The 56,425-nt window shown below is 75.1% G+C and carries 60 protein-coding genes and 1 riboswitch (2 of these 61 cut by a window edge); of the genes, 50 read left to right on the top strand and 10 right to left on the bottom strand.

What is annotated here, in order from left to right; translation table 11 throughout:
• From EDF32_RS11490 to EDF32_RS11455, 8 genes are all read left to right on the top strand, one after another.
• A protein-coding gene (locus EDF32_RS11490) for a replication-associated recombination protein A (protein WP_123308665.1) crosses the window boundary here: on the top strand, positions 1-60 show its final stretch. Its footprint begins 1,350 nt before the window's first position; only the last 60 of its 1,410 coding nucleotides appear in the window; its start codon lies beyond the left edge, outside the window; its stop codon occupies positions 58-60.
• A gap of 168 nt (positions 61-228) precedes the next feature.
• Positions 229-855, top strand: a complete 627-nt coding sequence (rpsD, locus tag EDF32_RS11485; RefSeq protein WP_123308664.1) for a 30S ribosomal protein S4 — start codon at positions 229-231, stop codon at positions 853-855.
• A gap of 197 nt (positions 856-1,052) precedes the next feature.
• Complete coding sequence (locus tag EDF32_RS11480) at positions 1,053-1,457, top strand: DUF948 domain-containing protein (RefSeq protein ID WP_123308663.1); 405 nt, start codon at positions 1,053-1,055, stop codon at positions 1,455-1,457.
• Positions 1,457-1,777 carry a hypothetical protein gene (locus tag EDF32_RS11475; protein WP_123308662.1) on the top strand — a complete coding sequence of 107 codons (321 nt, stop codon included), beginning with the start codon at positions 1,457-1,459 and terminating at the stop codon, positions 1,775-1,777. The genes EDF32_RS11480 and EDF32_RS11475 overlap by 1 nt, the downstream gene beginning before the upstream one ends.
• Before the next feature lie 98 nt (positions 1,778-1,875).
• Positions 1,876-4,569 (top strand): alanine--tRNA ligase, encoded by a 2,694-nt coding sequence (alaS, locus tag EDF32_RS11470; RefSeq protein ID WP_123308661.1) that lies wholly within the window; start codon positions 1,876-1,878, stop codon positions 4,567-4,569.
• A gap of 170 nt (positions 4,570-4,739) precedes the next feature.
• Entirely contained in the window at positions 4,740-5,228 is a 489-nt protein-coding gene (ruvX, locus tag EDF32_RS11465; RefSeq protein ID WP_123308749.1) for a Holliday junction resolvase RuvX, read from the top strand.
• Between the two features lie 76 nt (positions 5,229-5,304).
• A complete protein-coding gene (gene mltG, locus EDF32_RS11460) occupies positions 5,305-6,453 on the top strand; it encodes an endolytic transglycosylase MltG (RefSeq protein WP_123308660.1) in 1,149 nt (382 codons plus the stop codon).
• Entirely contained in the window at positions 6,450-7,295 is an 846-nt protein-coding gene (locus tag EDF32_RS11455; protein ID WP_123308748.1) for a shikimate dehydrogenase, read from the top strand. Before mltG ends, EDF32_RS11455 begins: the two co-directional genes overlap by 4 nt.
• A gap of 7 nt (positions 7,296-7,302) precedes the next feature.
• Here EDF32_RS11455 and EDF32_RS11450 read toward each other — a convergent pair whose 3' ends face one another.
• Entirely contained in the window at positions 7,303-7,986 is a 684-nt protein-coding gene (locus EDF32_RS11450) for an A24 family peptidase (RefSeq protein WP_158614092.1), read from the bottom strand.
• 166 nt (positions 7,987-8,152) lie between these two features.
• Here EDF32_RS11450 and aroC point away from each other — a divergent pair, with 166 nt between their 5' ends.
• From aroC to aroB, 3 genes are read left to right on the top strand one after another with little or no spacing between them, the layout of a single operon-like run.
• Positions 8,153-9,367 carry a chorismate synthase gene (aroC, locus tag EDF32_RS11445; RefSeq protein WP_123308658.1) on the top strand — a complete coding sequence of 405 codons (1,215 nt, stop codon included), beginning with the start codon at positions 8,153-8,155 and terminating at the stop codon, positions 9,365-9,367.
• Between the two features lies 1 nt (position 9,368).
• Positions 9,369-9,944: a shikimate kinase gene (locus EDF32_RS11440; protein WP_370449974.1), complete on the top strand. Its 576-nt coding sequence runs from the start codon at positions 9,369-9,371 to the stop codon at positions 9,942-9,944.
• A complete protein-coding gene (gene aroB / locus EDF32_RS11435) occupies positions 9,941-11,083 on the top strand; it encodes a 3-dehydroquinate synthase (protein ID WP_233565875.1) in 1,143 nt (380 codons plus the stop codon). Before EDF32_RS11440 ends, aroB begins: the two co-directional genes overlap by 4 nt.
• Here the strand turns inward: aroB and EDF32_RS11430 are convergent.
• From EDF32_RS11430 to EDF32_RS11415, 4 genes are all read right to left on the bottom strand, one after another.
• A complete protein-coding gene (locus EDF32_RS11430; RefSeq protein WP_123308657.1) occupies positions 11,080-11,844 on the bottom strand; it encodes an ABC transporter permease in 765 nt (254 codons plus the stop codon). The genes aroB and EDF32_RS11430 overlap by 4 nt on opposite strands.
• Complete coding sequence (locus EDF32_RS11425) at positions 11,841-12,623, bottom strand: ABC transporter ATP-binding protein (RefSeq protein ID WP_123308656.1); 783 nt, start codon at positions 12,621-12,623, stop codon at positions 11,841-11,843. The genes EDF32_RS11430 and EDF32_RS11425 overlap by 4 nt, the downstream gene beginning before the upstream one ends.
• Positions 12,624-12,661: 38 nt before the next feature.
• Positions 12,662-13,504 (bottom strand): DUF4097 family beta strand repeat-containing protein, encoded by an 843-nt coding sequence (locus tag EDF32_RS11420; RefSeq protein WP_123308655.1) that lies wholly within the window; start codon positions 13,502-13,504, stop codon positions 12,662-12,664.
• Between the two features lie 77 nt (positions 13,505-13,581).
• Positions 13,582-14,097 carry a histidine kinase gene (locus EDF32_RS11415; RefSeq protein WP_123308654.1) on the bottom strand — a complete coding sequence of 172 codons (516 nt, stop codon included), beginning with the start codon at positions 14,095-14,097 and terminating at the stop codon, positions 13,582-13,584.
• An 86-nt stretch (positions 14,098-14,183) separates the two neighbouring features.
• Here EDF32_RS11415 and EDF32_RS11410 point away from each other — a divergent pair, with 86 nt between their 5' ends.
• Positions 14,184-14,732 carry a DUF2087 domain-containing protein gene (locus tag EDF32_RS11410; protein WP_123308653.1) on the top strand — a complete coding sequence of 183 codons (549 nt, stop codon included), beginning with the start codon at positions 14,184-14,186 and terminating at the stop codon, positions 14,730-14,732.
• A 12-nt stretch (positions 14,733-14,744) separates the two neighbouring features.
• Here EDF32_RS11410 and EDF32_RS11405 read toward each other — a convergent pair whose 3' ends face one another.
• From EDF32_RS11405 to EDF32_RS11390, 4 genes are all read right to left on the bottom strand, one after another.
• On the bottom strand, positions 14,745-15,566 hold the full coding sequence (locus EDF32_RS11405; protein ID WP_123308652.1) for a glycerophosphodiester phosphodiesterase family protein: 822 nt from the start codon (positions 15,564-15,566) through the stop codon (positions 14,745-14,747).
• A complete protein-coding gene (locus EDF32_RS11400) occupies positions 15,563-16,558 on the bottom strand; it encodes an alpha/beta fold hydrolase (RefSeq protein ID WP_123308651.1) in 996 nt (331 codons plus the stop codon). Before EDF32_RS11400 ends, EDF32_RS11405 begins: the two co-directional genes overlap by 4 nt.
• 9 nt (positions 16,559-16,567) lie before the next feature.
• Positions 16,568-17,815: a Fic family protein gene (locus EDF32_RS11395; RefSeq protein ID WP_123308650.1), complete on the bottom strand. Its 1,248-nt coding sequence runs from the start codon at positions 17,813-17,815 to the stop codon at positions 16,568-16,570.
• An 83-nt stretch (positions 17,816-17,898) separates the two neighbouring features.
• Positions 17,899-19,320, bottom strand: a complete 1,422-nt coding sequence (locus tag EDF32_RS11390) for an MFS transporter (protein WP_233565874.1) — start codon at positions 19,318-19,320, stop codon at positions 17,899-17,901.
• Positions 19,321-19,392: 72 nt separating this feature from the next.
• Here EDF32_RS11390 and EDF32_RS11385 point away from each other — a divergent pair, with 72 nt between their 5' ends.
• The 29 genes from EDF32_RS11385 to EDF32_RS11245 all read left to right on the top strand — a co-directional run bounded on the left by EDF32_RS11385 (position 19,393) and on the right by EDF32_RS11245 (position 47,050).
• A complete protein-coding gene (locus tag EDF32_RS11385; RefSeq protein WP_123308649.1) occupies positions 19,393-19,851 on the top strand; it encodes a type II 3-dehydroquinate dehydratase in 459 nt (152 codons plus the stop codon).
• 64 nt (positions 19,852-19,915) lie between these two features.
• Positions 19,916-20,521 (top strand): hypothetical protein, encoded by a 606-nt coding sequence (locus EDF32_RS11380; protein WP_123308648.1) that lies wholly within the window; start codon positions 19,916-19,918, stop codon positions 20,519-20,521.
• Positions 20,518-20,964, top strand: coding sequence for a hypothetical protein (locus EDF32_RS11375; RefSeq protein ID WP_123308647.1), 447 nt, complete (start codon positions 20,518-20,520; stop codon positions 20,962-20,964). The genes EDF32_RS11380 and EDF32_RS11375 overlap by 4 nt, the downstream gene beginning before the upstream one ends.
• A gap of 109 nt (positions 20,965-21,073) precedes the next feature.
• A complete protein-coding gene (gene efp, locus EDF32_RS11370) occupies positions 21,074-21,637 on the top strand; it encodes an elongation factor P (RefSeq protein ID WP_123308646.1) in 564 nt (187 codons plus the stop codon).
• Position 21,638: 1 nt separating this feature from the next.
• Positions 21,639-22,055: a transcription antitermination factor NusB gene (gene nusB / locus EDF32_RS11365; protein WP_123308645.1), complete on the top strand. Its 417-nt coding sequence runs from the start codon at positions 21,639-21,641 to the stop codon at positions 22,053-22,055.
• A 130-nt stretch (positions 22,056-22,185) separates the two neighbouring features.
• Positions 22,186-22,791 (top strand): bifunctional pyr operon transcriptional regulator/uracil phosphoribosyltransferase PyrR, encoded by a 606-nt coding sequence (pyrR, locus tag EDF32_RS11360; RefSeq protein WP_123308644.1) that lies wholly within the window; start codon positions 22,186-22,188, stop codon positions 22,789-22,791.
• Positions 22,788-23,810, top strand: a complete 1,023-nt coding sequence (locus tag EDF32_RS11355; protein ID WP_123308643.1) for an aspartate carbamoyltransferase catalytic subunit — start codon at positions 22,788-22,790, stop codon at positions 23,808-23,810. Before pyrR ends, EDF32_RS11355 begins: the two co-directional genes overlap by 4 nt.
• On the top strand, positions 23,807-25,156 hold the full coding sequence (locus EDF32_RS11350; protein ID WP_123308642.1) for a dihydroorotase: 1,350 nt from the start codon (positions 23,807-23,809) through the stop codon (positions 25,154-25,156). The genes EDF32_RS11355 and EDF32_RS11350 overlap by 4 nt, the downstream gene beginning before the upstream one ends.
• Before the next feature lie 2 nt (positions 25,157-25,158).
• On the top strand, positions 25,159-25,695 hold the full coding sequence (locus EDF32_RS11345; protein WP_123308641.1) for a hypothetical protein: 537 nt from the start codon (positions 25,159-25,161) through the stop codon (positions 25,693-25,695).
• Positions 25,692-26,924 (top strand): glutamine-hydrolyzing carbamoyl-phosphate synthase small subunit, encoded by a 1,233-nt coding sequence (carA, locus tag EDF32_RS11340; RefSeq protein WP_233565872.1) that lies wholly within the window; start codon positions 25,692-25,694, stop codon positions 26,922-26,924. The genes EDF32_RS11345 and carA overlap by 4 nt, the downstream gene beginning before the upstream one ends.
• A complete protein-coding gene (gene carB / locus EDF32_RS11335) occupies positions 26,908-30,225 on the top strand; it encodes a carbamoyl-phosphate synthase large subunit (RefSeq protein ID WP_123308640.1) in 3,318 nt (1,105 codons plus the stop codon). Before carA ends, carB begins: the two co-directional genes overlap by 17 nt.
• Entirely contained in the window at positions 30,222-31,070 is an 849-nt protein-coding gene (pyrF, locus tag EDF32_RS11330; protein ID WP_123308639.1) for an orotidine-5'-phosphate decarboxylase, read from the top strand. Before carB ends, pyrF begins: the two co-directional genes overlap by 4 nt.
• 144 nt (positions 31,071-31,214) lie before the next feature.
• Positions 31,215-31,526 (top strand): integration host factor, actinobacterial type, encoded by a 312-nt coding sequence (mihF, locus tag EDF32_RS11325; RefSeq protein WP_123308638.1) that lies wholly within the window; start codon positions 31,215-31,217, stop codon positions 31,524-31,526.
• Positions 31,519-32,145: a guanylate kinase gene (gene gmk, locus EDF32_RS11320; protein ID WP_123308637.1), complete on the top strand. Its 627-nt coding sequence runs from the start codon at positions 31,519-31,521 to the stop codon at positions 32,143-32,145. Before mihF ends, gmk begins: the two co-directional genes overlap by 8 nt.
• Positions 32,146-32,259: 114 nt before the next feature.
• Positions 32,260-32,562 (top strand): DNA-directed RNA polymerase subunit omega, encoded by a 303-nt coding sequence (gene rpoZ / locus EDF32_RS11315; RefSeq protein WP_123308636.1) that lies wholly within the window; start codon positions 32,260-32,262, stop codon positions 32,560-32,562.
• A gap of 34 nt (positions 32,563-32,596) precedes the next feature.
• Positions 32,597-33,832, top strand: coding sequence for a bifunctional phosphopantothenoylcysteine decarboxylase/phosphopantothenate--cysteine ligase CoaBC (gene coaBC / locus EDF32_RS11310; protein WP_123308635.1), 1,236 nt, complete (start codon positions 32,597-32,599; stop codon positions 33,830-33,832).
• Between the two features lie 71 nt (positions 33,833-33,903).
• Positions 33,904-35,112 (top strand): methionine adenosyltransferase, encoded by a 1,209-nt coding sequence (metK, locus tag EDF32_RS11305; RefSeq protein ID WP_123308743.1) that lies wholly within the window; start codon positions 33,904-33,906, stop codon positions 35,110-35,112.
• Between the two features lie 58 nt (positions 35,113-35,170).
• A complete protein-coding gene (locus tag EDF32_RS11300) occupies positions 35,171-37,531 on the top strand; it encodes a primosomal protein N' (RefSeq protein WP_123308634.1) in 2,361 nt (786 codons plus the stop codon).
• Complete coding sequence (locus EDF32_RS11295; RefSeq protein ID WP_233565871.1) at positions 37,528-38,244, top strand: HAD family phosphatase; 717 nt, start codon at positions 37,528-37,530, stop codon at positions 38,242-38,244. The genes EDF32_RS11300 and EDF32_RS11295 overlap by 4 nt, the downstream gene beginning before the upstream one ends.
• 9 nt (positions 38,245-38,253) lie before the next feature.
• The gene (locus EDF32_RS11290; RefSeq protein ID WP_123308632.1) at positions 38,254-39,189 is read left to right on the top strand and encodes a methionyl-tRNA formyltransferase; all 936 of its coding nucleotides are present in this window, start codon (positions 38,254-38,256) and stop codon (positions 39,187-39,189) included.
• Positions 39,186-40,730 carry an RsmB/NOP family class I SAM-dependent RNA methyltransferase gene (locus EDF32_RS11285; RefSeq protein ID WP_123308631.1) on the top strand — a complete coding sequence of 515 codons (1,545 nt, stop codon included), beginning with the start codon at positions 39,186-39,188 and terminating at the stop codon, positions 40,728-40,730. The genes EDF32_RS11290 and EDF32_RS11285 overlap by 4 nt, the downstream gene beginning before the upstream one ends.
• 33 nt (positions 40,731-40,763) lie before the next feature.
• Positions 40,764-41,429, top strand: coding sequence for a ribulose-phosphate 3-epimerase (rpe, locus tag EDF32_RS11280; RefSeq protein ID WP_123308630.1), 666 nt, complete (start codon positions 40,764-40,766; stop codon positions 41,427-41,429).
• Between the two features lie 146 nt (positions 41,430-41,575).
• A riboswitch (FMN riboswitch) is annotated at positions 41,576-41,699 on the top strand.
• Positions 41,700-41,798: 99 nt separating this feature from the next.
• Entirely contained in the window at positions 41,799-42,875 is a 1,077-nt protein-coding gene (gene ribD, locus EDF32_RS11275; protein WP_123308629.1) for a bifunctional diaminohydroxyphosphoribosylaminopyrimidine deaminase/5-amino-6-(5-phosphoribosylamino)uracil reductase RibD, read from the top strand.
• A complete protein-coding gene (locus EDF32_RS11270) occupies positions 42,875-43,489 on the top strand; it encodes a riboflavin synthase (RefSeq protein ID WP_123308628.1) in 615 nt (204 codons plus the stop codon). The genes ribD and EDF32_RS11270 overlap by 1 nt, the downstream gene beginning before the upstream one ends.
• Positions 43,486-44,838: a 3,4-dihydroxy-2-butanone-4-phosphate synthase gene (gene ribB / locus EDF32_RS11265; protein WP_123308627.1), complete on the top strand. Its 1,353-nt coding sequence runs from the start codon at positions 43,486-43,488 to the stop codon at positions 44,836-44,838. Before EDF32_RS11270 ends, ribB begins: the two co-directional genes overlap by 4 nt.
• Positions 44,835-45,302, top strand: coding sequence for a 6,7-dimethyl-8-ribityllumazine synthase (ribH, locus tag EDF32_RS11260; RefSeq protein ID WP_123308626.1), 468 nt, complete (start codon positions 44,835-44,837; stop codon positions 45,300-45,302). Before ribB ends, ribH begins: the two co-directional genes overlap by 4 nt.
• Positions 45,303-45,364: 62 nt before the next feature.
• Positions 45,365-45,628, top strand: a complete 264-nt coding sequence (locus EDF32_RS11255; RefSeq protein ID WP_123308625.1) for a phosphoribosyl-ATP diphosphatase — start codon at positions 45,365-45,367, stop codon at positions 45,626-45,628.
• A 68-nt stretch (positions 45,629-45,696) separates the two neighbouring features.
• On the top strand, positions 45,697-46,548 hold the full coding sequence (gene hisG / locus EDF32_RS11250; protein WP_123308624.1) for an ATP phosphoribosyltransferase: 852 nt from the start codon (positions 45,697-45,699) through the stop codon (positions 46,546-46,548).
• 28 nt (positions 46,549-46,576) lie between these two features.
• The gene (locus EDF32_RS11245; protein WP_123308623.1) at positions 46,577-47,050 is read left to right on the top strand and encodes a PH domain-containing protein; all 474 of its coding nucleotides are present in this window, start codon (positions 46,577-46,579) and stop codon (positions 47,048-47,050) included.
• Between the two features lie 82 nt (positions 47,051-47,132).
• On the opposite strand, the gene EDF32_RS11240 is transcribed toward EDF32_RS11245, so the two are convergent.
• On the bottom strand, positions 47,133-49,127 hold the full coding sequence (locus EDF32_RS11240) for a DEAD/DEAH box helicase (protein WP_123308622.1): 1,995 nt from the start codon (positions 49,125-49,127) through the stop codon (positions 47,133-47,135).
• A gap of 290 nt (positions 49,128-49,417) precedes the next feature.
• On the opposite strand from EDF32_RS11240, the gene EDF32_RS11235 reads away from it, so the two are divergent.
• From EDF32_RS11235 to phoA, 9 genes are all read left to right on the top strand, one after another.
• Positions 49,418-50,071: a CDP-alcohol phosphatidyltransferase family protein gene (locus EDF32_RS11235; RefSeq protein WP_233565870.1), complete on the top strand. Its 654-nt coding sequence runs from the start codon at positions 49,418-49,420 to the stop codon at positions 50,069-50,071.
• On the top strand, positions 50,068-51,003 hold the full coding sequence (locus tag EDF32_RS11230; protein ID WP_123308620.1) for a DUF881 domain-containing protein: 936 nt from the start codon (positions 50,068-50,070) through the stop codon (positions 51,001-51,003). Before EDF32_RS11235 ends, EDF32_RS11230 begins: the two co-directional genes overlap by 4 nt.
• A complete protein-coding gene (locus tag EDF32_RS11225; protein WP_123308619.1) occupies positions 51,000-51,332 on the top strand; it encodes a small basic family protein in 333 nt (110 codons plus the stop codon). The genes EDF32_RS11230 and EDF32_RS11225 overlap by 4 nt, the downstream gene beginning before the upstream one ends.
• Positions 51,333-51,337: 5 nt before the next feature.
• The gene (locus EDF32_RS11220) at positions 51,338-52,384 is read left to right on the top strand and encodes a DUF881 domain-containing protein (RefSeq protein WP_123308618.1); all 1,047 of its coding nucleotides are present in this window, start codon (positions 51,338-51,340) and stop codon (positions 52,382-52,384) included.
• Between the two features lie 136 nt (positions 52,385-52,520).
• Positions 52,521-53,006, top strand: a complete 486-nt coding sequence (locus tag EDF32_RS11215) for an FHA domain-containing protein (RefSeq protein ID WP_123308617.1) — start codon at positions 52,521-52,523, stop codon at positions 53,004-53,006.
• Positions 53,003-53,758: a MerR family transcriptional regulator gene (locus EDF32_RS11210; RefSeq protein WP_233565869.1), complete on the top strand. Its 756-nt coding sequence runs from the start codon at positions 53,003-53,005 to the stop codon at positions 53,756-53,758. Before EDF32_RS11215 ends, EDF32_RS11210 begins: the two co-directional genes overlap by 4 nt.
• A gap of 71 nt (positions 53,759-53,829) precedes the next feature.
• Positions 53,830-54,312 (top strand): bifunctional nuclease family protein, encoded by a 483-nt coding sequence (locus EDF32_RS11205; protein WP_233565868.1) that lies wholly within the window; start codon positions 53,830-53,832, stop codon positions 54,310-54,312.
• Between the two features lie 143 nt (positions 54,313-54,455).
• Entirely contained in the window at positions 54,456-55,049 is a 594-nt protein-coding gene (locus tag EDF32_RS11200) for a MerR family transcriptional regulator (RefSeq protein WP_123308616.1), read from the top strand.
• A gap of 128 nt (positions 55,050-55,177) precedes the next feature.
• Positions 55,178-56,425, top strand: the 5' portion of a protein-coding gene (gene phoA / locus EDF32_RS11195) for an alkaline phosphatase (protein ID WP_123308615.1). 468 nt of this gene lie beyond the right edge of the window; the window shows 1,248 of its 1,716 coding nt (coding positions 1-1,248); the start codon lies at positions 55,178-55,180; its stop codon lies off the right edge, out of view.

Genomic DNA, 56,425 nt, shown 5'->3' with positions numbered 1-56,425 from the left:
CGGCTCGCGCGGGTGCGCGAGATCCTCGCCCGCGCCGACGGCACCCCGCCCGTGCGCTAGACTGGTGCGGTTGCCGTCCTCGGCAGCTCCCTGGGACCTCGGCCCCCTGATCGCCGCGCACCTCACGAGCGTGCGCACGACGGCGGTCCATCGGCTGGTCCCGCACCCGGCGGCACCTGCGCCGTCCCGGGTGTGACGTTCGATCCACACGACAGGAGAGGTATCTCTGTGACTTCCGTGACGCGTTCGCGCCGCCAGGTTCGCCTGAGCCGCGCGCTGGGCATCGCCCTGACTCCCAAGGCCGTCAAGCACTTCGAGAAGCGTCCGTACCCCCCGGGCGAGCACGGCCGCGCCCGTCGCCGCACCGAGTCGGACTACGCGGTCCGTCTGCGCGAGAAGCAGCGTCTGCGCGCCCAGTACATGCTCCGCGAGAAGCAGCTCGCCCGGGCCTACGAGGAGGCCCGCAAGGACTCCGGCCTGACCGGTGAGGCGCTCGTCGAGACGCTCGAGACGCGCCTGGACGCGCTGGTGCTCCGCGCCGGCTTCGCCCGCACGATCCTCCAGGCCCGCCAGGGCGTGGTGCACCGCCACATCCTCGTCGACGGCAAGATCGTGGACCGCCCCTCGTTCAAGGTGAAGCCGGGCCAGACGGTCCAGGTCAAGCCGAAGAGCCAGGCAACGACGCCGTTCCAGGTCGCCGCGGCCGGCGCGCACCGCGACGTGCTCCCCGCCGTCCCGGGCTACCTCGACGTCCAGCTCGAGAAGCTGAGCGCCTCCCTCGTGCGCCGCCCCAAGCGCGCCGAGGTCCCCGTGCAGTGCGAGGTCCAGCTGGTCGTCGAGTACTACGCCCGCTGACCCACCCGCTCGACCGGCCGCGTGGAACCCCCCGGCGGCCATGAGCACCACCACGAGACGCCCCGTGACGGGACGTGGCCACCGCCCGGCGGTGACCGCGTCCCGGCCGGGGCGTCTCGTGCACGGGCGGTAGTGTTCCGTCCGGACCGCGGCGAGGCACGCCGTCGGGCACCTCATCGGACGAAGGAGCGCAGGCCATGGTCGGAGACATCGCTGGACTCGTGGCGGCGATCGCGTTCGTGCTGCTGGTCGGCGCGCTCGCGATCCCGCTCGTCAAGCTCGGACGGTTCTTCGACGAGGCGACGGCGAGCGTCAAGGAGGCCACCCAGCACACCGTGCCGATCCTCGACGAGGCCGCGCAGACCATCGTCTCCGCGAACTCCCAGATGGAGAAGGTCGACACGATCACCACCTCGGCGGCGCAGGTCAGCGCGAACGTCTCCGCGCTGTCGGGCCTCTGGGCGGCGACGCTCGGGCGCCCGCTGGTCAAGGTCGCCGCGTTCAGCTACGGCGTGCGCCAGGCGTTCGCGAAGGCCTCCGGCGCCGCGCGCGGGACCGGCGGCCACGCGGCGACCGACGCCGAGACCGGGGCGGGACACTGATGCGGCGCCTGTTCTGGGTCGGCGTCGGGGTCGGGGTGACCGTCGTCGTCGTGGTCAAGGGCCGGCAGGTCGCCGCGCGGTTCGCGCCCTCGGCGGTCGTCGACGCGGCCACGGGGCGCCTGGACGACGCCGGGGCGCGGGGGCTCGAGCTCGTGCGCGTCTTCCGCACGGAGTTCGGCGAGGCACGCGCACGGCGGGAGGCCGAGCTGCGCGCCTCGCTGCTCGCCGAGGGTCAGGTCCCCGCCGAGCCCGCGTCCGCCCGCCACCGCCGCGCGGCAGCCGAGCACGACGAGGACCTCCTCGGCTACTCGTTCTTCTAGGCTTGACCAGGTGGGCCACGGGGCCCGCTGCCGGGCCACGCCGCCGTCCACCGAGCGCACCCTCACCCGTCACGAAGCACAACCGACCGAAGGACACCATGCGTACCGCCGAGATCCGCAAGCGTTGGCTCGACTTCTTCGCCGAGCGCGAGCACACCGTCGTCCCCTCGGCGTCGCTGGTCTCGCCCGACCCGTCGATCCTGTTCACCATCGCGGGCATGGTGCCGTTCATCCCGTACATCCTCGGGACCGAGCAGGCCCCGTGGCCGCGCGCGACGAGCGTCCAGAAGTGCCTGCGGACCAACGACATCGAGAACGTCGGGCGCACCACGCGCCACGGCACGTTCTTCCAGATGAACGGCAACTTCTCCTTCGGCGACTACTTCAAGCGCGAGGCCATCGACTTCGCCTTCGAGCTGATCACGGCGCCCGTCGACCGCGGCGGCTACGGGCTCGACGGCGACCGGCTCTGGGTCACGACCTGGGACCAGGACGAGGAGGCCTACGACGCGCTCGTGCACGGCGTCGGGCTCGACCCGCGCCACGTCGTGCGCCTGCCGCGCGAGGAGAACTTCTGGGACACGGGCCGGCCCGGGCCCGCGGGCCCCTGCGCGGAGTGGCACTACGACCGCGGTCCGGAGTTCGGGCCCGAGGCGACCGGCGGCACGGTCGACCCGGGCGGGGACCGCTACCTCGAGTTCTGGAACCTCGTCTTCGACCAGTACGAGCGCGGCGAGGGCCTCGGCAAGAGCTACCCGCTGCTCGGCGAGCTCGAGCACAAGAGCATCGACACCGGCGCCGGCCTCGAGCGTCTGGCGTACCTGCTCCAGGGCAAGCAGAACATGTACGAGATCGACGAGGTCTTCCCCGTCCTCGAGGCGGCCGCCGAGATGTCCGGCCGCCGCTACGGCGCGGACCCGGAGGACGACGTGCGCCTGCGCGTCGTCGCCGACCACGTGCGCTCCGCGCTGATGACCATCGGCGACGGCGTACGCCCCTCCAACGAGGGCCGCGGCTACGTCCTGCGCCGCCTGATCCGCCGCTCCGTGCGCGCCATGCGGCTGCTGGGCGTCGAGGACGAGGCGCTGCCGCACCTGTTCCCGGTCTCGCGCGACGCCATGGCGCCGTCATACCCGGAGGTCGCCGAGGGCTTCGAGACGATCGCCCAGGTCGCCTACGCCGAGGAGGACGCGTTCCGGCGCACCCTCGTCGCCGGGACGACCATCCTCGACACCGCCGTCGCGCGGGCGAAGGAGTCCGTCGGGACCGGGGGCTCCGCGAGCGCGGTGCTCGGCGGCGCCGAGGCGTTCGCGCTGCACGACACTTACGGGTTCCCGATCGACCTGACCCTGGAGATGGCCGCCGAGCAGGGCGTCGAGGTCGACGAGAAGGCGTTCCGCTCGCTCATGGCCGAGCAGCGCGCCCGCGCCCGCGCCGACGCGCTCGCCAAGCGCACCGGGGGAGCCGACCTCGGCGCCTACGAGTCGGTCGAGAAGCAGCTCTCCGCGCCCGTGCAGTTCCTCGGGTACACCCAGGACCACGCCGCGGTCACCGTCACCGGCCTGATCGTCGACGGCGTGCCCGCGCCCGCGGCGACGGCCCCGGCGGACGTCGAGGTCGTCCTCGACCGCACCCCGTTCTACGCGGAGGCCGGCGGCCAGCTCGCCGACCAGGGCAGCATCGTGCTCGACGGCGGCGCGACCATCGAGGTCGACGACGTCCAGCGCCCGGTCAAGGGGCTGTCCGTGCACCGCGGCCGGCTGACCGAGGGGACCGTGGCGCTCGGCGACCCGGGCACGGCGCAGATCGACCGCGAGCGGCGCGTGGCCATCAGCAAGGCGCACTCGGCCACGCACATGATCCACAAGGCGATCCACGAGTCGCTGGGCACGGACCACACGCAGGCAGGCTCGGAGAACGCCCCCAGCCGCATCCGGTTCGACTTCCGCTCGAGCGGGGCGGTGCCCGCGGGGGTCCTTTCGGAGATCGAGGAGCGCGTCAACACCCGCCTCGCGGACAACCTCGAGGTCACCGACCGGGTGATGCCGATCGCCGACGCCAAGGCGCTCGGGGCCATGGCGCTCTTCGGGGAGAAGTACGGCAACGAGGTGCGGGTCGTCTCGATCGGCGACGACTGGTCGCGCGAGCTGTGCGCCGGGACCCACGTGCGCCAGACCGGCCAGCTCGGTCTCGTGACGCTCCTCGGGGAGTCGTCGATCGGGTCCGGCGTGCGCCGTGTCGACGCCCTCGTCGGCTCCGGCGCGTACGGGTTCCAGGCCAAGGAGCACGCCCTCGTGGGCCAGCTCTCCGGGCTGCTCAACGTGCGCCCTGACGAGCTGCACACGCGCGTCGGCTCGCTGGTCTCGCGCCTGAAGGACGCCGAGAAGGAGCTCGCGACGCTCCGCCAGGGCCAGCTCCTGGCCCAGGCGCAGACGCTCGCCGCCGGCGCGCAGGAGGTCTCGGGCACGCGCGTCGTCGTGCACGACGCCGGCGAGGTGGCCTCGGCCGACGACCTGCGCGCCCTCGCCCTGGACGTGCGTGCGCGGCTCGGCGAGTCCGGGCCGGCCGTCGTCGCCGTCGGCGGCGCGAGCAAGGGCCGCCCGCAGGTCGTCGTGGTCACGAACGCCGCGGCCCGCGCCGCGGGGGTGCGGGCCGGGGCGCTCGCCAAGGGCGCCGCGGGCGTCCTCGGCGGCGGCGGCGGCGGCAAGGACGACATGGCGCAGGGCGGCGGCACCGACGTCGCGGCGCTGCCGGCAGCGCTCGCCGGCGTGCGGGACGCCCTGTCCGCGTGAGCGGGACGGACCCGTCGGGCGAGACGCCCGCCGCGGGGCGCCGGCGCAAGCCGCGCACCCCGCGCGTCGGCGGCGGCGACCGCTCGCGCCAGGGCGGTGCCCCGTCGGGCGCGGTCCCCGAGGCGGTGGCCGCGGAGCCGGTGGCCGCGGAGCCGGTGGCGCCGGAGCCGGTGGTCCCCGAGCCGGTGGTCCGGGGCGTGCGGCTGGCGGTCGACGTCGGCGCCGTGCGGGTGGGGCTCGCGGCGAGCGACCCCGACGGCCTCGTCGCGACCCCGGTCGAGACGCTCGCCCGGGACACGACGACGTCGTCCGGCACGCCGACGGACGTCGCGCGCGTCGTCGCGGAGGTCGCGGCGCGCGACGCCGCGGTCGTCTACGTGGGCCTGCCCCGCCACCTGTCGGGTCGCGAGGGCGAGGCCGCCCGGCACGCGCGCGCCTACGCGCGCCGGCTGGCGCGGCTCGTGGCGCCCGTGCCGGTGCGCCTGACCGACGAGCGTCTCTCGTCCGTCAGCGCCCACCGCGCGCTGCGCGAGTCGGGTCGGGCAGAACGGACACACCGGTCTGTCGTCGACCAGGCCGCAGCCGTTATCATTCTGCAATCGGCACTTGACGTCGAGCGTGCGCAGGGGCAACGTTCGGGCGAGCCCGTCGGCCCGTGAGGGACCCGATCAGGTGCGACGCCCGCCGGGCCACCCGGTGGGCACGACCACGACAGACTTCAGGAGGACGGCGCCGGTGAGCGATCTGTTCGCGGGGACCTCGACGGTCGACCGGACCGAGGCGGTGCCGAGCCGCTCCGAGGCGCAGCGGGCGCGTCGGGCCAGGAAGCGCCGGGCGCAGCGCCGGCGCAGGACCGCCTTCCTGCTGCTGGTGCTCCTGGTGTTCCTCGCCGTGGTGGGCTGGTTCCTGCGCGAGCAGGTGCTCTCGTTCATCGACGACGTCAAGCCCGCCGCCGCCCAGGACTACCCGGGCCCCGGCGACGACCCGGTGGACGTGACCATCAAGCCCGGCGACTCGGGCACCGTCATGGCCCAGGAGCTCGTGGCCTCCGAGGTCGTCGAGAGCACCGCCGCGTTCACCGAGGCGTTCGGCGCGAACCCCGGCTCGTCGTCGATCCAGCCGGGGACGCACGAGATGCTCACGCACATGAAGGCCTCGGACGCCGTCGAGCGGCTCGTCGCCAACGAGAACCGCGTCGAGACCAAGCTGACGATCCCCGAGGGGTACACGGTCGAGCAGATCCTCGACCGGGCGACGTCGGTCACCGGCGTCTCCCGCGACCAGTTCGACGCGGCGATGAAGGACACCGACGCGACCGGACTGCCCGCCGTCGCGCACGGCAAGTACGAGGGCTGGCTCTTCCCGACCACCTACGTCCTGGACGCCGACGCCGACGCGGCGTCGATCGTCAAGGACATGGTCACCCAGACGACGCTGCAGCTGCAGGACGCGGGCGTGGCCGAGAAGGACCAGGAGAAGGTGCTCAACGAGGCCTCGCTCGTCGAGCGCGAGGCCAAGGACCCCGACGACCGGCCCATGATGGCGCGGGCGATCGACAACCGCCTCGACCAGGACATGCCGCTGCAGATCGACGCGTCCGTGGCCTACGGCCTCGACAAGCCGGGCACGGAGCTGACCAGCGCGGACCTCAAGGACGAGTCGAACCCGTACAACACGTACGTGCACACGGGCCTGCCGCCGACGCCGATCGCGTCACCGGGACGGGCGTCGATCGACGCGGTCGTGCACCCGGCGGACGGTGACTGGATCTTCTGGACGGCCGTCAACCTCGACACGGGGGAGACGAAGTTCGCGTCCACCTACGCCGAGCACCAGAAGAACGTGGACGAGCTGCGCCAGTGGCAGGCGGCGAACGGCGGGTGAGCGCACGCGCCGTGCGCCGGGCCGCGGTGCTCGGCCACCCCGTCGCGCACTCGCTGTCGCCGCTGCTGCACCGCGCGGCCTACGCCGCGCTCGGGCTCGAGGGCTGGGAGTACGGGCGCCACGACGTCACGGAGGAGTCCCTGCCGGGGTTCGTCGCAGCGCTGGACGAGACCTGGGCGGGGCTGAGCCTGACGATGCCGCTCAAGCAGGCGGTCCTGCCGCTGCTCGACTCGGTCGACCCGCTCGCGGAGGTCGTCGGTGCGGTCAACACCCTCCTGCTCTCCGCCCGCCTGCGCGTCGGGGTCAACACCGACGTGCACGGCGTGGTCGCCGCGCTGCGCGAGGGCCTGGGATCCCGGCCGGTGCGGACCGCCGTCGTGCTGGGGGCGGGCGCGACCGCGGCATCGAGCCTCGCGGCGCTGGCCGAGCTGGGCTGCACCGCGCCGCGCGTCCTGGTCCGCTCGCTGGCCCGCACCGGCGACCTGCGGTCCGCGGCGCACCGGATGGGCGTGACGCCGTCCTTCGAACGCCTCGACCGCGCGGTCGAGCGCGTCGCGACGGCCGACGCCGTCGTCTCCACGATGCCCCGGTATGCGGCCGACCCGATCGCCCAGGGGCTGGGCGATCGGGTCGACGGGGTGCTGCTCGACGTCGTCTACGACCCGCGCCCGACGGCGCTGTCGCGGGCGTGGGCCGCCGCGTGCGGCACGGTCGTGGGCGGCGAGCGGATGCTCCTGCACCAGGCGGCCGAGCAGGTGCGCCTGATGACGGGCAGCGACGCGCCGCTGGCGGCGATGGACGGGGCCCTCGAGGCGGAGCTGGCGGCGCGGGCGACCGCCTGACTCCGGCTCAGACGAGTGCGGCCGCCGGGCCGAGCACGGCGCCCACGGCGGCGCCGAGGGCCATGCAGGGCCCGAACGGGATCGCGGTGCGGCGCGTCGCACGGCCGGCGACGACCAGCGCGAGAGCGACGAGCCCGCCCACCAGGAACGCCGCCGCCCCGCCGAGCAGCAGGGGCGTCCAGCCGAGCCAGGCGAGGTGGGCGCCGACGGGCGCGGCGAGCTTCACGTCGCCGAGGCCGAGCCCGCCGGGAGCGGCGAGCGCGAGGCCCAGGTACACCGCCGCGAGGACGGTCCCGCCCAGCGCCGCGCGGCCCAGCGCGGCAGGCTCGCCGCCCGCGAGCGCCGCGAGGGCGAGCAGCGAGGCCCCCGCGACGGCCGCGGGCAGCACGACCGCGTCCGGGAGGCGGTGCGTGCGGGCGTCCACGACGGACAGAGCGCCGAGCGTCGCGGCGAGCAGCACGAAGGCGGGGGTCTGCCAGGCCAGGCCGGACCACACGGCCGCGGCGGCGGCGGCCAGGCACGCCACCACGAGAGCCGGCGTGCGGTGCGGCGCGAGCTCGGCGCGGGCACGAGCGGCCCGTCCGGCAGCCCACCCGACGGCGAGCCGCGCCGCGCGTGGCACGAGGCCCGGGTCGCCCGGGGTGCGCACCGCCGAGGGGGCGTGCTCCGTCGTCGTCCCCCGTGCCGTCATGGCGCGACGGTAGCGGCCCGGCGACCCGGGCGTCGTCCGTCGTCCACAGGCTCCCGGGGGCTCGCCGGCCGCCGCGGCGCGTGCGTCCGCGCGGCGCCGGGGCGCCGCCGTCCCGCGGTGCGGTCGCGGGGCGTCGGCCCGCGACGGACGTGGGAAGATCGTGCCCATGCTTCGGTGGTTGACCTCAGGTGAGTCGCACGGCGAGGCGCTGGTCGGGATCCTCGAGGGTCTCCCGGCGGGCGTCGAGCTCCAGATCAAGGACGTGCAGGACGCGCTCGCGCGCCGCCGCCTCGGCTACGGCCGGGGCGCGCGGATGAAGTTCGAGCAGGACGCGGTGCGGGTGCTCGGGGGGCTGCGCCACGGGCTGACGCAGGGCGGCCCGCTGGCCGTCGAGATCGCGAACACCGAGTGGCCCAAGTGGGTCGACGTGATGTCGGCCGACCCGGTGCCGGCGCAGTCCCTGCAGGTCGACGCCGGCACGGGGGACGTGCGGGAGATCGCGCGCAACCGCCCGCTGACCCGGCCCCGCCCGGGGCACGCCGACCTGGTCGGCATGCGCAAGTACGCCTTCGACGACGCCCGGCCGGTCCTGGAGCGGGCCTCCGCGCGCGAGACGGCGACGCGGGTCGCGCTCGGTACCGCCGCGGCGCGGTTCCTCGAGCAGGCACTCGGGGTGCGGCTCGTGGCCCACGTGGTGGCCGTCGGTCCCGTGGAGGTCCCGGAGGACGCCGCGCTCCCGACGCCCGACGACGTCGCGGCGCTCGACGCCGACCCGGTGCGCTGCCACGACGCCGCGACGTCGGCCGCGATGGTCGCGGAGATCGACGACTGCCACAAGGCCGGCGACACCCTCGGCGGTGTCGTCGAGGTGCTCGCCTACGGGGTACCGACCGGGCTCGGGTCGTACGTGCACGCCGACCGCCGGCTCGACTCGCGCCTCGCCGGGGTACTCATGGGCATCCAGGCGATCAAGGGCGTGGAGGTCGGCGACGGCTTCCGCACCGCGCGTCGGCGCGGCTCCGCGGCGCACGACGAGATGGTCCGCGAGGACGGCGGCATCCGGCGCCTGTCCAACCGTGCGGGCGGGCTCGAGGGTGGCATGACCAACGGCGAGGTGCTGCGGGTGCGCGCCGCGATGAAGCCGATCTCCACGGTCCCGCGCGCGCTGCGCACGGTCGACACCGCGTCCGGCGACGAGGCCGTCGCCCAGCACCAGCGCTCGGACGTGTGCGCCGTCCCGCCCGCGGCCGTCGTCGCGGAGGCGATGGTCGCGCTCGTCCTCTCCCAGGCCGTCCTCGAGAAGTTCGGCGGCGACTCGGTCGAGGAGGTCCGGCGCAACGCGCTGGCCTACCTCGCCGCGATCCCCGAGCTGCAGCGCTGACGTGGTGCCGGCACCCGCGCCCGGGCCCCGCGCCGTCCTCGTCGGACCGCCCGGCTCGGGCAAGTCGACCGTCGCCCAGCTCCTGGCCCGTCGCTGGGGGCTCGCGCACCGCGACACGGACGCCGACGTCGAGGCCACGGCCGGCAAGCCCGTCGCCGAGATCTTCGTGGACGACGGTGAGCCCGCGTTCCGCGCCCTGGAGCGCGACGCCGTCACGACGGCGCTCGCGCAGCACCGCGGCGTGCTCTCCCTCGGCGGGGGTGCGGTCCTCGACGCGTCCGTCCAGGACGCCCTCTGGGCCTACGCCGAGGGTGGGGGAGAGGTCGTGTTCCTCGACGTCACGCTCGCGCACGCCGCGCCGCGCGTCGGGTTCAACCGGTCGCGCCCCCTGCTGCTGGGCAACCCCCGCGCGCAGTGGCAGGCGCTGATGACGGCCCGCCGGCCCGTCTACGAGCGGCTCGCGACCCGCACCGTCCTGACCGACGCCCGGACCCCGGCCCAGGTGGCCGACGACGTCGTGCGGCTTCTCGAGGCCGCGGCCCCGGACCAGCACCCGACCCCGCAGGAGCAGCAGTGAGCGAGAGCGCCCCGACCACCACGATCCGCGTCGAGGGGGACGCGCCGTACGACGTCGTCGTCGGGCGCCACCTGCTGGGCGAGCTCCCGCAGCTCCTGGGCGAGGGTGTGCGCCGCGTGCTCGTGGTGCACCCCGCCTCGCTCGCGGCCACCGCCGAGACGGTGCGCGCGGACCTCGCCCAGACCTACGAGGCCTTCGCGGCCGAGGTGCCCGACGCGGAGGAGTCGAAGACCGCGCAGGTCGCGGGGTTCCTCTGGGGCGTGCTCGGTCAGGCCGACTTCACGCGCTCCGACGCGATCGTCGCCGTCGGCGGGGGAGCCACGACCGACCTCGCCGGCTTCGTGGCCGCCACCTGGCTGCGCGGCATCAAGGTCGTGCACGTGCCCACGACGCTCCTCGCGATGGTCGACGCCGCCGTCGGCGGCAAGACGGGCATCAACACCGCCGAGGGCAAGAACCTCGTGGGGTCCTTCCACCCGCCGGCCGGGGTGCTGTGCGACCTCGCTGCCCTGGAGACGCTGCCCCGCTTCGACCTCGTCGCCGGGCTCGCCGAGGTCGTCAAGACCGGCTTCATCGCCGACCCCGAGATCCTCGAGATCGTCCGCCGGAACGCCCCGGCGCTCGCCGCCTGGGCGGGGGCGGACGCGCCCGAGGAGGTCTGGGCGGCGCTGCGCGAGCTCGTCGAGCGCTCCGTCGCCGTCAAGGCACGCGTCGTCGGCCAGGACCTCAAGGAGTCCGGGCTGCGGGAGATCCTCAACTACGGGCACACCCTCGGGCACGCCATCGAGCTCTCCGAGCGCTACGCCTGGCGCCACGGCGCCGCCGTCTCGGTCGGCATGGTGTTCGCCGCCGAGCTGTCCCGGCTCGCGGGGAGGCTCGACGACGCCACGGTCGACGCCCACCGCGAGATCCTGGGCTCCCTGGGCCTGCCGCTGACCTACCGCGGCGACCGCTGGGACCAGCTGCTCTCGGCGATGCGCCGCGACAAGAAGTCCCGCGGCGACATGCTGCGCTTCGTGGTGCTCGACCGGGTCGGCGCCCCCACCCGGCTCGAGGGCCCGGACCCCACGCTGCTGGTGGCCGCCTACGCGGAGATCGCGCAGGACGCGCCGACGGGCCGCGGGCCGGTCGCGCTCTAGCCCGTGCGGCGCCGGTAGGCGGCGAGCGCAGCGGCGTAGGCCACGGCCAGGACGGCGACGAGCCAGGCCAGGGCGACCCAGATGTCGCCGCCGACGGGCTCCTGCGCGAAGAGCGCGCGGACGGTGTCGACGACGGCGGTCGCGGGCTGGTTCTCGGCGAACCACGCCACCGGGCGGGGCATCGTGTCCGTGGGGACGAAGGCCGAGCTGACGAACGGCAGGAAGATGAGCGGGTAGCTGAACGCGCTCGCGCCGTCGACCGTCGTCGCGCAGAGCCCCGCGATCACGGCGAGCCAGGTCAGGGCGAGCGTGAACAGCACCAGGATACCGACGACGGCGAGCCAGGCGCCCGCGGACGCCCCGGTGCGGAAGCCCAGGAGGAGCGCGACGGCGACGACCAGTGCGACCGAGACGAGGTTCGCGACCAGGGACGTCAGCACGTGGGCCCACAGCACGCTCGGCCGCGCGATCGGCATGGACCGGAAGCGTTCGACGATGCCGCCCTGCAGGTCCAGGAACAGCCGGTAGGCCGTGTACGCGACGCCGGACGCGACGGTGATGAGCAGGATGCCGGGGAGCAGGTAGTCGATGTACGGCTCGTCGGACCCGGTGTCGATCGCGCCGCCGAGGACGTAGACGAACAGCAGCATCAGCGCGACCGGGGTGACGGCGGTGGTGATGATCGTGTCGGGGCTGCGGGTGACGTGCCGCAGCGAGCGGCCGGTCAGGGTGCGGGTGTCGGCGAGCGCGAGCGTGGTCATCGGGACTCCTCCTCGGTCGTGGCCTCTCCCGTCACCGCGAGGAAGACGTCCTCCAGCGACGGCTGCTTCTCGACGTGCTGCACCTCGGCCGGTGGCAGCAGCGCCGTGAGCTCGGCCAGGGTGCCGTCCTGGACGATCGTCCCCCGGTGCAGGATCGCGATGCGGTCGGCGAGGCGCTCGGCCTCGTCGAGGTGCTGGGTGGTCAGCAGCACGGTCGTGCCGCCCCGGGCGAGGGCCTTGATCTCGTGCCAGACCTCGATCCGGGCCTGGGGGTCGAGCCCCGTGGTCGGTTCGTCGAGGACGACGACCGGCGGCGCACCGACCAGGCTCATGGCGAGGTCGAGCCGACGGCGCATGCCGCCGGAGTAGGTCGACGCCCTGCGGTCGCCGGCGTCGGTGAGCGAGACGCGGGCGAGCAGGTCGTCGGCGACCGCCCGCGGGACGGGCAGGTGGCGCAGGCGGGCGACGAGGACGAGGTTCTCCCGGCCCGTGAGGATCTCGTCGACCGCGGCGAACTGACCGGTGAGACTGATCGAGGCCCGCACCTCGGCGGCCTGCTCGCGGACGTCGAAGCCGTGGACGGTCGCGGTGCCCGCGTCGGCCACCAGCAGCGTGGCCAGGATCCGGACCAGCGTGGTCTTCCCGGCGCCGTTCGCGCCGAGCAGCGCGACGACGGCGCCCGCGGCCACGTCCAGGTCGACGCCCCGCAGCACGGGCAGGTCCCCGAACGACTTCTCGATGCCCCGCACCCGGATCGCGGGGACCTGGTCGGTTCTCATGGGTGTCTCCTCGTCTGCGTCTCCTCGGCGGGGACGTCTCAGGGACGGCGGACGACGACGTCGCCGTAGCCGGTGGTGGCGTGGATCTCGGCGGTGTCCTCGTCCTGCCCGGGTCCCGCGGCGGGCGCCAGCCGGTTGCGGACGCTCCCGTGCTGTGAGGCGACGTCGAGCCAGGCGGCGGTGCCCTCGGGCACGCCGACCTCGATCGAGCCGTAGGAGGTGGTCAGGGTGAGGGTGCCCCGCTCGACGCGGCCGACGCGGACGCCGCCCGAGGCGGTCTTGGCCGTCACGGCGCCGCGCACCCGGTCGACGACGACGTCTCCGTGCGCCCCGTGCACCTCGAGGGTGCCCGTGACCGAGCCGACGGTGGTGGTGCCGTTGCTCGCCCGCACCGTGGCGTCGCCCTCGACGGCAGCGATGCGCACGGCTCCCGCGCCCGCCCTGACGTCGACGGGGCCGGTGACGCGGCCGACGACGACGGAGCCGGCCGAGACCTTCAGGCTGAGCCGGGCGGCGTCGCCCACGCAGGCGTCACCGGCGGAGAGCGTCATCTCGACGACGCCGAGGGTGCCCTCGACGTCGAGGGTGCCGGTCCTGCCGCGGACCTCGGAGCCCTCGGGGAGCTCGACGGTGATGTCCGCGGTCCCGGCGGCGAAGGGTCGGACGAGCTGCTTCCACGACCCGGGACAGGCGATCGTCACCGCGTCGCCGTCGCGTCCGACGCGGACCTCCTCGGCGGCGCGCACGCTGCCCGGCCTCGAGGACGAGGTGGGCAGCACCGTGACGACGACGTCGTCCCGGTCGCCGGCCACGACGTGCAGGTTCGCGAACGGCACGTCCACGAGGACCGGGACGGGCTGCGGGGCGGGGAAGGTGGGCATGGCAGGGCTCCTGTGGTGGGTCGGTGGTGCCGGTGGTGCCGGTGGTGCCGGTGGTGTCACGGCGTGCGGCCGGGCGGTCAGCGCACCCAGCCGGTGACGCGGCCGGTGCCGCGCGGGTCGGTCCGGGCCTGGGGGTCGGGCCGGTCGCCGGGCTGCTCGAGCGCGGCGGTGACCGCCCGCACGAGCCAGGTGTTCACCGAGACGCCGTCGCGGGCGGCAGCCGTCTCGGTCTGCTGCTTGAGCGTGTCGGGAAGGCGCAGGGTGGTCCGGCTGGTCGCGCCGGGCTCGGCGTCCGCACCGGTCGTGGCTGCGGGCGCAGCGGACGGCGTCGGCCCGCCGGAGGACCGCGAGGGCGCCGCCGCGACGACGAACTCGGGCGAGCCGCCGCGCAGGCGGACGTCGACCGACCCGGGCGCGAGCTCCGCGGAGATCTCGCCGGCGGCCTCCGAGAGCGCGTCGAGCAGGACGAGGCGCGCGGCGGCGTCGAGCGGGGCGGTGAGCCGTTCGGCGAGCTCGCGGGCGTCGTCGCCGCCTGCCGCGGCCGCGACGGCGAGCTGGCGGTGCAGCTCGCCCACATGTCGGTTCAGGTCCATGACGCCAGCATGACACCACTATGACGTCATGACAAGTCAACGTGGTGTCGTGGTGCGACCGGCACCCTGGTCCGTACGCTCGGGAGATGAGCAACGCGTGGCGGGGCGTGGTCGCGGCGATGGCGGACGAGGGCCGGTTCGCGCTCCTCGGTGCGGTCGTGACGGCCCACGCCCAGGACGCGCCGCTGCGCCGCCTGGACCTCTCGGCGGACCAGCGCCGCCGGCTGGGGCCGCTGCTCGGCTCGGGCCTGGTGGTGGCCGACGGCGCCGGCCGGCTGCGTCCGGACGTCGGGGCGCTGCGGGCGCTCCTCGAGGGTGCTGAGGGCGCGCCGGGCGCGGACGCCGGCGGCGCCGACCCGGAACGGTTCCTGCGGCGCGGGCGCCTCGAGGTGCGCCCGCGCCGGCGCGAGGACCGGGACCGCGTGCTGCGCTACGTCGCGAGCCGCGACCTGCCGCTGCAGGAGCCGCTCACCGAGCGGGAGGTGACGCTGCTGCTCTCGCGCCGCGGGCGCGACCCGGTGGGCCTGCGCCGGGAGATGGTCGACGCGGGGGTGCTGCGCCGCACCACCGACGGGCGCACGTACTGGCGCGAGCGGGTCACCGAGTTCGACGACCTCTCCGGCGGCGGCCCCTGACGGGCGCCGGGCTCAGGCGGCCGGCTCCGCCCACCGGCCCCGTGCGCGCAGCACGTCGCGCAGCACGTCCGCGCGGTCCGTGACGATGCCGTCGACGCCGAGGTCGAGCAGGCGGTGTATGGCAGGCGCCTCGTTCACGGTCCACACGTGCACCTGGCGGCCGGCGCGGTGGGCGGCCGCGACCGTGCGAGCGTCCACGACGCGCAACAAACCGGAATCCTCGGGGACCTGCAGCGCGTCGGCGCCGCGCAGGACGGCGCGCGCGGTGCCGGCCGGCATGCGGGTGCGCGCGGCGAGCAGGAACGCCGCGACCTCGCCCCGGCCCGCCGACGTCGCGACCGGGCGGCTCAGCAGCGCGAGGGTGTCGCGGCGCCGACGGGCCGAGAACGATGCGAGGCACACCCGGTCGTGGGACGCGGTGCGCTCGATCGCCCGCGCCACGGCGGGCGCCCCGGCGGCGGCCTTGACGTCGACGTTCACCCGGAGCCCCGGCCAGGTGCCCAGCACGTCCTCGAGCAGCGGCACCGGTTCGACCCCGCCGATGCGGGCCGAGCGCACGAGGGACCACGGGAGGTCGGCGACCGCCCCGAGGCTGTCGGTCGTGCGGTCGAGCGCCGCATCGTGCAGGGCGACGGCCACGCCGTCGGACGTCGCGTGCGCGTCGGTCTCGACGTACCGGAAGCCGAGCTCGACGGCCGCGCCGAACGCGGCCATCGAGTTCTCGAGCCCGTCGAGCGAGAACCCGCGGTGCGCGAGGGCGAGCACGCCGCCCGGCGCGTCGAGATACGGGTGGGACCACGCGCCGGGACGGCCGCCGCGGGCAGGGCGGTTCATCGCGCGCCCCCGCGGTTCCCGGACCGGGCGTTCCCGGAACCGTGGCCCGGCAGCCGCTCGCCGAGGAAGGCGGTCATCGCCTCCAGGTAGGCGGCGCGGGGCACGTCGTCGGACAGCGCGAGGTCGTGCACCCCGCCCTCGACGACCAGCGGGGTGACGTCCGCACCGAGCCGGGGGGCGAGGCGGGCGATGTGGCGCACGTCCAGCACCGTGTCCTGGCGGTCGAGGTCGGGGTTGTCGGGGGAGTCGGGGCCCGACGACGCGGACCGGGCGACGAGCACGGGGCAGCCGACCGCGAGACCGCGCGCCACGCGGGCCTGCCCGCGCAGGACGGCGCGCAGCCACCCGGCGCGGGCCGGCACGCCCTCGGGCCGCTTCAGCCGGGTGTCGAAGTCCCACCGTCCGCCGTGGGAGACGTGCTGGTAGGTGGCGTAGTACGACGGCGCGGAGCTGAGCCGGCGCATCGGTGACCACGGGGCGGCGACGTCCACGAGCCGGGCGGCGGCCGGCGCGAGCCAGCGGCTCGCGCCGATGTCGAGGAACGGGCTGTCCAGCACGAGGGCGGCGAGCGTCCCGCGCTCGCGGTGGGAGTGCGCCCACAGCGCCGCGACGAGCCCGCCGGTCGAGTGGGCGTGCGCGGCGACGGGCAGCCCCGGGTGCAGGGCCCGCACCGTGGCGACCGCCGTCGCGAGGTCGCCGGCCTGCTCGCGCAGGTCCTGCTGGAAGTGCGGGACGTCGTCCGGCCGCAGGGAGCGCCCCGCGCGGCGGGCGTCGACGGCATAGAACGCGTACCCCGCGTCCGCCACGGCCCGGGCCAGGTGCGCCTGGAAGAAGTAGTCGTTGTAGCCGTGCAGGTGGACCACGGCGCCGCGCGGGCGCGCCGGGGCGGGCGCCAGCCGCACGAGGGTGGCGCGCCCCGCGCGGCGCTGCTCGAAGGGTGCCCCGAGGAGCGTGTCCGGGTGCCACAGGTCGTCCGACGGTGCGCGCGCCATGCCCCGAACCTACGGGAGGCGGGCGCCGGAGGCGGGCCGTGGTGCCGGGAGCGGCGAGCCCAGCGACCTGCGCCCGGCGCGCTCGGCGAAGGCGTCGAGCGCCGTGAGCACCTCGCTCGCCTGCCAGAGCAGCGAGCGGCGCCGCCCCCCGAGCTCGGTGAGCGCTCCCACGTCGACGAGGCGCCCGATCGCCCGCATCGCGTTCGGCTGCGTCACGCCCAGCTCGCTCTGCACCAGGGCGGTGCTGACGACGGGCTGGCGGAGCACCACGTCGAGCAGCGGCCAGGCCGCCGAGTCGGACCGCGCCCGCAGGTCGGCCGACCAGCGCCGGTGCGCCTCGCGCAGGTCGGACACCAGCACCCGGCCGTTGACGACGGACGTGCGTGCCGCCTGTGCCAGCGACTCCACGATGGGCGCCGGGTCCCCCTCCCGGTACGCCGTCAGGGCGTCGAAGTACGCCCGCGTGTCCACCAGCAGCCCTGCGGAGACCGGGACGGTCACCGCCCGCGTCAGGCCGCGCCGGCGCAGCAGCGCGTGCACCAGCGCCCGGCCGGTGCGCCCGTTGCCGTCCACGAAGGGGTGGATGGTCTCGAACTGCGCGTGCGCCAGGGCCGCGTGCGTCAGCGCGGGCACGTCCCCGCGACGCGTGAAGGCCACCAGGTCCTCCAGCGCAGGGCGCACCAGGGCATGGTGCGGCGGGACGAAGCCGGCGTCGTGCGGCGAGTACCGCCCCCCGCCGATCCAGACCTGCTCGGTGCGGACCGCGCCGGCGAAGTCGGCGTCTCCCATGAGCGCGGCGTGCATGGCCAGGAGGGACGCGACGTCGACGCGCTCGGAGAGCGCGAGCGCGGCCCGCATGGCGTGCACGTTGCCCACGATCTGCACGGCGTTCGACCGCGCCGCCTCGCCCAGCTCCGCCAGCGCGATCTGCCGCGCCCCGGACGTGAGGTTCTCGATCTGCGACGACGAGGCCGACTCCGACCGCAGGAGCACCGCGGCGAACGGCGCGACCTCGCCGCCCACGTCGCGGTCGAACTCGCGCACCAGCTCGGACGCGTCCTCGACGGACGCCACCACGCCCCGCGGCAGCCGCACGTCGACGTCCGCGACCTCCGGCAGCACGGCCGACGCGTACGGCGCGGCGAGACGTGTCCGCGCCGAGCGGGACAGGACGTCGGGGGGGAGCGCCGAGCGCCACCGGTGCTCCTCCCAGGAGACCGGCGGCCAGGTGCCGGGCGCTGACGCATCGGGTGCCACGCCTCCACCCTACCTTCCGATGAGCGGCTAAAGGATGGATAGGGCCCGGCGGTCCATCCGCTGCGCCCGGTCGGCGACCGGCGTCATGGCCGCGTCCCGGCGGCGCGGACGACGCCGACGTCCCGTCGCCCGTCCACGCCCCGGCCCGCCGGGAAGCGCACGAGCGTGAGCACCACGAGACCCACCAGCACGACCCCGACGATCCCGAGGATCCCCCAGTACTGCGCGCCGCCGACCGTGACGAACGCCGAGAACGCGAGGGGCGCCATGAAGCTCGCGGCCCGGCCGGTCGTCGCGTAGAGCCCGAACGCCTCTGTCTCGCGGCCCTCCTCGGCGAGCCGCCCGAGCAGGGCTCGGCTCGCCGACTGCGCCGGACCGACGCACCCGCTCAGCAGGAGCCCGCAGACCCAGAAGACCGTCCTCCCGCCGTCGTGCAGGAAGAACACGCCGAGCCCGGCGAGGACGAGCACCGTCAGCGCGACCAGCACCACGCGCCGCGGCCCCACCCGGTCGTCCAGCCAGCCCGCGGCGATCGTCGAGAGCCCGGCCACGAGGTTCGCCGCGATCGCGAACACGATGACGTCGCTCGCGTCGAACCCGAACGTCCCGGACGCGATCACCGCACCGAACGTGAACACGCCGGCCAGCCCGTCGCGGTACACCGCGCTCGCCACCAGGTACCAGAGCGTCGAGCGCCCCGTGCGCCACAGCGCGGCGACGTCGCGCCCGAGCCTGCGGTATGCGCCCCGGACGCCGATCGCGGCGGCGCTCGCGGCCCGGGGCCGCTCCGGCACGGCGAGGAGCACCGGGACCGCGAACACCGCGAACCACACCGCCGAGAGCAGCACGCTCACGCGGACGTCGAGCCCGTCGGCGTCCGTCACGCCGAACCAGCCGACGTCCGGGGAGATGAACCCGACGAACAGGACCAGCAGCAGCACGATCCCGCCCACGTAGCCGGCGCCCCAGCCCCAGCCGCTGACCCGCCCGATCGTGCGCGGCGTCGAGATCCCCAGCAGGAGCGCGTTGTACGCCACCGACGCCAGCTCGAAGAACACGTTGCCCACCGACAGCAGGACGACGCCGAGGACGACCGCCTCCGAGAGCGAGCCCGGCGTGGGGCGGACGAAGAACATCGCCACCATGGCCCCGAAGACCACCGCGGAGTTCGCGCCGAGCCAGACCTTGCGGCGTCCCGAGGCGTCCGCCAGCGCCCCGAGCGCCGGGGCGAGCAGGGCGATGAGCAGGCCCGCGACCGTCAGCCCCCAGCCCAGCCACGCGGCGTGCTGCGCCGTGACGGCGTCGACGTCCGCGCCTGCCTCGACGAACGCGTCGCTGGTGATCCAGCGCGTGAAGACGAAGGTGGTCACGACCGCGTTGAACGCCGCCGAGCCCCAGTCCCACAGCGACCACGCCACGACCTGGCCGACCGTGCCGCTGCTGCGCGGCACCGGCGGGGGAGCAGGAGGGCTCGGGGTGGCGGGCGTCACGTCGGCGGGAGGCACGCGCCGATGCTAGTCCGGCTGCGCCGCCCGCACGGCCCATGCACCGGCGACACGAGGCGATAGCCTCGGCGCATGACGCGCGTCCTCGTCCTCAACGGACCCAACCTGGGGCGCCTGGGCGTCCGCGACCCCGACGTGTACGGGTCCGTGTCCTACGCGGGGCTCGTCGAGCGCGCCCGCGCCTGGGGCGAGGGGCTCGGGCTCGACGTCGAGGTCCGCCAGACGGACGACGAGTCACAGCTGGTCGGCTGGCTCCACGAGGCGGTGGACGCCCGCGCCCACGTCGCCCTCAACCCCGCTGCCTTCACGCACTACTCGTACTCGCTGCGCGACGCCGCCGCGCAGGTCACCCAGGCGGGCCTGCACCTCGTCGAGATCCACATCTCCAACCCCTACGCCCGCGAGGAGTTCCGGCACCGGTCGGTCGTGGGCCCGGTCGCGACGGGCACGATCGCCGGGTTCGGGCTCGGCTCCTACCGGCTCGCGCTGCAGGCGCTCGCGGACCTGCTCGGCACCGCGTCCGACGCATGACGGTCCGCACGGCAGTCAAGTCCACATCCTTGATATCGGAGAATTAAGCCTCTAGGCTTGATGCATGTTCGTCCTGACGATCGACCAGCAGGGCAGCACCGGCAACCCGGACCGGGTCCCCGAGCTGCTCGAGACCCTCAGCGCCGCCACCGCCACCCGCACCGGCGTCGTCCTGCCCTTCGAGCGGACCGTGGGGGACGAGGTCCAGGGTCTGTGCGAGGACGCCGGGACCACGCTCGACGCGGTCCTCGCCGTCGCGCGGTCCGGCGGCTGGAGCACCGGGCTCGGCGTCGGGACGGTCGCCCGGCCCCTGCCACCCTCCACGCGCGAGGCCACCGGGGACGCCTTCGTCGCCGCCCGCGCCGCCGTGGACCGCGCCAAGGCGCGCGGGACCGGCGCGGCGCTCGCCGTCGACGGCGCCCGCGCGCGCGACTGCCGCGACGCCGAGGCCGTCCTCCGCCTGGTCGCCGCCGTCCTGGCGCGCCGGAGCGCACCGGGGTGGGAGGCGGTCGATACCCTCGCGGCGTACGAGGGCCGGCGCAAGGACGTCGCCGCGGCGCTCGGCATCACCGAGCAGGCGGTCAGCCAACGCCTGCGTGCCGCGCTGCAGAGCGAGGTCGACGCCGTCCGGCCCGTCGCCGAACGACTGCTCACGGAGGCCGACCGATGAACGACGCCTGGACCGCGGTGCTCCGGACCCTCACCGTGCTCGTCGCGCTCGCCGTGAGCACCGGTGCCGGCGCCTGGGTGGTGCCCGTCGTGCTGCGCGCCGCGTCCCGGCGCCCGGACGACGGCGCCCCGCCGTCCGGGCCCGGCCAGGCGCCGCCGGACCCGGACCCGGCGGCGGGCCCCACGGGGACCGTCGCCCTCGAGGCGCTGCGGGGCGGGACCTGGATCGGGCTGCTCGAGCGCTTCGCGGTCACCGGCTGCCTCCTGGTCGGGTACCCCGCCGGGATCGCGCTGGTCGTCGCCGTCAAGGGGCTCGGCCGGTACCCGGAGCTGCGGGAGCGGCCCGCCGCCTCGGAACGGTTCGTCGTCGGGACGCTCGCGTCGATGCTGTGGGCCGTCAGCCTCGGGCTGGCGGGGTCGGCCGTGCTCGGGCTGCTCCGGTAGACTGGACCGAGTTTTGCGCGGCCCGCCCGCGCGCTGCGCGCCGCCTGCCCGCACCCCGAGGGACGCGGCGGCGTCCCGCACCTCCCGACACGACAGGAAGTCATCGAACGTGGCAACGACGAACGACATCAAGAACGGCACCGTCCTGCGGATCGACGGCCAGCTCTGGACCATCATCGAGTTCCAGCACGTCAAGCCGGGCAAGGGTGGCGCGTTCGTGCGCACGAAGATGAAGAACGTCATCTCCGGCAAGCAGGTCGACAAGACGTTCAACGCCGGGCTGAAGATCGAGACGGCGAACGTCGACCGTCGCGACATGCAGTACCTGTACAAGGACGGCGACGACTTCGTCGTGATGGACACCTCGACGTACGACCAGATCACGATCCCGGCCGCCGTCGTCGGCGACAACGAGAAGTACCTGCTCGAGGGCGTCATGATCACGGTCGCGTCGAACGACGGGACGCCCCTGTACACGGAGCTCCCCTCCTCGGTCGTCCTCGAGATCACCTACACGGAGCCGGGCCTGCAGGGCGACCGCTCCACCGGCGGCACCAAGCCCGCGACCCTCGAGACGGGCGCGGAGATCCAGGTCCCGCTGTTCCTCGAGCAGGGCACCCGGGTCAAGGTCGACACGCGCGACGGGTCGTACCTCGGCCGCGTGAACGACTGACGTGAAGGCACGCACCAAGGCGCGCAAGCGCGCGCTCGACGTCCTGTTCGAGGCCGACCAGCGGGGGAGCGACGCGGGGACCCTGCTGGCCGACCGGCTCGTCGAGCCCGGCACCGAGGCGGCCCTGCCGCAGTACTCCGTCGACCTCGTCGAGGGCGTCCTCGCCCGGCGCGAGCGGATCGACGAGCTGCTCGCCACCTACTCGCACGGCTGGACGGTCGAGCGCATGCCGTCGGTCGACCGCGCGCTCCTGCGCATCGGCACGTGGGAGATCCTCTACAACGACGACGTGCCCGACGCCGTCGCCATCGACGAGGCGGTGGACCTCGCCCGCGCGCTGTCCACGGACGAGTCGCCCGACTTCGTCAACGGCCTGCTCGGCCGGATCCTCGAGCTGAAGCCGACGCTGCTCGCCTGACGGCGCGGTGTGACGGACGTCGCCGACCGCATCCTGGTCGCCGCGGTGCCCGTCGCCCGCGCCGCGCTAGTGTGGTGCCGTCAGACATCCTTTAAGGCCCGTCCGGTGAGGCGGGGAAGGAGGTCGCCAGATGAATCCTGGCGCTGCTGTGCCCAGCACCCCGAACGTTCCCGGCCCCTCGGGCCGCCCCGAGACCGTCGTCCTCGGCGACGCCGACGTCGCGCGGGCCCTGACCCGCATCGCCCACGAGATCGTGGAGCGCAACAAGGGGGCGGCCGACGTCGTCCTCCTCGGCATCCCGACGCGCGGCGTCCCGCTCGCCCGGCGCCTCGCGCAGCGGCTGGCGTCCGTCGTCGGCAGCGACCACCAGGCGCTGGTGGGCGAGCTCGACGTGACGATGTACCGCGACGACCTGCGGCGCAACCCCACCCGCCCGGTCGGGGCGACCCACCTGCCGCCGTCGGGCATCGACGACAAGGTCGTGGTGCTCGTCGACGACGTGCTGTTCTCGGGACGCACCATCCGCGCCGCGCTCGACGCGATCAGCGACCTCGGGCGTCCGCGCGCCGTCCAGCTCGCGGTGCTCGTGGACCGGGGCCACCGCGAGCTGCCCATCCGGCCGGACTACGTCGGCAAGAACCTGCCGACGTCGGCCGAGGAGCGCGTGTCGGTGCGCCTCGCCGAGCTCGACGGCACCGGGGACTCCGTGACGATCCGCGGGGGAGGTCCCCGATGAAGCACCTGCTCTCGACCGCCGGCCTCGCCCGCGAGGACGCGATCACCATCCTCGACACGGCCGCCCAGATGGCCACGACCCAGTCGCGCGAGATCAAGAAGCTGCCGACGCTGCGCGGGCGCACGGTGGTCAACCTCTTCTTCGAGGACTCCACGCGGACCCGGATCTCGTTCGAGACGGCCGCGAAGCGTCTCTCGGCGGACGTCATCAACTTCTCGGCGAAGGGCTCGAGCGTCTCCAAGGGCGAGTCGCTCAAGGACACCGCGCTGACCCTGCAGGCGATGGGCGCCGACGCGGTCGTGTGCCGTCACCAGGCCTCCGGGGCGCCGCACCTGCTCGCGCACGCCGGGTGGCTGGACTCGGCCGTCGTCAACGCCGGTGACGGCACGCACCAGCACCCGACGCAGGCGCTGCTCGACGCCTACACGATGCGCCGCCACCTGGCCGGACCGCCGGGGAGCGGGCCCGACGACGCGGCGGCCCTCGGGGCGGACCTGGCCGGGCGACGCGTCGCGATCGTGGGCGACGTGCTGCACTCGCGCGTGGCGCGGTCCAACGTGCACCTGCTGCACACCCTCGGCGCCGAGGTGACGCTCGTCGCCCCGCCCACGCTCCTGCCGGTGGGGGTGGAGAGCTGGCCCTGCGAGGTCTCCTACCACCTGGACGAGTCGCTGCGCGAGGGTGCCCCCGATGCGATCATGATGCTGCGCGTCCAGCGCGAGCGGATGAGCGGCGCCGGCGCCGGCGCGTTCTTCCCGAACCCGCTGGAGTACACGCGCAAGTACGGGCTCGACGGCCGCCGGCTCGCCCTGCTGCCCGAGCACGCGATCGTCATGCACCCCGGCCCGATGAACCGCGGCCTGGAGATCTCGGCCGAGGCCGCCGACTCGCCGCGCGCGGTGATCGTCGAGCAGGTCGCCAACGGGGTCGCCGTGCGCATGGCCGTGCTCTACCTGCTGCTCTCGGGGCGTGACGCCCCCGGGGCCCCGGACCCCTCGGAAGGATCTGTTCTCGCATGAGCACCACCTACCTGCTCCGCGGCGTGGCGCCGCTCGGCGGCGACCCGGCCGACCTGCTGCTGCGCGACGGGCTGATCGCCGAGATCGGCGCGGCCGGCTCGATCGACCCGGCCGGCCGGCCGGGCGAGGACGCCGCGACGGTCGTCGACGGGGCGGGGCTCGTCGCCCTGCCGGGCCTGGTGGACCTGCACACCCACCTGCGCGAGCCGGGACGGGAGGACGCCGAGACGGTCCGGTCGGGCACCCGCGCGGCCGCCGCCGGCGGCTTCACGGCCGTGCACGCCATGGCCAACACGACGCCGGTCGCGGACACCGCGGGCGTCGTCGAGCAGGTCTGGCGCCTCGGCCGCGACGCCGGCTGGGCCGACGTCCACCCGGTCGGGGCCGTGAGCGTCGGCCTCGGCGGCGAACGGCTCGCCGAGCTCGGCGCGATGGCCGACTCCGCCGCCCGCGTGCGTGTCTTCTCGGACGACGGGAGGTGCGTCGCCGACCCGATCCTCATGCGGCGCGCGCTGGAGTACGTCAAGGCGTTCGACGGCGTCGTCGCCCAGCACGCGCAGGAGCCGCGCCTGACCGAGGGTGCGCAGATGAACGAGGGCGTCGTCTCCGCGGAGATCGGCCTGACCGGCTGGCCCGCGGTCGCGGAGGAGGCGATCATCGCCCGTGACGTGCTGCTCGCCGAGCACGTGGGCTCGCGCCTGCACGTGTGCCACCTCTCGACCGCGCGCTCGGTGGACATCGTGCGCTGGGCGAAGTCGCGGGGTGTGGACGTCACCGCCGAGGTGACGCCGCACCACCTGGTGCTGACCGACGAGCTCGCCCGCGGCTACGACCCGACCTTCAAGGTGAACCCGCCGCTGCGCACCCAGGCCGACGTCGACGCCGTCCGCGACGGCCTCGCCGACGGCACCATCGACATCGTCGCCACGGACCACGCGCCCCACACGCGCGAGGACAAGGACTGCGAGTGGCCCGCGGCCGCGTTCGGGATGACCGGGCTCGAGACCGCGCTCAGCGTGGTGCAGGCGACGATGGTCGACACCGGTCGCCTCACGTGGTCCGACGTCGCCCGCGTCATGTCCTCCGCGCCCGCGAGGATCGCCCGCACCGACGCCGGCGAGCGCCCCCAGGGGCGCCCGCTCGAGGTCGGCGAGCCCGCGAACGTCGTGCTCGTCGACCCGGCCGCGACCCGCGTCGTGGACGGCGCCGCGCAGGTCACCGCCAGCGGCAACACGCCGTTCCGCGGCCGCGAGCTGCCGGGGCGCGTCGTGGCGACGTTCTTGCGGGGCGCCGCCACCGTGCTCGACGGCGTGCCGGTCGAGCGGCCCGAGGGGGGCGTCGCGTGAGCATGCCGGTGCCCGTCGCCGTCGGGATCTGGATCGTCCTCGGCGTGCTGCTCCTGCTCGTGATCGGGTTCGGCGTGCGTGCGATGCGCACGCGCCGCGCCGACGTCGTCGGCGAGCTGCCCGTCGTGCCGGGGCAGCTCGGGGCGCCCTCCCTCGGCCCGCTGGAGGCGACCTACGTCTCGACCACCCTCGCGGGCGACTGGCTCGCACGCGTCGGCGCGCACCACCTCGGCGACCGCGCCGCCGCGACGGTCAGCGTCCACCCCGAGGGCGTCCTCCTCGAGCGACGGGGCAGCACGACGCTCTACCTGCCCGCGGGCCGTGTCGCGGACGCGGGGACGAGCCCCGGCATGGCCGGCAAGTACACGGGCGGCGAGGGAATCGTGGTCCTGACCTGGCGCTCGGCGGCGGGGACGATGCTCGACACCGGCCTGCGCGTGCGGCACGCCGCCGACCGGGCCCCGCTCGTCGAGGCCGTCCAGGCCATGGCGGGCGCCGAAGTCAGACCTACCACCGACCACCCGGAGGAGACCGCGTGACCAGCGACCAGCGCACCGTGCCCCAGGGCGTGCCCACCGACGACGCCGTCCTCGTCCTCGAGGACGGGCGTACCGCCGAGGGGCGGGCCTACGGCGCCCGCGGCACGACCCTCGGCGAGATCGTCTTCAACACGGCGATGACCGGGTACCAGGAGACGCTCACCGACCCCTCGTACCACCGTCAGATCGTCGTCATGACCGCCCCGCACATCGGCAACACCGGGGTGAACGACGAGGACGACGAGTCGACCCGCATCTGGGTCAGCGGCTACGTGGTGCGCGACCCCGCGCGCCGCGTCTCGAGCTGGCGCGCCCGCCGCTCGCTGGACGACGAGCTCGTCTCGCAGGGGGTCGTGGGGATCAGCGAGATCGACACCCGCTCGCTGACCCGGCACCTGCGCGAGCTCGGCACCATGCGGGCGGGCATCTTCTCCGGCGACGACCTCTGGCGCGACGGGCGCCGGCGGACGACCGAGGACCTGCTCGCCGAGGTCACCGCCGCGCCCCGCATGACCGGCGCGGACCTCGCCGCCGAGGCGAGCACCGACGAGGCCTACACGGTCGAGCCGCTGGCCCAGCCCGCCACGGGCCCGGTCCGCACCGTCGTGGCCGTCGACCTCGGCATCAAGTCCATGACGCCCCGCCGGCTCGCCGAGCGCGGGCTGCGCGTGCACGTCGTGCCCGCCACCTCGACGATCGAGGACATCGTCGCCCTGGCGCCCGACGGCGTCTTCTTCTCCAACGGCCCGGGCGACCCCGGGGCGGCGACGACCGTCGTCGAGCTGCTCCGCGCGGTCCTGGACCGCGGCATCCCGTACTTCGGCATCTGCTTCGGCAACCAGATCCTCGGCCGCGCCCTCGGGTACGGGACCTACAAGCTCGGCTACGGGCACCGCGGGATCAACCAGCCGGTGATCGACCGCCGCACGGGGAAGGTCGAGATCACGGCCCACAACCACGGCTTCGCCGTCGACGCCCCGCTGGACGGCGAGTCCGTCGCCCCGCACGACGGCGGGCGCTACGGCCGCGTCGTCGTCTCCCACACCTGTCTCAACGACCAGGTCGTCGAGGGCCTCGAGTGCCTCGACCGCCCGGCGTTCTCCGTCCAGTACCACCCCGAGGCGGCGGCGGGTCCGCACGACGCCTCGTACCTGTTCGACCGCTTCGTCGACCTGATGAACCAGACCGCGACCGACGGCAAGGAGTCCACGCGTGCCGCGCAGAACTGATCTCACGAGCGTCCTGGTCATCGGGTCCGGCCCGATCGTCATCGGCCAGGCGTGCGAGTTCGACTACTCGGGCACCCAGGCGTGCCGGGTGCTCAAGGAGGAGGGCCTGCGCGTCATCCTCGTGAACTCGAACCCGGCCACGATCATGACCGACCCCGAGTTCGCCGACGCCACCTACGTCGAGCCGATCACCACCGAGGTCCTCACCACGATCATCGCGAAGGAGCGCCCCGACGCGCTCCTGCCGACGCTGGGCGGGCAGACCGCGCTCAACGCCGCGATCGACCTGGAGAAGGCAGGCGTCCTCGCCGAGTACGGCGTCGAGCTCATCGGCGCGAACATCCCCGCGATCGAGAAGGGCGAGGACCGCCAGCAGTTCAAGGACGTCGTCGCGGTCTGCGGCGGCGAGAGCGCGCGCTCCGTCATCATCCACACGATCGACGAGGCGCTGGCCGCGGTCGACGAGCTCGGCTACCCGACGGTCGTGCGTCCGTCCTTCACGATGGGCGGGCTCGGCTCGGGCATCGCCTACGACGAGGAGGACCTGCGCCGCATCGTCGGTGCCGGGCTGCACTACTCGCCCACGACCGAGGTGCTCCTCGAGGAGTCGATCCTCGGCTGGAAGGAGTACGAGCTCGAGCTCATGCGCGACAAGGCGGACAACGTCGTCGTCGTCTGCTCGATCGAGAACGTCGACCCTGTCGGCGTGCACACCGGCGACTCGATCACGGTGGCCCCCGCGCTCACCCTGACCGACCGCGAGTACCAGCGGCTGCGCGACATCGGCATCGCCGTGATCCGCGAGGTCGGCGTCGACACCGGCGGCTGCAACATCCAGTACGCGGTGGACCCGGAGACCGGCCGTGTCATCGTCATCGAGATGAACCCGCGCGTCTCACGCTCGTCCGCGCTCGCGTCGAAGGCCACCGGGTTCCCGATCGCGAAGATCGCGGCCAAGCTCGCGGTGGGCTACACGCTCGACGAGATCCCCAACGACATCACGCAGGTCACCCCGGCGTCCTTCGAGCCCACGCTCGACTACGTCGTCGTCAAGGTGCCGCGGTTCGCCTTCGAGAAGTTCCCCGCCGCGGACACGACGCTGTCGACGACCATGAAGTCCGTCGGCGAGGCCATGTCGCTCGGGCGCAGCTTCACCGAGGCGCTCGGGAAGGCGCTGCGCTCGATCGACAAGTCCGGCTCGGTGTTCCACTGGGACGGCGAGCCGGTCGCGGGCGACGAGCTCGACGCGCTGCTCGCGCGGATCGCGCGCCCGACGGAGAACCGCATCATCGGCGTCCAGCAGGCGCTGCGCGCCGGGGCCAGCATCGAGCAGGTCTTCGAGTCCACGAAGATCGACCCCTGGTACCTCGACCAGATCCAGCTCGTCAACGAGGTCGCGGCCGAGGTCGCCGGCGCTCCGGCGCTCACCGCCGCCGTGCTGCGACGCGCCAAGCGGCACGGTCTCTCGGACGCGCAGATCGCGGCGCTGCGGGACGTCGGCGAGGCGACCGTGCGCGAGGTCCGCTACGCGCTCGACGTGCGTCCCGTCTACAAGACGGTCGACACCTGCGCGGCGGAGTTCGCCGCCAGGACGCCGTACCACTACTCGACCTACGACGACGACACGGAGGTCGCGCCGCGCGAGCGCCCGGCCGTCATCATCCTGGGCTCGGGCCCCAACCGCATCGGCCAGGGCATCGAGTTCGACTACTCGTGCGTGCACGCCACGCTCGCCCTGCGGGACCGCTTCGAGACCGTCATGGTCAACTGCAACCCCGAGACGGTCTCGACCGACTACGACACCTCCGACCGCCTCTACTTCGAGCCGCTGACCTTCGAGGACGTCCTCGAGGTCTACCGCTCCGAGCTGGCGGCCGGGCCCGTCGAGGGGATCATCGTCCAGCTCGGCGGGCAGACGCCGCTCGCCCTCGCGCAGCGGCTGGCCGACGCGGGTCTCCCGGTGCTCGGCACGTCGCCCGAGGCGATCGACCTGGCCGAGGACCGCGGCGCCTTCGGCCGCGTGCTGGCCGAGGCGGGGCTCCCCGCGCCGCAGTTCGGCACCGCGCACTCGCTGCCCGAGGCGCAGGAGGTCGCGCACCGGATCGGGTTCCCCGTCCTCGTCCGCCCCTCCTACGTGCTCGGCGGGCGCGGCATGGAGATCGTGTACTCCGCGGAGCAGCTGACCGGGTACGTCGAGCGCGCGCTGGCGAGCGCGGGGGAGGAGGCCCGCGCGAGCGGCGGCCTGCCCGCCCCGCTGCTCATCGACCGGTTCCTCGACGACGCGATGGAGATCGACGTCGACGCCCTCTACGACGGGACGGACCTGTACCTGGGCGGCGTCATGGAGCACATCGAGGAGGCCGGGATCCACTCGGGCGACTCGGCGTGCGTGCTGCCCCCGGTCTCGCTGAGCACGGCGGAGATCGAGCGGATCCGGCGCTCGACGGAGGCGATCGCGGCGGGCGTCGGCGTCCGGGGCCTGCTCAACATCCAGTTCGCCCTCGTCTCCGACGTGCTGTACGTCCTCGAGGCGAACCCGCGGGCCTCGCGCACCGTGCCGTTCGTCTCCAAGGCGACGGGCACGCCGCTGGCCAAGGCGGCCGCGCTCATCATGACCGGCTCCTCGATCGCCGACCTGCGCGCCTCGGGGGTCCTGAAGGCGGACGGCGACGGCGCACGCCTCGACCTCGACGCCCCGATCGCCGTCAAGGAGGCCGTGCTGCCCTTCAAGCGCTTCCGTACCGAGGCCGGGCTGGTCGTCGACACCCTCCTCGGCCCGGAGATGCGCTCGACGGGCGAGGTGATGGGCTACGACGTCGACTTCCCCCGCGCCTTCGCGAAGTCGCAGGCGGCGGCCTTCGGCGGACTGCCGACGTCGGGCGCGGTGTTCGTCTCCGTCGCGGACCGTGACAAGCGGCAGATCGTGTTCCCGATCAAGCGGCTCAAGGAGCTCGGCTTCACGATCCTCGCGACGGAGGGGACGGCGTCGGTGCTGCTCCGCAACGGCATCGAGGTCACGACGGTGCGCAAGCACTCCGAGGGTCGCGGTGCCGGCGGAGAGCCGACGATCGTCGACCTCATCACCGAGGGCGAGGTCGAGATGGTCGTCAACAGCCCGTCCGGGCCGGGGGCGCGCGCCGACGGGTACGAGATCCGCGCCGCGACCACCGCCGCGGACAAGACGATCGTCACGACGGTCCAGCAGCTCGCCGCCGCCGTCCAGGGGATCGAGGCGGTCCTCGAGGGCCCGTTCTCGGTGAGCAGCCTGCAGGAGCACGACGCGCGGGCGGCGGCACGATGAGCGCGCCCTTCGGCGCCCGGCTCGCCGCGGCGATGGACGAGCACGGGCCCCTGTGCGTCGGCATCGACCCGCACCCCGGCCTGCTCGAGGCGTGGGACCTGCCCGACGACGCGTCCGGGCTCCGGGACTTCGGCCTGCGGGTCGTCGACGCCCTCGGCGGGCGCGTGGCGGCGTTCAAGCCGCAGGCGGCGCTGTTCGAGCGGCACGGCTCGCGCGGGCTCGCCGCGCTCGAGGACGTCGTCGCCGCGGGGCGGGCCGCGGGCACTCTGGTGATCGTCGACGCCAAGCGCGGCGACATCGGCTCGACGATGGCGGGGTATGCGGACGCGTTCCTGCGCGACGGGTCGCCCCTGGCCGGGGACGCGCTCACCGTGTCCCCGTACCTCGGCTTCGGCTCGTTGGAGCCGGCGGTCGACGCGGCGCTCGGGTCCGGGCGTGGGCTGTTCGTGCTGTGCCTGACCTCCAACAAGGAGGGCGCCCAGGTTCAGCACGCCCGCGACGCGGACGGGGTCAGCGTGGCCGCGCGCATCGCGGCCGAGGCCGCCGCGCTCAACCGGGACGTCGAGCCGATGGGCTCGGTGGGCCTGGTCGTCGGAGCGACGGTCGGCGACGCCGCGGCGTCCACCGGGACGGACCTGGCGGCCGTCAACGGCCCGCTGCTCGCGCCGGGCGTGGGCGTGCAGGGTGCCGGCGGCCCCGAGCTCGCGCGGGCCTTCGGCGCGGCGCGCCGCCAGGTGCTGGCGTCGTCCTCCCGGGGCGTGCTGGTCGCCGGACCGGACGCGGGGGCGCTGCGCGCCGCGGCCGCAGGAGCGGTCGCGCAGGCGCGCGGCGCGCTGCGCGGGTGAGCGGGCCCGCGGGCGCCGACGGGTCGCGGCTGCGCGTTGCAGGGTGACCGGGTCGTCGCTAGGTTCGACCCAGCGCGAGCGGCCGCCGGGCGACCGGCGGCGGCGCGGCTGCGGCACATCGGACCAGACGAGAAGGTGACTCGCGTGGCACTTCCCCCACTGACGGCCGAGCAGCGTGCGGCGGCGCTCGAGAAGGCGGCCGAGGCGCGCCGCATCCGCGCCGAGGTCAAGAACCGGCTGAAGTTCTCCCAGGGATCGCTGCGCGAGGTCATCGAGCAGGGGCACAGCGACGAGATCGTGGGCAAGCTCAAGGTCTCCGCGCTGCTGGAGTCGCTGCCCGGCGTCGGCAAGGTCAAGGCGCGTGCGATCATGGAGGAGATCGGCATCGCCGAGACCCGTCGCGTGCGCGGCCTGGGCCCGCACCAGTCCGCTGCCCTCATCGAGAGGTTTGGCTGAGATTTCCGCTCTGACCCACGACCCCGTCCCCAGCCTCCCGGGCCCGGGCCGGCTCACCGTCCTCGCCGGCCCGACGGCCGTCGGCAAGGGGACGGTGTCGGCCGACATCCGCCGGCGCTATCCCGACGTGTGGCTCTCCGTCTCCGCCACGACCCGCGCCCCGCGGCCGGGGGAGGTCGACGGCGTGCACTACCACTTCGTCGGCCCGGAGCAGTTCGACCGCATGGTGGCGGCGGGGGAGATGCTCGAGTGGGCCGTCGTGCACGGCGTGAACCGCTACGGGACCCCGCGCGGGCCCGTCGAGGAGCGGCTCGCCGCCGGCGCCCCGACCCTCCTGGAGATCGACCTGCAGGGCGCTCGCCAGGTGCGCGAGACCATGCCGCAGGCACGGTTCGTCTTCCTGGCCCCGCCGAGCTGGGAGGAGCTGGAGCGCCGGCTGGTCGGCCGCGGCACGGAGTCCGCCGAGGAGCGCGAGCGGCGCCTCGCGACCGCGCGCGTCGAGCTCGCCGCCGAGCCGGAGTTCGACCACGTCATCGTCAACGACGACGTGCGCCGGGCGACCGACGAGCTCGTGCACGTGATGGGCATCGGCACGCCCGCCTCGAGCCTCGGCGGCTGAGCCCCCCCGAGCAGGTGGACACGAGCCACTAGACTGGTACCAGCAGGGCGCTGCCACGCACCGCCCGCCCGTCTGCGGGACCTCGCAGACTCCCGACCCCACGGAGAAGTCAACGTGTCCGGAACCATCGCCGCCCCCGAGGGCATCACCGACCCGCCGATCGACAAGCTGCTCGACCGGGTCGACTCGAAGTACGCGCTCGTCGTGTACGCGTCCCAGCGCGCCCGCCAGATCAACGCGTACTACTCCCAGCTCAACGAGGGCCTGCTGGAGAACGTGGGCCCGCTCGTCGAGACCCGCAACCAGGAGAAGCCGCTGTCCATCGCGATGCGCGAGATCGACGCCGGTCTGCTGACCCTGACCCCGCGCCCCGAGGCGACCGAGGCGGCCGAGCCGTCACCGTCCCTCGACGCCTGATCCCGGCGCCGGCAGCGAGCGGGAGGCCACCGCGATGAGGATCCTCCTGGGGGTCGGCGGCGGTGTGGCGGCGTACAAGGCCGTCCTCCTGCTGCGCCTGCTGCGCGAGGCCGGGCACCGCGTGCGCGTGGTGCCCACGGCCTCGGCCCTGCGCTTCGTCGGCGCCCCCACCTGGGAGGCGCTCTCCGGAGAGCCCGCCACCTGCGAGGTGTTCGACGACGTGCCGCACGTGCCGCACGTCGCGCTCGGCCAGGAGGCGGACCTCGTGGTGGTCGCGCCCGCGACGGCCGACCTCCTCGCGCGTGCCGCGAGCGGCCGTGCGGACGACCTGCTGACGTCGGCGCTGCTGACGGCGCGCTGCCCCGTGGTCATGGCCCCGGCCATGCACTCGGAGATGTGGGAGCACCCCGCCACCGTCGCGAACGTCGCGACGCTGCGCGGGCGTGGCGTGCACGTCGTCGAGCCCGCCAGCGGGCGCCTGACCGGTGCCGACACGGGCCCGGGCCGGCTGCCGGAGCCCGAGGAGATCGCGCGCGTCGCGCTCGAGGTCGCCGCCGGCCGGAGCGAGCCGGCCGCGCAGGACCTGACGGGCGTGCGCGTCGTCGTCTCCGCCGGGGGGACCCGGGAGCCGGTCGACCCGGTGCGCTTCCTGGGCAACCGCTCCAGCGGTCGCCAGGGCGTCGAGCTCGCGCGCGCCGCGCGGGCCCGCGGCGCGGCGGTCACGCTCGTCGCGGCGAACCTCGCGTCCCCGCCCGCCTTCGACGCCGCTGCGCCCGGGCCGCCCGTCCAGGTCGTCGACGTCGAGACCACCGCGCAGCTGCGCGAGGCCGTGCGCGCCGCGGCGCGCGAGGCGGACGTCGTCGTGATGGCGGCGGCGGTCGCGGACTTCCGCCCCGCGCAGGCCCCGACCGCGAAGATCAAGAAGGTCGCCGGGCAGGCCCCGGCGCCGATCGCGCTGGTGGAGAACCCCGACGTCCTGGCCGAGCTCGCCGCGCAACGGCTGCGCCCCGGGCAGGTCGTGGTGGGCTTCGCGGCCGAGACCGGGGACGAGGACGGCGGCGTGCTGGACCACGGGCGCGCCAAGGCCCGGCGCAAGGGCGCGGACCTGCTCGCGGTGAACGCCGTGGGCGAGGGCGTGGGGTTCGCCGTCGACGACAACCACGTGACGGTCGTCGACCGGGACGGCGCGACGGTGCTCGAGGTCGGTGGCACCAAGCGGGAGGTCGCGGACGGGCTCTGGGACGCGGTCGTGAAGCTTCTCCCCGGGTGAATTCGTCACTGTGGTCCACATCTCGGATCGTGGATTCCGCTTCCCGAACTGCGGACCGTAGGGTGGTCGGCATGACCGATCTGCGCCTGTTCACCTCGGAGTCCGTGACCGAGGGCCACCCGGACAAGGTCTGCGACCAGATCTCCGACACCATCCTCGATGCGCTCCTCGAGCAGGACCCGCGCTCGCGCGTGGCGGTGGAGACGATGGTCACCACCGGCCTGGTGCACGTGGCCGGCGAGGTGACGACCGAGGCGTACGTCGAGATCCCGCAGATCGTGCGCGACGTCGTGCGCCGGATCGGGTACACGTCGTCGGCGGTCGGTTTCGACGGCGACTCGTGCGGCGTGTCGGTGTCCATCGGCCAGCAGTCGCCGGACATCGCGCAGGGGGTCGACAAGTCGCTCGAGGAGCGGGACGACTCGTCCGGCCCGAGCGTGACCCGCGATCCGATCGACGCGCAGGGCGCCGGCGACCAGGGTCTGATGTTCGGCTACGCCTGCGACGACACGCCCACCCTCATGCCGCTGCCCGGCTACCTCGCGCACCGGCTCGCCGAGCGGCTCGCGGCGGTCCGCCGCGACGGCACGGTCCCCGGCCTGCGGCCGGACGGCAAGACGCAGGTGACGATCGGGTACGACGGCGACCGCGCGGTGAGCCTCGACACGGTGGTTCTGTCCACCCAGCACGACCCTGACGTCCTCCAGGAGACCCTGCACCACGAGATCGAGCAGGCCGTCGTGGCGCCGGTCCTCGCCGAGCTGGGGGTCGACCTCGACACGTCGGGCACCCGCCTCCTGGTGAACCCCACGGGCAAGTTCGTCATCGGCGGGCCGCAGGGCGACGCGGGCCTGACCGGGCGCAAGATCATCGTGGACACCTACGGCGGGATGGCCCGGCACGGCGGGGGAGCGTTCTCGGGCAAGGACCCGTCGAAGGTCGACCGGTCCGCCGCGTACGCGACGCGGTGGGTCGCCAAGAACGTGGTCGCCGCGGGCCTCGCGCGCCGGTGCGAGGTGCAGGTCGCCTACGCGATCGGCAAGTCCCACCCCGTCGGCCTGTACGTCGAGACGTTCGGCACCGAGACCGTCCCCGTCGAGCGCATCGGCGCGGCGATCCGCGAGGTCTTCGACCTGCGCCCGGGCGCGATCGTCCGGGACCTGGACCTGCTGCGCCCGATCTACGCGGCGACGGCCGCCTACGGCCACTTCGGGCGCGAGCTCGAGGCGTTCACGTGGGAGCGCACGGACCGCGTCGAGGCGCTCCGCTCCGCCGTGTGAGTGCCGGGGACGCGCCCGCGTGCCCGGCGCCGTGGGTGGCGCGTGCTGAGATGGTCGCGTGAGCGAGCGAAGCGCGGCCCCCGGCCCGCCGTCGACGTCCCGCGGCGCGACGCAGCCGACGCTGCTGGAGCTCCCGGACGCCGCGGCCGCGCCCTCGCACGGGCGGCGCCCCGCGGGCCGCGCCGCCGGCGGGGTGCCGGTCGCCGAGCACGACCCGATCGCCCGCGTGGCGGTCGACCTTGCGCCGGCGCACCTCGACCGGACGTTCGACTACCTCGTGCCGGCCGCGCTGTCCGACGACGTCCGGGCGGGCGTGCGCGTCAAGGTCCGCTTCGGGGCGCAGGACCTCGACGGCTACGTGCTCGAGCGGTCGGCCACCACCGCGCACGACGGGACGCTGGTGCCCCTGCGGCGGGTCGTGTCCGCCGAGGCGGTGCTCACGCCGCAGGTGGCGCGGCTGGCCCGGGCCGTCGCCGACGCGTACGCGGGGACCATGGCCGACGTGCTGCGGCTCGCCGTCCCGCCGCGGCACGCCCGGGCGGAGGCCGCGCACACCCGTCCGGACGACGGGGCGGACGCCGTCGCCGGCCCCGACGACGACTCGCGTCCCGACGCCTCGCGTCCCGACGCCTCCGCGGAGACCTCGGCCGACCCGGCGTCGTCTGCCGACCCGGCGTCGTCTGCCGACCCGGCGTCGTCTGCCGACCCGGCGTCGTCTGCCGACCCGACCGCGTCGCCGCCCCCGGACGAGGGGCCGGGGGAGGCGTGCCGCGACGCGCTGGCCCGCGCCACCGCGCTCTGGTCCGAGCACCGCAGCGGTGGGGCGTTCCTCCAGCGGGTGGCCGCGGGCGACGCCCCGCGGGCGGTGTGGACCGCCCTGCCCGGTCGTACCACGGGCGTCGCCGAGGTGGAGGACTGGGCGGCGGCGCTGGCCGCGGCGGTCCGGGCGGCGGCCGACGCGGGGCGCGGCGCGCTCGTCGTCCTGCCGGACTCCCACGACGTCGACCACCTCGCGCGGGCCCTGGACGCGACCGGCTGGTCCTGCTGGTCGGCGCGGAGCCCCGGCCGGTACGTGCGGCTCGAGGCGGACGCGGGACCGTCGCCGCGCTACCGCAGCTTCCTCGCCGTCCTGCACGGCGACGTGCGCGTGGTGATCGGCACGCGTGCGGCCGCGTTCGCCCCGGTCCGCGACCTCGGGCTGATCGTCTGCTGGGACGATGCGGACGCCTCGCTCGCGGAGCCCAGGGCGCCGTACCCGCACGCGCGGGAGGTCCTCGCGCTGCGCAGCGACCTGGAGGGGGCGGCGTTCGTCGTCGGCTCGCGGGGCCGGACCGTCCAGGCGCAGGCGATGCTCGCGTCCGGGTGGGCGCGGGAGGTCGTCGCAGCCCGCGACGTGGTGCGTCGCCGCGCCCCCCGGGTGCGCGCGCTGACGTCGGTCGAGCTGGCGTCCGAGGGCGCGGCGGGCGCGGCGAGACTGCCCTCGGCCGCGTGGCGCGCCGCGCGGTCGGCGCTGGAGCGCGGCCCCGTCCTGGTCCAGGTGCCGCGACGCGGCTACCTGCCGGTCGTCGCGTGCTCGCGCTGCCGGACCCCCGCGCGGTGCGGGGTCTGCCACGGGCCGCTGGGCCTGCGCTCCGCCGGGGCGGCGCCGCAGTGCACCTGGTGCGGGGCCCTCGCCGGGGCGTGGCGGTGCGAGGAGTGCCACGGCACAGGGCTGCGCTCGGTACGGGTGGGCGCGGACCGCACCGCGGAGGAGATCGGGCGGGCGTTCGCCGGCGTCCCGGTCCGGCAGTCGAGCAGCACGGCGCCCGGCGGGGTCCTCGACCGGGTGCCGGACGGCCCCGCCGTCGTCGTGGCGACACCCGGCGCGGAGCCGTTGGTCGACGGGGGCTACGCGGCCGCGCTGCTCCTGGACGCCGCGGTGAGCACGGCGCACGTGGGCCTGGCGGTCGAGCAGGAGGCGCTGCACCGCTGGCTCGGTGCGGCGAGCCTCGTGCGCCCGGCGGACGACGGGGGCCAGGTGCTCCTGGTCGGCGACGCCGCCCCGGGCCCGACGAACGCGCTGGTGCGCTGGGACCCCGCAGGCTTCGCGGACCGGGAGCTCACCGAGCGCGCCGGGCTCGACCTGCCGCCGGCCGTGCGCGCGGCCGCGGTGACGGGGGACCGGGAGGCCGTGCGCGCCGTCGTGGGGCGCGTGGCGCTGGCCACGCCGTCCACGACGCTGGGGCCCGTGGACGTGGAGCCGGAGGCGCGCCGCACCGCGGACCGCACGCTCGCGCCGCCCGTGCGGGTCGTGGTCCGGGTCCCGGTGCGCGAGGGGGCGGACCTGGCGGCGCAGCTGGCGGCGTCCCTGGCCGTGCGCAGCGCGCGCCGCGAAGGCGGTAGCGTGCGGGTCCGGCTCGACCCGGAGGAGATGCTGTGACCCTGACCGAGAATAATAGTGTGCCAAGCGGCGGCACGGAGCCGTCGCGCCACGACGGAGCAGACCACCGCACCGACCGCCCGGACACTGCCGTGGACGCGGTCCTCTACGACTTCGGCAACGTCCTGGTGGGTTGGGAGCCGCGGGGTGCGCTGCGCCGGGGGCTCACCCCCCGCGCGGTCGAGACCTTCCTCCACGAGGTGGACTTCGATGCGTTCAACCGCCGGCAGGACGCGGGGCGCACGTGGGCCGAGGGGATCGACGACCTGCGCCGGAGCCGGCCGGAGCACGTGCACGGCGTCGAGACGTACCTCACGCACTTCGCCGACTCGCTCACCGGGCCGGTCGAGGGCTCGGCCGCGCTCGTGGAGGACCTCGAGGCGCGAGGTCTGCGCCTGTACGGGCTCACGAACTGGTCGGCCGAGCTCTTCCACCACGCCGCCCTCGCGGCGCCCGCGACCCTGCGCATGCGCGACGTGCTCGTGTCGGGGCGCGAGGGGCTCGCCAAGCCCGACCCGCAGATCTTCCGCCTCGCGATCGAGCGCTTCGGCCTCGTGCCGGAGCGCACGGTGTTCGTGGACGACAGCCCCGCCAACGTGGCGGCAGCCGCCTCGCTCGGGCTGGTCGCCGTGCGCTTCGAGACCACCGACGGGTTCCGGCGCGACCTGCGCGCCCTCGGGGTCGAGGTCCCGCCCCCGGTCGCCCGCCCCTAGACTCGCGGCATGCGTCTTCTCTTCGCCGGGACCCCCGAGGCGGCGGTCCCGTCCCTCGACGCCCTCATCGGTTCGCGGCACGAGGTCGTCGCCGTCCTCACCCGGGCCGACGCGCCCGCGGGCCGCGGGCGCCGGCTCACCCCCAGCCCCGTGCGCGTGCGCGCCGAGGAGGCCGGGATCGAGGTGATCACCGACCGCCCGCGCGGGGCGGGGTTCGTCGAGCGCCTGCGCGCCCTCGAGGTCGACTGCGCCCCCGTGGTCGCCTACGGCGAGATCCTGCGCCGCGAGGTCCTCGACGTGCCCGCGCGCGGCTGGGTGAACCTGCACTTCTCGATCCTGCCCGCGTGGCGGGGTGCGGCGCCCGTGCAGCGGGCGATCATCGCCGGCGACGAGGTCACCGGCGCCTCCACCTTCCTGCTCGACGAGGGCCTGGACACCGGCCCCGTGCTCGGCACGACGACGGAGACGGTGCAGCGCGACGACACCGCGGGCGACCTGCTCGGCCGCCTCGCCGTCTCCGGGGCCGGGCTCCTCGTGGCGACGCTGGACGCGCTCGAGGACGGGGTGATGTCGCCCACCCCGCAGCCGCCCGACGGCGTCAGCCTCGCCGCGAAGCTCACGGCTGCCGACGCCGAGGTGCGCTGGGGCGACCCGGCGTTCGCGGTCGACCGCACGGTGCGCGGCTGCACCCCCGCACCGGGTGCCTGGACGAGCCTGCCCGACGGGTCGCGGCTCGGCCTCGGCCCGGTCGCCCCGCGCGGTGACGTGACGGACCTGCGCCCGGGCGAGGTGCGGGTCGGCAAGAAGGAGGTCCTCGTCGGCACGGGGACGCACGCCGTCGAGCTGGGGCAGGTCGCCCCCGTCGGCAAGAAGCACATGGCCGCGGCCGACTGGGCGCGGGGCGCCCGGCTGCCCGAGGAGCTCGTGCTCGGGGTGTCCGGGTGAGCGCCCCGGGCGACGGGCGGCGCGACGAGCGCGGCCACCAGCGCGGCGCCGCACGCGCGCGGGGCGCCGGGCGGCGCACGCAGGCGGCCCCGTCCCAGCGCAGGAGGGGGAGCGACCCCGCCCGGACGGCGGCCTTCGACGTGCTGCGCGAGGTGGACGGCTCGGACGCCTACGCGAACCTGGTCCTGCCTCCGCTGCTGCGCGAGCGGCGCATCACCGGCCGCGACGCGGCGTTCGCGACGGAGCTGGCCTACGGCACGCTCCGCCTGCGCGGGCGGCACGACGCCGTGCTCGCGCTGTGCGTCGACCGTCCGCTCGAGACGCTCGACCCGCCGGTCCTGGACGTGCTGCGGCTCGGTGCGCACCAGCTGCTGGCGATGCGCGTGCCGCAGCACGCCGCGGTGTCCGAGACCGTGGGCCTGGCGCGCGAGCGCACGGGAGCGGGCGCCGCCCAGCTCGTCAACGCCGTGCTGCGCGCGGTGACCCGCACGCCGGCGCAGGACTGGGCGGCGCGGATCGCGGACCCCGCGGCCGACGACGTCGCCCGGCTCTCGGTCCTCGAGAGCCACCCGGTCTGGATCACGCGGGCCCTGCGCGAGGCGCTGTCGGGCTCGGGCCGCGACGCGGGCGAGCTCGGCGACCTCCTGCGCGCGGACAACGCCGCGCCGAGGGTCACGCTCGTCGTGCGACCGGGGCTCGCGGACGACCGCGACCTGCACCCGGACGCGGGTGCCCCGCAGGGCGGGGGCCGGCAGGGCGGGGGCCGGCAGGGCGAGCGCACCGACGTCCGGACGACGCCGGGGCGCTGGGCACCGACCGCGCGGGTCATGGCGGGCGGGGACCCGGGCGCGCTGCAGGCCGTGCGCGACGGCGCCGTCGGGGTCCAGGACGAGGGCAGCCAGCTGGTCACGCTGGCGTTCCTCGCGGCACCGGTCGACGGGGCCGACGAGCGGTGGCTCGACATGTGCGCGGGCCCGGGTGGCAAGGCGGCGCTGCTCGCCGCGGTGGCGGGAGAGCGGGGCGCGCGGATCGTCGCGAACGAGGCGCAGCCGCACCGCACCGAGCTGGTGCACCGCGCGCTGGCGGCCGTGCTCGCCGACGCCGTGGAGGACGTCCGGACGGGCGACGGGCGCGCCATCGGGCGCACGGAGCCGGCCGCCTACGACCGGGTGCTGCTCGACGCTCCCTGCAGCGGCCTCGGCGCGCTGCGCCGCCGCCCGGAGTCGCGCTGGCGCCGCACCCCGTCCGACGTGGGCGAGCTCACCCGCCTGCAGGAGGAGCTGCTCGGCTCGGCGCTCGACGCCGTCCGGCCGGGCGGCGTGGTCGGGTACGTCACGTGCTCGCCGCACCTGGCCGAGACCCAGGTGGTCGTCGCGAGCGTGCTGGCCGGCCGCGACGACGTCGAGCGGCTGGACGCCGCGGCCGCGGTGCGCTCGGTGGCGGTCGGTGACATCCCCCTGACGGACCGCACGGACGTGCAGCTGTGGCCCCACGTGCACGGCACGGACGCGATGCACCTGACGCTGCTGCGGCGGCGCTGACGCCGATCGCCGGGCCGCCCTAGGCTGGGCGCCATGGCCACGCTGATCTCCCCGAGCATCCTGTCCGCCGACTTCGCGAACCTCGAGCGCGACCTCGGTGCGATCTCCACCGCCGACTACGCGCACGTCGACGTCATGGACAACCACTTCGTGCCGAACCTCACCCTCGGCCTGCCGGTCTTCGAGCGCCTCGCGCAGGTCTCGCCCGTCCCGCTGGACGCGCACCTGATGATCGACGACGCGGACCGCTGGGCGCCGCAGTACGTCGAGGCGGGCGCGGCCTCGGTCACGTTCCACGCGGAGGCGACGGCCGCCCCGGTGCGCCTCGCGCGCGAGATCCGCCGGATGGGGGCACGGGCAGGCATCGCGCTGCGCCCCGCGACGCCGGTCGAGCCGTACGTGGACCTGCTCGCCGAGCTGGACATGGTCCTGGTGATGACCGTGGAGCCGGGGTTCGGCGGGCAGTCCTTCATCGAGGGGACGCTGCCGAAGATCCGCCGCACGCGCGAGGCGGTGCGTGCGAGCGGCCACGACGTGTGGATCCAGGTCGACGGGGGAGTGGCGCGGTCGACGATCGCCCGCGCGGCCGAGGCCGGGGCGAACGTCTTCGTGGCGGGCTCGGCGGTGTACGGGGCGCAGGACGTCGCGGGGGAGATCGCCGCGCTGCGCGCCGCGGCGCAGGACGCGTTCCGGGGCTGACCGAGCCCTCGTCCACCGCCCTCGCGCGCCCCGGCCAGCGACCTGGTGCGGCTTGGTGCGGCCTGATGACGCCTTCCGGCATGAATAGTGTGCCAAGCGACCGTCGATCACCATCACCCGTATGACAGGATGAACACCGCAACACAGCACGTGCTCCGGGGTCGGTGAAAGTCCGAGCCGGCGGTGACAGTCCGCGACCCACGCCTCGGCGTGGTTGACCTGGTGGAACTCCAGGACCGACGGTGAGAGTCCGGATGGGAGGAGACGTGGCGGTGCGGGAGTACCCGCACCGCGGTGTCGTCGCGTCGCCTCCCGGCGGCGCGCGCGTCGCCGTCCCCCCGGAGCTCTGTCGCTCCGACGGAGGGATGCATGATCACACCGGTCCCGCGGCTCGCGGACACCTCGACGGCCGTCCGCCGCGCCTTCGACCTCGCGCGCCGCACGCCCGTGCGCGGTCCGAACCCGCGCGTCGGCTGCGTCCTGCTCGCCCCTCCTGCGACCGCGGGGGAGTCCGGCCGACGGGTCCTGGCCGAGGGCTTCCACCGCGGTGCGGGGACGCCGCACGCCGAGGTCGACGCGCTGGTCGCTGCGCGGCAGCGAGGGGCCGACGTGCGCGGCGCGACGGCGGTCGTCTCGCTCGAGCCCTGCAACCACACCGGGCGGACCGGCCCCTGCGCCCTCGCCCTGGCGGAGGCGGGCGTGGCGGAGGTGGTCTACTCCGTGCCGGACCCGACGCCCCGGGCCGCCGGCGGGGCCGCGTACCTGGCGGCCCGCGGCGTCCGGGTCACGGGCGGCGTGCTGCGTGACGAGGGCGAAGAGCTCCTCGGCGCGTGGTGGAGCGCGGCACGCGCGGGGCGTCCGTACGTCACGCTGAAGCTCGCGGCCACGCTCGACGGGCGGGTCGCGGCCGCGGACGGCACCAGCCGGTGGATCACCGGGCCCGAGGCCCGGGCCCACGCGCACGAGGTCCGGGCCCGCGTCGACGCCGTCGCGGTCGGCACGGGCACGGTGCTCGCCGACGACCCCGCGCTGACCGCCCGCACGCCCGACGGCCTCGTCCCGGACCAGCCCCTGCGCGTCGTCGTCGGGCGCCGGGAGGTGCCGGCGACCGCGCGGCTGCGCGGCGCGGGCGGGGAGCTGGTCGTGCTCGGGACCCACGACGTGGCCGAGGTGCTCGCCGCGCTGCACGCGCGAGAGGTGCGCCACCTCCTGGTCGAGGGAGGCCCGGTCCTCGCGACCGCGTTCCTCGCCGCCGGCGCGGTCGACGAGCTCCACGCGTACGTCGCACCGGTGCTCCTGGGCTCCGGGCGCAGCGCGCTGGGGGACCTCGGCGTCGGCACCATCGCCGACGCCGCACGATTCACGACGTCGCAGGTGCGGCGTCTCGGTGACGACGTCCTCGTCGTCGCCCGGACCGCGGGCAGGCCGCGGACGGAGGAGGAGTGATGTTCACGGGGATCGTCGAAGAGATCGGACGGGTGCGGGAGATCAGCTTTCCCGACGGGCCCGACGCCGACGCGCGCCTGACGGTGGAGGGTCCGCTCGCGTCGTCCGACGCCGGGCTGGGCGACTCGATCGCCGTCGACGGGGTGTGCCTGACCGTGACCGCGGTGGGGGCAGGTGCGTTCACGCTCGACGTCATGCCGGAGTCCCTGCGCCGCACGGCGCTGGGCGGCCTCACGGCCGGGTCCGCGGTGAACCTGGAACGGGCGGTGCCCGCGCACGGGCGGCTCGGCGGACACATCGTCCAGGGCCACGTCGACGGCGTCGCGCGGCTGGTCTCGCGCGACCCGGGCCCGCGCTGGGACGAGCTGGCGTTCGCCGCCGCCCCGGCGCTGCTGCGCTACGTCGCGGAGAAGGGCTCGGTCACCGTCGCCGGCGTCTCGCTGACCGTCACGGCCGTCGACGACGCGGGGTTCGGCGTCTCGCTGATCCCGACGACGCTGGCGGCGACCACCCTCGGCGCCCTGGCGGTGGGCGACCGGGTGAACGTCGAGGTCGACGTCGTGGCCAAGTACGTCGAGCGGCTGCTCGGCGCTCGGGCGGGGACGGCGTCGTGAGCGGCGGGGGAGCAGGCCCGGTCCTCGGCACGGTCGAGCAGGCCCTCGAGGCGCTGCGGGCCGGGCGGCCCGTGCTCGTCGCGGACTCGCCGGACCGCGAGAACGAGGCGGACGTCGTGTTCGCCGCGAGCACCGTCTCGGTCGACTGGGTCGCGTGGACCATCCGGCACTCCTCGGGCTACCTGTGCGCCCCCATGCCCGCCGCGCGCGCCGACGCCCTCGAGCTGCCGCTGATGGTGCCGAGCTCGCAGGACCCGCGGCGCACCGCGTACACCGTGACGGTCGACGCCGCGACGGGCGTCACCACGGGGATCTCCGCGGCGGACCGCACCCGCACGCTCCAGGTGCTCGCGGACCCGGCCTCCGGTGCGGGCGACCTGATCCGGCCGGGGCACGTGCTGCCGCTGCGCGCGGTGCCCGGCGGCGTGCTGCACCGCGGCGGCCACACCGAGGCGGCCGTCGACCTCGTGCGCCTCGCCGGCGTGGGGGAGGTCGGCGGGATCGCCGAGCTCGTCCGCGACGACGGGTCGATGATGCGCTACGACGACGCGGGCGCCCTCGCGGAGCGCGACGGCCTGGTCCTGCTGACCATCGCGGACCTGGTCGCGTGGCGCCGCGAGCACGACCCGGTCGTCGCGGGCCCGGCGGACGACGACGTCGTCGCGCCGCGCGTGCACGCCACCGGCGTGGCCGAGCTGCCGACCGAGCACGGCACGTTCCGGGTGCACGGCTACCGGGACCTGCGGACCGGCGCCGAGCACGTCGCGCTGGTCTCGCCGGGCAGGACGGTCGCCCCCGCCGAGGACGGGGCTCCGGCGAGCGCCGACGACGTCCCCGTGGTGCGTGTGCACTCCGAGTGCCTGACCGGGGACGCGTTCGGGTCCCTGCGCTGCGACTGCGGCCCCCAGCTGCACGCGGCCATGGCGCAGGTCGCCGAGCGCGGCGGCGCGGTGGTCTACCTGCGCGGGCACGAGGGCCGGGGCATCGGCCTCCTCGCGAAGATCGGGGCGTACGCGCTCCAGGACGACGGGCTGGACACCGTCCAGGCGAACCTCGAGCTCGGGTGGCCCGTCGACCGGCGCGAGTACGGCGCGGCGGCGGCGATCCTCGCGGACCTCGGCCTGGACCGGGTCGCGCTGCTGACCAACAACCCCGCCAAGGTGACGGGGCTGGCGGCGAGCGGGATCGACGTCGTCGACGCCCGGCGCCTCGAGGTGGGGCACGGCGTGCACAACCACGCCTATCTGATGACCAAGAAGACGTCGATGGGGCACCTGCTCGAGGTGGCTCCCGTCGACGAGACCGTACCGGTCCACGGTGCGGGCACGAGCGAGAGGGACGGACGATGAGCGGGAACGGCGCACCGACGATCACCACGGACGGGACGGGCCTGCGGGTCGCGCTCGTCGCGGCGAGCTGGCACACGCAGGTCATGGACGGTCTCCTCGCCGGGGCGCGCCGGGCGCTGGACGAGGCGGGCGTCGCGCACGTCACCGAGGTGCGGGTCCCGGGGTCCTTCGAGCTGCCCGTCGCGGCGGCCCGGGCGGCCGAGCGCGGGGCCGACGCCGTCGTCGCGCTCGGCGTGGTGATCCGCGGGGGGACGCCGCACTTCGAGTACGTCTGCTCGGCGGCGGCCACCGGCCTGACCGAGGTGAGCGTGCGCACCGGCGTGCCCGTCGGCTTCGGTGTGCTGACGTGCGACGACGAGCAGCAGGCGCTCGACCGCGCCGGGCTGCCCGGCTCGAGCGAGGACAAGGGCGCCGAGGCGGCTCAGGCGGCGGTGGCCACGGCGCAGGCGCTGCGGGCCCTGTGACGGACGGTCCCGTCACCTGGACCTCCGCACGGCGGCCCGGCGGGTGCGACTAGGCTGGCCGGGTGAAGACGTTCGAGTCGCTGTTCGCCGAGCTCACCGAGAAGGCCCGTGACCGCCCGCAGGGGTCCGGGACCGTCGCAGAGCTGGACGCCGGCATCCATGCGATCGGCAAGAAGGTCGTCGAGGAGGCCGCCGAGGTCTGGATGGCCGCGGAGTTCCAGAGCGATGCCGAGGCCGCCGAGGAGATCTCCCAGCTGCTCTACCACCTGCAGGTGATGATGGTCGCGAAGGGCCTCACGCTCGAGGACGTCTACCGCCACCTGTGACGCCGCCGGGCGCGTCCCGCCGTCGACCACCCCTCGCCCCCGACGCCACCCCGAACGAACGAGGAACCGTGCTGCGCATCGCCGTCCCCAACAAGGGCTCGCTGTCCGAGCCTGCCGCCGACATGCTCCGCGAGGCGGGCTACCGCCAGCGGCGCGACACCCGCGAGCTGGTGCTCGCCGACCCGGACAACGACGTCGAGTTCTTCTTCCTGCGGCCCCGGGACGTCGCCGTCTACGTCGGCGCCGGGACCGTCGACGCCGGGATCACCGGGCGCGACCTGCTCCTGGACTCCGGCGCGGCCGCCGACGAGCACCTCGAGCTCGGCTTCGCCGGCTCGACGTTCCGGTTCGCGGCACCCGCCGGGACGGTCACCGAGGTCGGGCAGATCGAGGGTCTGCGGGTCGCGTCGTCGTACAACGTGCTGGTCCGCGACCACCTCGCCGAGCAGGGGGTGTCTCCCGCCGCGATCGTGCACCTCGACGGGGCGGTGGAGAGCTCGGTCCGGCTCGGCGTCGCCGACGTGATCGCCGACGTCGTCGAGACCGGGACCACGCTGCGCGCCGCGGGTCTCGAGGTGTTCGGCGAGCCGATCCTGCGGTCGGAGGCGGTGCTCGTCAAGCGGCGCGGCGACGGCACGGACCCCGCCGGGCTCGACGTGCTCACGCGCCGCCTGCAGGGCGTGCTCACCGCCCGGCAGTACGTGCTCATGGACTACGACGTGCCGGTCGCCCTCGTCGACGACGCCGTCGCGCTGACGCCCGGGCTCGAGTCGCCGACGGTCTCGCCGCTGCACGACAGCGAGTGGGCCGCGGTGCGCGCCATGGTGCCCCGCTCGCAGACCAACCAGGTGATGGACGCGCTGTACGACGTCGGTGCGCGCGCGATCCTCGTCACCTCGATCCACGCCTGCCGGCTCTGAGCCGACGTGAGCACCGCGTGAGCACCCTGTGAGCGGCAGCCCCGGGCGGCGTCCGGACCCCTACGCACCGTTCCGGCCCCGGTACGGGCGCTGGACCGCGATCGTCGTCGGGTCCCTGGTGCTCGTCGGGTGCGTGGTCGTGGCGTCCGCCGCGCACGGCCAGATGGCCACCACCGGCAACCGCGCCTCGCTCGTGGTGTTCGGGCTCGTCGTGGTGCTGATCCTGTGGCGCGTCGGCGGCGTGCGGGCCGACGTCGACCGCGAGGGCATCACGGTGCGCAACGTCGCGCGCACCGAGCGCTACGAGTGGACCCAGGTCGTCGCGGTCCGGTTCGGGGCGGACCAGCCGTGGCTGCGCCTCGACCTCTCCGACGGCCAGACGGTCGCGGTCGTGGCGGTGCAGCAGGCCGACGGCGACCGGGCGCGCGCCGAGGCCGGACGCCTCGCGGCGCTCGCCCAGGCGCACGGCGAGGGTGTGGACCCGGCCGACCGGAACGCCTGACCGCTCGCGCGGCCCGACGACGCAGCAGGGCCCCGCACCGGACGGTGCGGGGCCCTGCTGTCTCCCGGGGGCCGGGACCGGGTCAGCGGCTCGCGCTGTACCGCGGTCGGCGGTCGCCGTAGCGGTCGGAACCGCCGGTCCGCTCGCCGCGGCCGCCGTCGTGCCGGCCCGCCGGGCCGTGCCCGGTGCGGTGGGTGTCGCGCTGCTCGCGGCCGCCCTCGCGCGGCGCGCGGGGAGCGGTCGGGGCGCCCTGGTCGACGGTGATGCGCAGCGCCTTGCCGCCCACGCGCGCCCGACCGATCCGGGCGAGGGTCTCCTCGTTCATCGGCGTGAGGATGTCGATGACGGAGAAGCTGCCGAAGATGTCGATCTTGCCCAGGTCCTTGCCCTGCAGGCCGCCCTCGTTCGTCAGTGCACCGACGATCCCGCGGGGCTCGACGCCGTGGGAGTGCCCGACGGCGACGCGGTAGCGCGTGCCCTGCGCGTCGCGGCGGATGCCGGTCTCCCGACGCTCGCGGCGCTCCTCGTCGCGGGGGCCGCGGCGCGGTGCCCGGTGCTCGTCGCGGTCCCGGTCGCTCGAGCGCGACTGGCGCGCCGCACGGGCCTCGGCACGCTCGGCCTCGAAGCGCTCCTGCTCCTCGCGCGCCTGGGGGCCGTCGTCCCCGACCGCGAGCGCGGCGAGCGCGGCGGCGAGCTGGACGGGGTCGCCGTCGTGCTCGGCGAGGTGCGCGGTGACGAGCTCGGTGTACATGCTCAGGCGGCCGGCGGCGACGCGCTCGGGCAGCTTGGCGAGGAGCTTCTTGGTGCGCTGGGCCGAGACGTCGGCGGGCGAGGGGATCTCGATCTCTTCGAGCTGGACGCGGATCATGCGCTCGATCTGCTTGAGGCGCCCGCGCTCGTGCGGGTTGACGAACGACAGCGCGGTGCCGGACCGGCCGGCGCGGCCGGTGCGCCCGATGCGGTGCACGTAGGCCTCGGGCTCCTTCGGCAGGTCGAAGTTCACGACGAGGCCGATGCGGTCGACGTCGAGCCCGCGGGCGGCGACGTCCGTGGCGACGAGCACGTCGACCTGGCCGGAGCGCAGGCGCTCGACGATCTTCTCGCGGTCCTTCTGGGCGACGTCGCCGGAGATCGTGGCGGCGGTGATGCCGCGCTCGACGAGCGCGGCCCCGACCTCGTCGGCGGCCGCACGGGTGCGGACGAAGACGATGGCGGCATCGGCGTCGGAGACGGCGAGGACCCGGGCGAGCGAGCCGGCCTTGTGCCGGAAGGGCACGACCGCGTAGGTCTGGCGCACGCTCGTGACGGTCGTGGCTTGGCGGGCCACGGCGATCTCGACGGGGTTGTCGAGGTGGTGCTGGGCGACGCGGCGGATCTGCGGCGGCATCGTCGCGGAGAAGAGCGCGACCTGGCGCTTGGCGGGCGCCTGGGAGAAGACCGTCTCGACGTCCTCGGCGAAGCCCATGCGGAGCATCTCGTCGGCCTCGTCGAGCGCGAGGAAGCGGATGGCGTCGAGCTTGAGGGTGCCGCGCTCGAGGTGGTCGATGACGCGGCCGGGGGTGCCGACCACGATCTGCGCGCCGTGGGTGAGCGCCCGGGCCTGCGGCCCGAAGGGCGAGCCGCCGTACACCGCGGCGACGACGACGCCGGGCATGCGCGCGGCGAACGTCTCGATGGCCTCGGCGACCTGCATCGCGAGCTCGCGGGTCGGGGCGAGGACGAGCGCCTGGGTGGCGCGCAGCGCCGGGTCGATCGCGGCGAGCATCGGCAGGCCGAACGCGGCGGTCTTGCCCGTGCCGGTCTGGGCGATGCCGGTGATGTCGCGCCCGGAGAGGAGCGTCGGGATCGCCTGGGCCTGGATGGCCGACGGCGTCACGAAGCCGAGGTCGCGCACGGCGGCGAGGACGGCCTCGGGCAGGCCCAGGTCGGCGAACGTCGGGCCGACGGGCTCGGCGGCGACGGCTGCGACCGTGGCGTCGGCCGTGACGGCGGTGACGCTGGTGTCGGTCGTGTCGGTCGTGTCGGTGGTGGAGGAGGTCTGGTCGGTGGCGCGCTGGGGCGCACGGACGTCAGTCATCGAAGAGTCTGAACCGTTCGTGGGGGGTGTCGGAGCCGGGGTGCGGTCACCAGGTCGGTTCTCCGCAGGTCGCACTCCCGAACACACACATGCGTGACTTCACGTCACGCGCACACGAACACGCGGGAACAGCGACGAACTCCAAGGGGATGTCTCCACTCTACTCGACGGGCGCCGACGGCGACAGTGCCGCGGCCGACGGGTGCGGTGAGGTCCGACACAGGCGCCCGGTCCGTAGGATGGGCGCGTCGACGATCCGCAGGGGGTCGCGCGGTGGGACGGGAGCTGGCGTGGGGGCAGGTGCGGCGGGCGGTGCCCGGCCGGAGGTCAGCTCGCGCGTGCTCACCGTGCCCAACGCCATCAGCTTCGCCCGGCTGCTGCTCGTCCCGGTGTTCGCGGTCCTGATCGTCGCCGAGGAGGACCTGTGGGCGCTGGTCCTGCTCGCGGTCTCCGGGGCGAGCGACTGGCTGGACGGCGTGCTCGCCCGGCGGCTGAACCAGACGAGCCGGCTCGGGCAGGTCCTCGACCCGGCCGCCGACCGCCTCTACATCTTCGTGACGCTGCTCGGCCTCGCCTGGCGGGAGATCGTGCCGGTGTGGCTCGTCCTCGTGATCGTCGTGCGGGACGTGATGCTGCTGTGCGTCCTGCCCGCCCTGACGAGGCGTGGCTACGGTCCGCTCGCCGTGACGTTCGTGGGCAAGGCCGCGACCTTCGCGCTGCTGTACGCCTTCCCGCTGCTGCTGCTCGCGGAGGTCCCGGGCTGGCTGGGGGCCGCGGCGGCGGTCGTCGGCTGGGCGTTCGCCTGGTGGGGCGTCGGGCTGTACTGGGTCGCCGGCGTGCAGTACGTGCGGCAGGCACGCGCCCTCGCGCGTGCCGAGCCGGTCCGCGGACGCCTCGGGTCCGACGACACCGGGTCCCTCCCGCAGGGCGGTGCCGACGCGTGACGGCCAGCGAGAAGCACGACGCGGGACCGGGCGCACCGACGCCGCCGCCCAAGGACGCGTCCATGTCCCTGCTCCGCCAGGTGATGGACCATCCGCTCGACCCGGGGTACGAGGCAGCGCGACGCGCCACGGGCGGCGTCAGGCCGCAGCGCGGCGTGGTGACGAGGATCTGGGTGGGGCTGCTCGCGGTGCTGCTCGGCGCGGTGACGGTCGTGGCCGCGCGCGAGCTGCGCCGGCCCGAGCCGTCCGCGCTGGCCGCGCGGACGCTCCTGGAGTCCCAGATCAGCGAGCGCCAGGGCGACGTCGACACGCTCAGCAGACGGGTCTCCCAGGTCGGCGCGGAGGTGGAGACGCTCCGCTCCGACGCGCTGTCCGACGCGAGCCCGTCGCTGCTGGACACGCTGAACCGGGACGGCGTCCTCTCGGGCTCGACCGCGCTCCAGGGACCCGGGGTCGTGGTGACGCTGCGGGACGCCCCCGTGCTCAAGGACGCGGACGTCGACCCGGACTCGCGCGTGCAGGACCTGGATCTGCAGATCGTCGTCAACTCGCTCTGGTCCGTCGGCGCGGAGGCGGTCGCGATCAACGACCAGCGGCTGACGCCCGTGACGGCCGTGCGCAGCGCGGGCGACGCGATTCTGGTCAACCTCCAGCCGGTGAGCAGCCCGTACTCGGTCGTCGCGATCGGCGACCCCGGGAAGCTGCAGAGCGGGCTCGCACGCTCGCCCGCGGGGGACTGGATGGTCTCGCTGACGAACTTCGGCATCCAGAGCTCGACGGTGGGCCAGAGCGAGCTGGACGTGCCCGGTGACGACTCCGTTCGGCTGCGCTACGCGAGGCCCGTAGAATCGCCCGCGACCGACGGCAGCGGCGACGCCACGCCGGCCGCCGGTGGACCGACGTCGGACGAGGACCAGGGGTACGGGCAGTGATCGCAGTCGTCGGTCTGATCGTCGGGGTCGTCGCGGGCCTGCTGCTCCAGCCCTCCGTCCCGGCCGCCGTCGCGCCGTACCTGCCGATCGCGGTCATCGCTGCGCTCGACGCCCTGTTCGGCGGCCTGCGCGCGAAGCTGGACGGTCTCTTCGACGAGAAGGTCTTCATCGTCTCGTTCCTGTCGAACGTCGTCGTGGCCGCGTTGATCGTGTTCCTCGGCGACCAGCTCGGCGTCGGATCGCAGATGTCCACGGGCGTCGTCGTCGTCCTCGGGATCAGGATCTTCTCCAACGCGGCGGCGATCCGCCGCCACCTGTTCAAGGCCTGACCGGCATGGCGGACGACGACGAGCGGGCCGTCGGCCCGGCGGTGCCCGGGTCGGGCGCGCCGGACGTGGCACCGGACGGCCGTGCCGCGGCGGAGCCCGACGGCGAGGCCACGACCGGCGACGGTCCGGCGGAGGATGTGCCGACGGAGGCGGACGGCGCACCGGCGGACGTCGAGGACACACCGACGGAGGTCGACGACACGCCGGCGGACGTCGAGGACACACCGGCGGAGGCGGACGACGTCGCCCCGCAGGAGCGGGCGCCGACCCCGGAGCCGCACGTCGGCCACGGCCGCCACGAGCGCCCGGCGCCGGGGGACGCGCCGCCGGGAGGGTGGACCGGCCTGTTCCGCGCGCTGCGTCCGCACCGCTCGCGCGCCCAGGTCCTCGCCGGGCTCCTCTGCGGTGTCCTGGGCTTCGCGCTCGTCGTCCAGGTGAGCGCCAACCAGGGCGACGACCTGTCGACGCTGCGCCAGTCGGAGCTGGTCCCGCTGCTCGACGACGTCACGCAACGTTCCGAGCTGCTCGAGTCGCAGGTGCGCGACCTCGAGTCCACCCGCGACGAGCTGCGCTCGGGCGCGGCGGGCAAGCAGGCCGCCCTCGACCTCGCCGAGGAGCAGGCCACCACCGAGGGCATCCTCGCGGGCCGGCTCCCGGCGAAGGGCCCGGGCGTGGACGTCACGGTGATCGAGTCGGGGGAGAAGATCCCCGCGGCGACGATGTTCAACATCCTCGAGGAGCTGCGCAACGCCGGCGCCGAGGTCGTCGAGATCAACGGCGTGCGGATCGTGGCGAGCAGCTACTTCGAACGGGTCGACGGCGACCTCGTCGTCGACGGCACGAAGATCTCCTCGCCGTACCGCTGGAAGGCGATCGGGGACCCGCCCACGCTCGAGACCGCGCTGCAGATCGTCGGGGGAGCGATGGCCGCGGTGCGCAACAAGGGCGCGCAGGACACCATCCGCCAGCTCGACGAGGTCGAGATCGACTCGACGCGCACGCCGACCGACCCGCAGTTCGCCACCCCGGTGCCCGATCCGGCGGGCTCCTGAGCGCCCGGGGCCGGCGACGGCGCCCGCCGGCCTGTGCGCGGGTGACGCCGGACCCCACGGGGTCCTAAGGTGTAGTAGTTTGCGGCGTCAGGACAGCACCGGTGACCGAGGTCACCGGACATGCCGAGGAGGCGACATGGCAGGCCCCGAAGAGCACGACCCGCAGCGGCCGGGCAACGACACGACGATGCGTCTGGGTCGGGTGGAGCCGGTCGTCGTCGAGGAGTCGACCCAGCGCGGAGACCTCTCGTCGGCCGAGCAGGCCGCCATCGCGGCGCTGCCCAGCCACTCCGCCCTGCTCATCATGCAGCGGGGGCCCGGTGCCGGCTCGCGCTTCCTGCTCGACGCCCCCCGCACGGTGGCGGGACGCAGCGAGAGCGCAGACATCTTCCTCGACGACGTGACGGTCTCACGCAAGCACGCCGAGTTCGTCCGCGACGGGGACGGGTTCGTGGTGCGGGACATCGGCTCCCTCAACGGCACCTACCTCAACCGGGCGCGCATCGACGCCGCGCTCCTGTCCACGGGCGACGAGGTGCAGATCGGCAAGTTCCGCCTGACGTTCCACGCCAGCCCCCGATCGGCGGCCGGTGCCGCGGACGGGACGTCGGAGCGCGCGTGAGCGGTGCCTCGAACGCCGCGCGCGCCGTCCGGCCCGACGGCGCCCCCGGCCCGGAGCCGTGGCCCCAGGGGATCTCGCGGCGCGCCTCGATGCGCATCTCCGACGTGCTCGGCGACCTGCGCCCCGAGTTCCCGGGGGTCAGCCACTCCAAGCTGCGGTTCCTCGAGGAGCAGGGCCTGATCGAGCCCGTCCGCACGACGTCCGGGTACCGGCAGTACAGCCCCGCGGACGTGGAGCGGCTGCGCTACGTGCTCACGCAGCAGCGGGACAGCTACCTGCCCCTGAAGGTCATCAAGGAGCGGCTCGTCGAGCTGGACAGCGGCATCCTGGACGCCGCTCCCGGCCCCCGCCCGGCGACGGCCGACGGTGAGCGCGAGACCGCCCAGGAGCGCTACACGCTCGAGGCGCTGTGCGCGGCGACGGGCGCCGACCCCGCGATGGTCTCCGGGCTGGTCGAGGCGGGCGTCGTCGCCCCGACGTCGTCGGGCCGCTACGACGCCTTCGCGGTCGAGCTCGTGACGGTCGCCGCGGCACTCGCCGAGCACGGGATCCAGGCGCGGCACCTGCGGTCCCTGCGCACCGCGTCGGACCGCCACCTCGGCCTGGTCCAGCAGGTGGTCGCGCCGTGGCGCGGCCAGCAGTCGCCCTCCTCCCGGGCGCACGCCGCGACGGTCGCCGCCGAGGTCGGCGAGCTGTGCGCCCGGCTGCACACCACGTGGGTGCGCCAGGGCATCGCCGACATCGGCTCCTGAGCGCACCGCCCGCGCCGGCGGACCTCTCGTTCCACCTGACGATCTCGGCCCGGCAGTCGTACGGTTGACGCGTGAGCGACGACGTCCCGATGGTCTCCGTCGACGTGCTCGGCGTCCGCCAGCGCCAGACCGAGCACGAGATCGTCGTGCTGCTCCTCGACGGGTCGTCGGAGCTGGTGGTGCCGATCGTCATCGGTCCGCGCGAGGCGAACGCGATCGCGAGCGCCCAGGGCGGGCACGTCCCGCCCCGGCCGATGACCCACGACCTGCTCTGCGACGTGCTCGCCGCGACCGGGGTCTCGCTGGACCACGCGGAGATCGTCGCCCTGGACGACGGCGTCTTCTACGCCGAGCTCGTGCTGAGCAACGGGCGCAGGCTGGACTCGCGGGCGTCGGACGCGATCGCGCTCACCGTGCGCACCGGCTGTGCGCTGCTGTGCTCGGCCGAGGTGGTCGCTACGTCGGGCGTCGAGGTCGTCACGACGGCGCAGCGCCGCGACCTCGAACGGTTCCGGGAGTTCCTCGAGGGTCTGGCGCCGGAGGACTTCGCGTGAGGCACGTCCCGGCCCGGCGCGTCACGGCGCGTCCGGCCGGTCAGGACCGTTCCAGGTCCTAAGGTTGAGGCAGACGTTGAAGGTTGTCGACGGTCCACGCAGTCCCGGACGGCGGCACGTGGTGGACGATTCTTGGAGGCACCGTGAGCACGAGCGGGAACCTGAGCGCCGACGGCGGACCCGCGGTTCCTCTGGGCGCCCAGGGCCTCTTGTTCGGTGAGGACGTCACCGAGCACGACGCCGGCACGGGCTACCGGGGACCGACGGCGTGCCGCGCGGCGGGCATCACGTACCGCCAGCTCGACTACTGGGCCCGCACGGGCCTCGTCGAGCCGTCCGTGCGCAGCGCCACCGGCTCGGGCACCCATCGGCTGTACGGGTTCCGGGACATCCTGGTGCTCAAGGTCGTCAAGCGGCTGCTGGACACCGGGGTCTCCCTCCAGCAGATCCGCACGGCCGTCACGGCGCTGCGCGAACGCGGCGTCGAGGACCTCGCGAAGATCACCCTGATGAGCGACGGCGCCAGCGTGTACGAGTGCACGTCCGCCGACGAGGTCGTCGACCTGGTGCAGGGCGGCCAGGGCGTGTTCGGCATCGCCGTGGGACGCGTGTGGCGTGAGATCGAGGGAACGCTCAGCGAGCTGCCCACCGAGCACCTCGACGAGGACGCCGCCGCGCCCGAGATCCCGGGCGACGAGCTCGCGGCACGGCGCCGCAACCGCCCCCGCGCGGTCTGATCCCGCACCGTCCGATCGCGCGACGTTCCGCGCACCGTCCCGTTCCCTTCACCGCCAGGACACCTGCGCACGGTCGACTGTTGCCCGCGACACCCGTCGCGTCACGTTCGACCTGAAGGAGAACTCCTGTGCGCCTCACAGCACAGCGGACCGTCCTGTCGTCAGCCCTCGCCGGCGTCCTCGTCCTCGGCGCAGCCGCCGGGTACGCGGTCAGCGCCGACCTCACCGGCAACGGCGACGCCCGCCGCATCGCCGGCGACCAGACCAGCACCGTGCGGGCCGAGCTCCGGGGCGGCGCCGCGAGGAACGTCATCCTGCTCATCGGCGACGGGATGGGCGACTCCGAGATCACGGCCGCGCGCAACTACCAGTACGGGGCGGCCGGCAGGCTCCCCGGCATCGACGGCGTCCCGGTGACCGGGCAGTACACGACGTACTCCCTCGACCGCTCGACCCATGAGCCCGACTACGTGACGGACTCGGCGGCGTCGGGCAGCGGCTGGTCCACCGGCACGAAGACCTACAACGGCGCGATCTCCGTCGACGTCGACGGGGCCGCGCAGAAGACCGTCCTCGAGATGGCCAAGGCCAACGGCCTGCGCACCGGCGACGTCTCGACCGCCGAGCTCCAGGACGCGACGCCCGCCGTCCTCGTCTCCCACGTCAGCGACCGCGGCTGCTACGCGCCGAGCTCGAGCGCCTGCACCGACGCGGACCGGCTCGAGACCGGGGGACCGGGATCGATCACCGAGCAGCTGCTGAACACCCGGCCGGACGTCACTCTCGGCGGCGGCGCCGCCTCGTTCGCCGACACCGCCCGCGCCGGGCAGTGGAAGGGCAAGACGCTCATGCAGCAGGCCGACGCGCGCGGGTTCGACGTCGTCACCGACGCCGCGGGCCTGTCCGGGGCGACCCGCGCCGACCAGTCGGCGCCGCTGCTCGGGCTCTTCTCCGGCGGGAACATGCCGACGGAGTGGAACGGAGCCCCCGCGACGCGCACCGGCGGGACGGAGGCGCCGATCCGTTGCGCCGCGAACCCCGCCCACACCGCCGCCGTGCCGACCCTGAAGGCGATGACGACGAAGGCGATCGACCTGCTCGACGCCCCGTCCGCGAAGAAGGGCTTCTTCCTGCAGGTCGAGGGCGCGAGCATCGACAAGCAGGACCACGCCGCCAACCCCTGCGCGCAGATCGGCGAGACGGTCGCCTTCGACGACGCCGTCGCCGCGGCGCTGGCCTTCGCGGAGCAGGACGGGAACACGTCGGTGTTCGTCACGGCCGACCACGGCCACTCGAGCCAGATCGTCTACCCGGGCACGACGACCCCGGGCCTCACGCGCACGCTGCTCACGGCCGACGGCGCGCCGATGACGATG

The sequence above is a fragment of the Cellulomonas sp. PhB143 genome, assembly GCF_003752595.1.
Taxonomy (GTDB): Bacteria; Actinomycetota; Actinomycetes; order Actinomycetales; family Cellulomonadaceae; genus Paraoerskovia.
The sequence above is the reverse complement of the archived record's forward strand: the minus strand, read 5'-3'. Positions and strand labels throughout refer to the sequence as shown.

Bases quoted from the DNA above. Each gene is read 5' to 3' on its own strand.
- EDF32_RS11480 (WP_123308663.1), top strand. From the start codon at position 1,053: ATGGTCGGAGACATCGCTGGACTCGTGGCGGCGATCGCGTTCGTGCTG.
- EDF32_RS11475 (WP_123308662.1), top strand. From the start codon at position 1,457: ATGCGGCGCCTGTTCTGGGTCGGCGTCGGGGTCGGGGTGACCGTCGTC.
- alaS (WP_123308661.1), top strand. From the start codon at position 1,876: ATGCGTACCGCCGAGATCCGCAAGCGTTGGCTCGACTTCTTCGCCGAG.
- EDF32_RS11450 (WP_158614092.1), bottom strand. From the start codon at position 7,986: ATGACGGCACGGGGGACGACGACGGAGCACGCCCCCTCGGCGGTGCGC.
- aroC (WP_123308658.1), top strand. From the start codon at position 8,153: ATGCTTCGGTGGTTGACCTCAGGTGAGTCGCACGGCGAGGCGCTGGTC.
- EDF32_RS11430 (WP_123308657.1), bottom strand. From the start codon at position 11,844: ATGACCACGCTCGCGCTCGCCGACACCCGCACCCTGACCGGCCGCTCG.
- EDF32_RS11425 (WP_123308656.1), bottom strand. From the start codon at position 12,623: ATGAGAACCGACCAGGTCCCCGCGATCCGGGTGCGGGGCATCGAGAAG.
- EDF32_RS11420 (WP_123308655.1), bottom strand. From the start codon at position 13,504: ATGCCCACCTTCCCCGCCCCGCAGCCCGTCCCGGTCCTCGTGGACGTG.
- EDF32_RS11415 (WP_123308654.1), bottom strand. From the start codon at position 14,097: ATGGACCTGAACCGACATGTGGGCGAGCTGCACCGCCAGCTCGCCGTC.
- EDF32_RS11410 (WP_123308653.1), top strand. From the start codon at position 14,184: ATGAGCAACGCGTGGCGGGGCGTGGTCGCGGCGATGGCGGACGAGGGC.
- EDF32_RS11405 (WP_123308652.1), bottom strand. From the start codon at position 15,566: ATGAACCGCCCTGCCCGCGGCGGCCGTCCCGGCGCGTGGTCCCACCCG.
- EDF32_RS11400 (WP_123308651.1), bottom strand. From the start codon at position 16,558: ATGGCGCGCGCACCGTCGGACGACCTGTGGCACCCGGACACGCTCCTC.
- EDF32_RS11385 (WP_123308649.1), top strand. From the start codon at position 19,393: ATGACGCGCGTCCTCGTCCTCAACGGACCCAACCTGGGGCGCCTGGGC.
- EDF32_RS11380 (WP_123308648.1), top strand. From the start codon at position 19,916: ATGTTCGTCCTGACGATCGACCAGCAGGGCAGCACCGGCAACCCGGAC.
- EDF32_RS11375 (WP_123308647.1), top strand. From the start codon at position 20,518: ATGAACGACGCCTGGACCGCGGTGCTCCGGACCCTCACCGTGCTCGTC.
- pyrR (WP_123308644.1), top strand. From the start codon at position 22,186: ATGAATCCTGGCGCTGCTGTGCCCAGCACCCCGAACGTTCCCGGCCCC.
- EDF32_RS11355 (WP_123308643.1), top strand. From the start codon at position 22,788: ATGAAGCACCTGCTCTCGACCGCCGGCCTCGCCCGCGAGGACGCGATC.
- EDF32_RS11350 (WP_123308642.1), top strand. From the start codon at position 23,807: ATGAGCACCACCTACCTGCTCCGCGGCGTGGCGCCGCTCGGCGGCGAC.
- EDF32_RS11345 (WP_123308641.1), top strand. From the start codon at position 25,159: ATGCCGGTGCCCGTCGCCGTCGGGATCTGGATCGTCCTCGGCGTGCTG.
- pyrF (WP_123308639.1), top strand. From the start codon at position 30,222: ATGAGCGCGCCCTTCGGCGCCCGGCTCGCCGCGGCGATGGACGAGCAC.
- coaBC (WP_123308635.1), top strand. From the start codon at position 32,597: ATGAGGATCCTCCTGGGGGTCGGCGGCGGTGTGGCGGCGTACAAGGCC.
- metK (WP_123308743.1), top strand. From the start codon at position 33,904: ATGACCGATCTGCGCCTGTTCACCTCGGAGTCCGTGACCGAGGGCCAC.
- EDF32_RS11290 (WP_123308632.1), top strand. From the start codon at position 38,254: ATGCGTCTTCTCTTCGCCGGGACCCCCGAGGCGGCGGTCCCGTCCCTC.
- rpe (WP_123308630.1), top strand. From the start codon at position 40,764: ATGGCCACGCTGATCTCCCCGAGCATCCTGTCCGCCGACTTCGCGAAC.
- ribD (WP_123308629.1), top strand. From the start codon at position 41,799: ATGATCACACCGGTCCCGCGGCTCGCGGACACCTCGACGGCCGTCCGC.
- EDF32_RS11270 (WP_123308628.1), top strand. From the start codon at position 42,875: ATGTTCACGGGGATCGTCGAAGAGATCGGACGGGTGCGGGAGATCAGC.
- ribH (WP_123308626.1), top strand. From the start codon at position 44,835: ATGAGCGGGAACGGCGCACCGACGATCACCACGGACGGGACGGGCCTG.
- EDF32_RS11240 (WP_123308622.1), bottom strand. From the start codon at position 49,127: ATGACTGACGTCCGTGCGCCCCAGCGCGCCACCGACCAGACCTCCTCC.
- EDF32_RS11220 (WP_123308618.1), top strand. From the start codon at position 51,338: ATGGCGGACGACGACGAGCGGGCCGTCGGCCCGGCGGTGCCCGGGTCG.
- EDF32_RS11215 (WP_123308617.1), top strand. From the start codon at position 52,521: ATGGCAGGCCCCGAAGAGCACGACCCGCAGCGGCCGGGCAACGACACG.